At 72.1% G+C, this 54991-nt stretch carries 54 protein-coding genes and 3 tRNA genes (1 of these 57 running past the window's edge); 27 read left to right on the top strand and 30 right to left on the bottom strand.

The features are described from left to right. The 7 genes in view from ACFV9J_RS04200 to ACFV9J_RS04170 are tightly spaced (at most 51 nt apart) and all read right to left on the bottom strand, a layout consistent with a single transcriptional unit that may run on beyond the window. Positions 1–612: the 5' portion of an SDR family oxidoreductase gene (locus tag ACFV9J_RS04200; RefSeq protein WP_385349546.1), read on the bottom strand. It extends 180 nt beyond the left edge of the window; 612 of the gene's 792 nt are visible here — the first part of the coding sequence; the start codon lies at positions 610–612; its stop codon lies beyond the left edge, outside the window. A 51-nt stretch (positions 613–663) separates the two neighbouring features. Then, positions 664–1431 (bottom strand): SDR family oxidoreductase, encoded by a 768-nt coding sequence (locus ACFV9J_RS04195; RefSeq protein ID WP_385349543.1) that lies wholly within the window; start codon positions 1429–1431, stop codon positions 664–666. Then, entirely contained in the window at positions 1424–1945 is a 522-nt protein-coding gene (locus ACFV9J_RS04190; protein ID WP_360999998.1) for a cupin domain-containing protein, read from the bottom strand. The genes ACFV9J_RS04195 and ACFV9J_RS04190 overlap by 8 nt, the downstream gene beginning before the upstream one ends. A gap of 5 nt (positions 1946–1950) precedes the next feature. Then, positions 1951–2757 carry an alpha/beta fold hydrolase gene (locus ACFV9J_RS04185; RefSeq protein ID WP_385349539.1) on the bottom strand — a complete coding sequence of 269 codons (807 nt, stop codon included), beginning with the start codon at positions 2755–2757 and terminating at the stop codon, positions 1951–1953. Next, positions 2754–3554, bottom strand: a complete 801-nt coding sequence (locus tag ACFV9J_RS04180; protein WP_385349537.1) for an aspartate dehydrogenase domain-containing protein — start codon at positions 3552–3554, stop codon at positions 2754–2756. Before ACFV9J_RS04180 ends, ACFV9J_RS04185 begins: the two co-directional genes overlap by 4 nt. Then, positions 3551–4513: a VOC family protein gene (locus tag ACFV9J_RS04175; RefSeq protein WP_385349534.1), complete on the bottom strand. Its 963-nt coding sequence runs from the start codon at positions 4511–4513 to the stop codon at positions 3551–3553. Before ACFV9J_RS04175 ends, ACFV9J_RS04180 begins: the two co-directional genes overlap by 4 nt. Positions 4514–4536: 23 nt before the next feature. Continuing rightward, entirely contained in the window at positions 4537–6024 is a 1488-nt protein-coding gene (locus ACFV9J_RS04170; protein WP_385349531.1) for an aldehyde dehydrogenase, read from the bottom strand. Positions 6025–6331: 307 nt separating this feature from the next. Here ACFV9J_RS04170 and ACFV9J_RS04165 point away from each other — a divergent pair, with 307 nt between their 5' ends. After that, the gene (locus ACFV9J_RS04165) at positions 6332–7759 is read left to right on the top strand and encodes an MFS transporter (RefSeq protein ID WP_385349528.1); all 1428 of its coding nucleotides are present in this window, start codon (positions 6332–6334) and stop codon (positions 7757–7759) included. A 57-nt stretch (positions 7760–7816) separates the two neighbouring features. Here ACFV9J_RS04165 and ACFV9J_RS04160 read toward each other — a convergent pair whose 3' ends face one another. Continuing rightward, on the bottom strand, positions 7817–8782 hold the full coding sequence (locus tag ACFV9J_RS04160; protein ID WP_385349525.1) for a helix-turn-helix transcriptional regulator: 966 nt from the start codon (positions 8780–8782) through the stop codon (positions 7817–7819). 103 nt (positions 8783–8885) lie between these two features. Between ACFV9J_RS04160 and ACFV9J_RS04155 the strand changes: the two genes are divergently transcribed. Both ACFV9J_RS04155 and ACFV9J_RS04150 read left to right on the top strand, forming a co-directional pair. After that, the gene (locus ACFV9J_RS04155) at positions 8886–9251 is read left to right on the top strand and encodes a VOC family protein (protein ID WP_385349522.1); all 366 of its coding nucleotides are present in this window, start codon (positions 8886–8888) and stop codon (positions 9249–9251) included. Positions 9252–9315: 64 nt separating this feature from the next. Further along, on the top strand, positions 9316–10344 hold the full coding sequence (locus ACFV9J_RS04150; protein ID WP_385349519.1) for a S66 peptidase family protein: 1029 nt from the start codon (positions 9316–9318) through the stop codon (positions 10342–10344). Here the strand turns inward: ACFV9J_RS04150 and ACFV9J_RS04145 are convergent. After that, positions 10325–10912, bottom strand: coding sequence for a TetR/AcrR family transcriptional regulator (locus ACFV9J_RS04145; protein ID WP_385349516.1), 588 nt, complete (start codon positions 10910–10912; stop codon positions 10325–10327). The genes ACFV9J_RS04150 and ACFV9J_RS04145 overlap by 20 nt on opposite strands. A gap of 122 nt (positions 10913–11034) precedes the next feature. Between ACFV9J_RS04145 and ACFV9J_RS04140 the strand changes: the two genes are divergently transcribed. Both ACFV9J_RS04140 and ACFV9J_RS04135 read left to right on the top strand, forming a co-directional pair. After that, on the top strand, positions 11035–11889 hold the full coding sequence (locus ACFV9J_RS04140) for an NAD(P)H-binding protein (RefSeq protein WP_385349513.1): 855 nt from the start codon (positions 11035–11037) through the stop codon (positions 11887–11889). A 126-nt stretch (positions 11890–12015) separates the two neighbouring features. Beyond that, positions 12016–12582: a dihydrofolate reductase family protein gene (locus ACFV9J_RS04135; RefSeq protein WP_385349509.1), complete on the top strand. Its 567-nt coding sequence runs from the start codon at positions 12016–12018 to the stop codon at positions 12580–12582. Positions 12583–12591: 9 nt separating this feature from the next. Here ACFV9J_RS04135 and ACFV9J_RS04130 read toward each other — a convergent pair whose 3' ends face one another. After that, a complete protein-coding gene (locus ACFV9J_RS04130; protein WP_385349506.1) occupies positions 12592–13011 on the bottom strand; it encodes an ATP-binding protein in 420 nt (139 codons plus the stop codon). 220 nt (positions 13012–13231) lie between these two features. On the opposite strand from ACFV9J_RS04130, the gene ACFV9J_RS04125 reads away from it, so the two are divergent. The 4 genes from ACFV9J_RS04125 to ACFV9J_RS04110 all read left to right on the top strand — a co-directional run bounded on the left by ACFV9J_RS04125 (position 13232) and on the right by ACFV9J_RS04110 (position 16120). Beyond that, complete coding sequence (locus ACFV9J_RS04125; RefSeq protein WP_385349503.1) at positions 13232–14083, top strand: helix-turn-helix transcriptional regulator; 852 nt, start codon at positions 13232–13234, stop codon at positions 14081–14083. Beyond that, entirely contained in the window at positions 14080–14337 is a 258-nt protein-coding gene (locus ACFV9J_RS04120) for a DUF397 domain-containing protein (RefSeq protein WP_385349500.1), read from the top strand. Before ACFV9J_RS04125 ends, ACFV9J_RS04120 begins: the two co-directional genes overlap by 4 nt. A gap of 92 nt (positions 14338–14429) precedes the next feature. Next, positions 14430–14891 carry a pyridoxamine 5'-phosphate oxidase family protein gene (locus ACFV9J_RS04115; protein ID WP_385349498.1) on the top strand — a complete coding sequence of 154 codons (462 nt, stop codon included), beginning with the start codon at positions 14430–14432 and terminating at the stop codon, positions 14889–14891. 128 nt (positions 14892–15019) lie between these two features. Then, positions 15020–16120 (top strand): LLM class flavin-dependent oxidoreductase, encoded by a 1101-nt coding sequence (locus ACFV9J_RS04110; protein WP_385349495.1) that lies wholly within the window; start codon positions 15020–15022, stop codon positions 16118–16120. On the opposite strand, the gene ACFV9J_RS04105 is transcribed toward ACFV9J_RS04110, so the two are convergent. Beyond that, positions 16096–18003: a putative bifunctional diguanylate cyclase/phosphodiesterase gene (locus ACFV9J_RS04105; RefSeq protein WP_385349492.1), complete on the bottom strand. Its 1908-nt coding sequence runs from the start codon at positions 18001–18003 to the stop codon at positions 16096–16098. The genes ACFV9J_RS04110 and ACFV9J_RS04105 overlap by 25 nt on opposite strands. Before the next feature lie 284 nt (positions 18004–18287). Here ACFV9J_RS04105 and ACFV9J_RS04100 point away from each other — a divergent pair, with 284 nt between their 5' ends. Then, positions 18288–19598 carry a M6 family metalloprotease domain-containing protein gene (locus ACFV9J_RS04100; protein WP_385349489.1) on the top strand — a complete coding sequence of 437 codons (1311 nt, stop codon included), beginning with the start codon at positions 18288–18290 and terminating at the stop codon, positions 19596–19598. Positions 19599–19772: 174 nt separating this feature from the next. Here the strand turns inward: ACFV9J_RS04100 and ACFV9J_RS04095 are convergent. From ACFV9J_RS04095 to ACFV9J_RS04070, 6 genes are all read right to left on the bottom strand, one after another. Continuing rightward, a tRNA-Lys gene (locus tag ACFV9J_RS04095) sits at positions 19773–19846 on the bottom strand. Continuing rightward, entirely contained in the window at positions 19837–20451 is a 615-nt protein-coding gene (locus tag ACFV9J_RS04090) for a bifunctional DNA primase/polymerase (protein ID WP_385349486.1), read from the bottom strand. The genes ACFV9J_RS04095 and ACFV9J_RS04090 overlap by 10 nt, the downstream gene beginning before the upstream one ends. Positions 20452–20584: 133 nt before the next feature. Further along, positions 20585–20932 (bottom strand): hypothetical protein, encoded by a 348-nt coding sequence (locus tag ACFV9J_RS04085; protein WP_360999940.1) that lies wholly within the window; start codon positions 20930–20932, stop codon positions 20585–20587. A gap of 150 nt (positions 20933–21082) precedes the next feature. Next, on the bottom strand, positions 21083–22651 hold the full coding sequence (locus ACFV9J_RS04080) for a polysaccharide lyase family 1 protein (protein ID WP_385349483.1): 1569 nt from the start codon (positions 22649–22651) through the stop codon (positions 21083–21085). 416 nt (positions 22652–23067) lie between these two features. Further along, complete coding sequence (locus ACFV9J_RS04075; protein WP_385349480.1) at positions 23068–23799, bottom strand: aspartate/glutamate racemase family protein; 732 nt, start codon at positions 23797–23799, stop codon at positions 23068–23070. Next, positions 23796–24698 (bottom strand): decarboxylase, encoded by a 903-nt coding sequence (locus tag ACFV9J_RS04070; protein WP_385349477.1) that lies wholly within the window; start codon positions 24696–24698, stop codon positions 23796–23798. The genes ACFV9J_RS04075 and ACFV9J_RS04070 overlap by 4 nt, the downstream gene beginning before the upstream one ends. Positions 24699–24886: 188 nt before the next feature. Here ACFV9J_RS04070 and ACFV9J_RS04065 point away from each other — a divergent pair, with 188 nt between their 5' ends. Together ACFV9J_RS04065 and ACFV9J_RS04060 are read left to right on the top strand one after the other, a co-directional pair. After that, positions 24887–25882, top strand: coding sequence for a D-2-hydroxyacid dehydrogenase (locus ACFV9J_RS04065; protein ID WP_385349475.1), 996 nt, complete (start codon positions 24887–24889; stop codon positions 25880–25882). A gap of 35 nt (positions 25883–25917) precedes the next feature. After that, positions 25918–27312, top strand: coding sequence for an amidase (locus tag ACFV9J_RS04060; RefSeq protein ID WP_385349472.1), 1395 nt, complete (start codon positions 25918–25920; stop codon positions 27310–27312). Positions 27313–27644: 332 nt separating this feature from the next. On the opposite strand, the gene ACFV9J_RS04055 is transcribed toward ACFV9J_RS04060, so the two are convergent. Next, a complete protein-coding gene (locus tag ACFV9J_RS04055; protein ID WP_365610256.1) occupies positions 27645–28139 on the bottom strand; it encodes a DUF3830 family protein in 495 nt (164 codons plus the stop codon). 107 nt (positions 28140–28246) lie between these two features. On the opposite strand from ACFV9J_RS04055, the gene ehuB reads away from it, so the two are divergent. From ehuB to ACFV9J_RS04025, 6 genes are all read left to right on the top strand, one after another. Further along, on the top strand, positions 28247–29176 hold the full coding sequence (gene ehuB, locus ACFV9J_RS04050; protein WP_385349468.1) for an ectoine/hydroxyectoine ABC transporter substrate-binding protein EhuB: 930 nt from the start codon (positions 28247–28249) through the stop codon (positions 29174–29176). Then, positions 29173–29874 (top strand): ectoine/hydroxyectoine ABC transporter permease subunit EhuC, encoded by a 702-nt coding sequence (ehuC, locus tag ACFV9J_RS04045; RefSeq protein ID WP_385349465.1) that lies wholly within the window; start codon positions 29173–29175, stop codon positions 29872–29874. Before ehuB ends, ehuC begins: the two co-directional genes overlap by 4 nt. After that, on the top strand, positions 29871–30521 hold the full coding sequence (gene ehuD / locus ACFV9J_RS04040) for an ectoine/hydroxyectoine ABC transporter permease subunit EhuD (RefSeq protein WP_385349462.1): 651 nt from the start codon (positions 29871–29873) through the stop codon (positions 30519–30521). Before ehuC ends, ehuD begins: the two co-directional genes overlap by 4 nt. Next, positions 30511–31299 carry an amino acid ABC transporter ATP-binding protein gene (locus ACFV9J_RS04035; RefSeq protein ID WP_385349459.1) on the top strand — a complete coding sequence of 263 codons (789 nt, stop codon included), beginning with the start codon at positions 30511–30513 and terminating at the stop codon, positions 31297–31299. Before ehuD ends, ACFV9J_RS04035 begins: the two co-directional genes overlap by 11 nt. A 193-nt stretch (positions 31300–31492) precedes the next feature. Next, on the top strand, positions 31493–32251 hold the full coding sequence (locus ACFV9J_RS04030) for an IclR family transcriptional regulator (protein ID WP_385349453.1): 759 nt from the start codon (positions 31493–31495) through the stop codon (positions 32249–32251). Positions 32252–32366: 115 nt separating this feature from the next. Then, positions 32367–32440, top strand: a tRNA-Lys gene (locus ACFV9J_RS04025). Between the two features lie 45 nt (positions 32441–32485). On the opposite strand, the gene ACFV9J_RS04020 is transcribed toward ACFV9J_RS04025, so the two are convergent. The 3 genes from ACFV9J_RS04020 to ACFV9J_RS04010 form a co-directional block, all read right to left on the bottom strand. Beyond that, positions 32486–33091, bottom strand: a complete 606-nt coding sequence (locus ACFV9J_RS04020) for a lytic polysaccharide monooxygenase (RefSeq protein ID WP_385349450.1) — start codon at positions 33089–33091, stop codon at positions 32486–32488. A gap of 133 nt (positions 33092–33224) precedes the next feature. Then, a complete protein-coding gene (locus ACFV9J_RS04015; RefSeq protein WP_385349447.1) occupies positions 33225–34376 on the bottom strand; it encodes an SPFH domain-containing protein in 1152 nt (383 codons plus the stop codon). A gap of 56 nt (positions 34377–34432) precedes the next feature. Continuing rightward, complete coding sequence (locus tag ACFV9J_RS04010; protein ID WP_385349445.1) at positions 34433–35494, bottom strand: peptidoglycan-binding protein; 1062 nt, start codon at positions 35492–35494, stop codon at positions 34433–34435. A gap of 197 nt (positions 35495–35691) precedes the next feature. Here ACFV9J_RS04010 and ACFV9J_RS04005 point away from each other — a divergent pair. The 3 genes from ACFV9J_RS04005 to ACFV9J_RS03995 all read left to right on the top strand — a co-directional run bounded on the left by ACFV9J_RS04005 (position 35692) and on the right by ACFV9J_RS03995 (position 39955). Continuing rightward, positions 35692–35765, top strand: a tRNA-Lys gene (locus ACFV9J_RS04005). 294 nt (positions 35766–36059) lie between these two features. Continuing rightward, on the top strand, positions 36060–38021 hold the full coding sequence (locus ACFV9J_RS04000; protein WP_385349443.1) for a glycosyltransferase family 2 protein: 1962 nt from the start codon (positions 36060–36062) through the stop codon (positions 38019–38021). Further along, positions 38018–39955, top strand: coding sequence for a galactose oxidase-like domain-containing protein (locus ACFV9J_RS03995; RefSeq protein WP_385349440.1), 1938 nt, complete (start codon positions 38018–38020; stop codon positions 39953–39955). Before ACFV9J_RS04000 ends, ACFV9J_RS03995 begins: the two co-directional genes overlap by 4 nt. 99 nt (positions 39956–40054) lie before the next feature. On the opposite strand, the gene ACFV9J_RS03990 is transcribed toward ACFV9J_RS03995, so the two are convergent. Together ACFV9J_RS03990 and ACFV9J_RS03985 are read right to left on the bottom strand one after the other, a co-directional pair. Further along, entirely contained in the window at positions 40055–41080 is a 1026-nt protein-coding gene (locus ACFV9J_RS03990; RefSeq protein ID WP_385350097.1) for a glycoside hydrolase family 6 protein, read from the bottom strand. 82 nt (positions 41081–41162) lie between these two features. Further along, complete coding sequence (locus ACFV9J_RS03985; protein ID WP_385349437.1) at positions 41163–41750, bottom strand: hypothetical protein; 588 nt, start codon at positions 41748–41750, stop codon at positions 41163–41165. Between the two features lie 116 nt (positions 41751–41866). Here ACFV9J_RS03985 and ACFV9J_RS03980 point away from each other — a divergent pair, with 116 nt between their 5' ends. Further along, positions 41867–42760: a LysR family transcriptional regulator gene (locus ACFV9J_RS03980; RefSeq protein ID WP_385349434.1), complete on the top strand. Its 894-nt coding sequence runs from the start codon at positions 41867–41869 to the stop codon at positions 42758–42760. Here the strand turns inward: ACFV9J_RS03980 and ACFV9J_RS03975 are convergent. From ACFV9J_RS03975 to ACFV9J_RS03965, 3 genes are all read right to left on the bottom strand, one after another. Next, entirely contained in the window at positions 42750–43445 is a 696-nt protein-coding gene (locus tag ACFV9J_RS03975) for a class F sortase (RefSeq protein WP_385349432.1), read from the bottom strand. The two genes, ACFV9J_RS03980 and ACFV9J_RS03975, sit on opposite strands and share 11 nt — an antisense overlap. A gap of 2 nt (positions 43446–43447) precedes the next feature. Beyond that, positions 43448–44002 (bottom strand): hypothetical protein, encoded by a 555-nt coding sequence (locus ACFV9J_RS03970; RefSeq protein ID WP_385349430.1) that lies wholly within the window; start codon positions 44000–44002, stop codon positions 43448–43450. A gap of 103 nt (positions 44003–44105) precedes the next feature. Further along, positions 44106–44885 (bottom strand): HAD-IIA family hydrolase, encoded by a 780-nt coding sequence (locus ACFV9J_RS03965; RefSeq protein WP_385349427.1) that lies wholly within the window; start codon positions 44883–44885, stop codon positions 44106–44108. Between the two features lie 426 nt (positions 44886–45311). On the opposite strand from ACFV9J_RS03965, the gene ACFV9J_RS03960 reads away from it, so the two are divergent. Next, positions 45312–46472 carry an RNA-guided endonuclease InsQ/TnpB family protein gene (locus ACFV9J_RS03960; protein WP_385349424.1) on the top strand — a complete coding sequence of 387 codons (1161 nt, stop codon included), beginning with the start codon at positions 45312–45314 and terminating at the stop codon, positions 46470–46472. Between the two features lie 33 nt (positions 46473–46505). Here the strand turns inward: ACFV9J_RS03960 and ACFV9J_RS03955 are convergent, their stop codons facing one another. Further along, complete coding sequence (locus tag ACFV9J_RS03955; RefSeq protein ID WP_385349421.1) at positions 46506–47405, bottom strand: helix-turn-helix transcriptional regulator; 900 nt, start codon at positions 47403–47405, stop codon at positions 46506–46508. A 141-nt stretch (positions 47406–47546) separates the two neighbouring features. On the opposite strand from ACFV9J_RS03955, the gene ACFV9J_RS03950 reads away from it, so the two are divergent. Further along, positions 47547–48251, top strand: coding sequence for an SDR family oxidoreductase (locus tag ACFV9J_RS03950; protein ID WP_385349418.1), 705 nt, complete (start codon positions 47547–47549; stop codon positions 48249–48251). A 12-nt stretch (positions 48252–48263) separates the two neighbouring features. Here ACFV9J_RS03950 and ACFV9J_RS03945 read toward each other — a convergent pair whose 3' ends face one another. Both ACFV9J_RS03945 and ACFV9J_RS03940 read right to left on the bottom strand, forming a co-directional pair. Beyond that, positions 48264–49019: a GntR family transcriptional regulator gene (locus ACFV9J_RS03945; protein WP_385349415.1), complete on the bottom strand. Its 756-nt coding sequence runs from the start codon at positions 49017–49019 to the stop codon at positions 48264–48266. Between the two features lie 716 nt (positions 49020–49735). Next, the gene (locus ACFV9J_RS03940; RefSeq protein WP_385350094.1) at positions 49736–50896 is read right to left on the bottom strand and encodes an ROK family protein; all 1161 of its coding nucleotides are present in this window, start codon (positions 50894–50896) and stop codon (positions 49736–49738) included. A 104-nt stretch (positions 50897–51000) separates the two neighbouring features. Between ACFV9J_RS03940 and ACFV9J_RS03935 the strand changes: the two genes are divergently transcribed. The 3 genes from ACFV9J_RS03935 to ACFV9J_RS03925 all read left to right on the top strand — a co-directional run bounded on the left by ACFV9J_RS03935 (position 51001) and on the right by ACFV9J_RS03925 (position 53535). Beyond that, positions 51001–52083 (top strand): Gfo/Idh/MocA family oxidoreductase, encoded by a 1083-nt coding sequence (locus ACFV9J_RS03935; RefSeq protein WP_385349412.1) that lies wholly within the window; start codon positions 51001–51003, stop codon positions 52081–52083. Next, positions 52080–52556, top strand: a complete 477-nt coding sequence (locus tag ACFV9J_RS03930) for a heme-degrading domain-containing protein (RefSeq protein WP_385349409.1) — start codon at positions 52080–52082, stop codon at positions 52554–52556. Before ACFV9J_RS03935 ends, ACFV9J_RS03930 begins: the two co-directional genes overlap by 4 nt. A gap of 106 nt (positions 52557–52662) precedes the next feature. Then, positions 52663–53535: an LLM class F420-dependent oxidoreductase gene (locus tag ACFV9J_RS03925; RefSeq protein ID WP_385349406.1), complete on the top strand. Its 873-nt coding sequence runs from the start codon at positions 52663–52665 to the stop codon at positions 53533–53535. A gap of 109 nt (positions 53536–53644) precedes the next feature. Here ACFV9J_RS03925 and ACFV9J_RS03920 read toward each other — a convergent pair. Continuing rightward, on the bottom strand, positions 53645–54991 hold a 1347-nt coding region (locus ACFV9J_RS03920), incomplete at its 5' end, for a collagen binding domain-containing protein (protein ID WP_385349403.1).

Raw genomic sequence — 54991 nt, 5'->3', positions numbered from 1 at the left:
GCTGTCGGCCGTCGCGTGCCGGCGGGTCCACTGGCCGGTGTCGACCAGGCCGAGGCAGACGGAGTTGACGCGGATGCCCTCGGGGGCGAGTTCGCGGGCCAGCGAGGTGGAGAGGTTGAGGATGCCGGCGCGGGCGGCGCTGGTGGTGATCAGCCGGGTCTCCGGCTGCTTGGCGAGGACGGCGTTGACGTTGACGACCGCGGCGGCGTCGGAGGCGCGCAGGTGGCCGCGGGCGGCGGCGAGGGGGTGGAGGACGCCCGCGAACTTCAGCTCCAGCTCGTCGCGCCAGTCGTCGGCGGTGGTCTCGTCGAGGGTCTTCGTCCTGGACTGGCCCGCGTTGTTGACGAGCCCGTCGAGCCGTCCGCCGAGGTGCGCGGCGGCGCGCTCGGTGAAGTCCCGTACGGCGTCGGCGTCCCGGACGTCGCAGACGCCGGTGTACAGGCGGTCCCGGCCGGCGCCGAGACCGGCGGCGGCCTTGGCGAGCCGGTCGGAGTCCCGGCCGCAGGTGGCGACGCGGGCGCCTTCGTCGAGCAGGGCGCGGACGGTGGCCAGGCCGACGCCGGAGCTGCCGCCGGTGACCAGGACGGTGCGGTCGGCGAGGCCGAGGTCCATGGGTTCTCCTTGCGAACGGGGATGCGGGGGGGGGCGGGGCGGGGGCGGGGTTCAGTGCATGGTGAAGCCGCCGTTGACGGCGACGACCTGACCGGTGAGGTAACGGGACTCCTCGCCGAGCAGGAAGGAGACGAGCCCCACCACGTCGTCGGGGCGCTGCGGCCGGGGAATCGCGCGGTTGGCCGCGTAGAGCGCGTGCCGCGCGGCCGGTACCGTCTCGGTCGCCTCGACCTCCGTCAGGCCGGGTGCCACCGCGTTGACGGTGATGCCCCGCTCGCCCAGTTCGCGGGCCATCGCGCGGGTGAGGGCGACGACCGCGCCCTTGGAGGCGATGTAGTGGGCGAGCCGCGGGGAGCCGTAGAGGGCGGCGTCGGAGGCGATGTTGACGATGCGTCCGGGGTCGGACATCAGGGGCAGCAGGTGCTTGGCGACGAGCCAGGGGCCGCGGGCGTTGACGGTCATCAGCCGGTCCCAGGTCTCGACGTCGATGTCCTGGAACTCCCGGCCGCCGACGCCGTTGGCCAGCGCCGCGTTGTTGACCAGGGCGTACACGGGACCGCCGGACGCGGGCCCGCCGGGCGCGACGCGGGCGGCCAGCGCCTCGACCGAGGCGTGGTCGGCGACGTCCAGCGGGACGAACTCGGCCGCACCGCCCGCCTCCCGGATCGCCGCCGCCGTACGGGCGCCCCACTCCTCGTTCAGTTCGGCGACGACGACGCGGTACCCGTCGGCCGCCGCCCGGCGGGCCATGGCCTCCCCCAGACCACGGCCCGCGCCGGTCACGACGACCGTACGGCGCCCGGTGGCCGGGTCAGTCACGGGTGACGCCGTACAGCGGGGAGTACTCGGGGTACGTCGGCACCTGCGGCTTCTGCGTGCCGATGACGACGCAGAACAGGGCGTCGGTGTCGCCCTCGTTCTTCAGCGAGCGGGTCACCCCGGCCGGGACCACGATCATGTCGCGGTAGCCGAGGGTGCGGTACTCGGTCTCGTCGGGGCCGCGGTGGATGCCGACGCGGACCTCGCCCTCCAGGACGAAGAAGGCCTCCTCGACGTCGTGGTGGGTGTGGGCGGGGCCCTCGGCGCCGGGCGGCAGCAGCATGTTGGAGAAGGTGAAGCCGCCGGAGGGCAGGATCCGGCCGTCCTCCTCGTGGTTGCCGGTGGCGCCGGAACCGACGTAGCGGATCTGCGCCCGCTTGTACTGCGGGCCCGCCTTCTCCTGGAAGGACAGGGTGCCCCAGTCCGGCTCGCGGGAGGCCTTGGTGGCGATCAGGGAGTCGGTGTACTTGGCGAGGTCCGAGCCGTTGTCGTAGTCGTCGGTGGTCAGCGGCATGGTGATCAGTCCTTCATGGTGCGGGTGTCGGTGACGATGTGGAGGTGGGAGAGCAGCCAGGCGTTGAAGTGCTCGGGCTGTTCCTGGTTGGCCAGGTGACCGGCGTCCTTGACGATCACGTAGGCGGTCCGGTGCAGACCGCCGGCCAGGACCTGTGAGGCGTCGGGGCCGGTGATCCGGTCCTTCTCCCCGCACAGGACGAGCGTGGGCGCGGTGACGTCGGCGAGTTCGCCGCGCAGGTCGGTGGCGGCCATCGACTCGGCCGCCTGCCGGTAGCCCGGCGGCCGGATCGCGTCGGCCATGGTGTCGACGACCCGCCGCACCAGCTCGGGCGGCGCGTCCTTCGACAGCAGCCGGGGGCCGCGTTCCTCCGCGAAGGCGCGCGGGCCGGCGCGCTCCAGCTCCGGGACGCGGGCGCGCATGGCGGCGGCCTTCTCGGGGCCGGTGCCGGAGCCGGGGGTGGAGTCGGCGACGGTGAGGGAGGCGACGAGTTCCGGGTGCCGGGTGGCGAGCCGCAGCGCGATGACGCCGCCCCAGGAGACGCCGACGACGTGTGCCTCGCGGGCGCGGGCGCGGATGACGGCGGCGGCGGTGTCGGCGTAGTCGTCGAGGGTGAGGTCGCCGTCCGGGTCGGCGGACCTGCCGTATCCGGGGGCGTCCCAGGCCACGACCCGGTGACCGGCGGCGGCGAGTGCCTCGGTCTGGGGTGCGAAGGCGGCGGACGAGGAGCCGATGCCGTGCAGGCACAGCACCAGCGGCCCGTCGTCGCCCCTCTCCTCCAGGTGCAGCCCGGCGAGGTCGTGGGCGGTCACAGGATCTGCCCCCGGCGTCCGGCCAGGGCGGCGAGCGAGCGCAGTACGGCGTACGGGACGACCTGGCTGGTGGCCGGGTTGGCCGCGTCGGGCAGGTGGCGCACCTCGAAGCGGTACGAGCCGTGCGGCCCGCTCGCCTCGATGACGTGGGAGGTGTGCGCGGCCGCCGGGTCGGCGACGACCCTGACCCGTACCGCGTCGAGGTCCCCGACCGCGAGGGCGACGGAGGCGGCGACGTTGGTGGACTTGGGGAACTTCGCCGGCACGTCGCGCGCGGTGCCGGACATGACCTCCACGGGTCCGGTCGCCGACCGCAGCCGGGCGAGCGCCTCCTCGTCCATCCAGGGCTGTTCGAGGGTGGACGGCAGCTTGGTGGTGGTCAGCGTGACCTCTCCGAGCGGGCCCATCGCCCGTACGGCCTGGAGGAGGTCGAGCCCGCCGACCGCGCCGCCGGTGAAGTAGACCCGGCCGGGTCCGGCCGCGAGGAGTTTCTTGGCGAGGTCGTCGTCGGTGAGCGCTCCGGTGGACGCCACGAGCAGGTCGGTGCCGGAGGCGAGGATCGTCTCGCCCCATTCCCGTACGACGCCCTGTCCTGCGGCCTCGACGATCAGGTCGCAGGCGGCGAGGGCTTGTTCCACGGTGAGCTGGGGTGCGGGGACCGCGTCGCCGAGGGGGCGGTTGTCGACAATGCCGACGAGTTCGGCGCCGGGCACCTCACCGGCGGCGAGGGCGCCGCCGACGGTGCGGCCGATGGCGCCCCAGCCGATGAGGCCGACCTTGCGTGTGCCGCCGTTCATGCCGCTGCTCCTTGGGGCTCGGTGCTGGTTTCGGCGGCGGCGTCCACGGGCGGGGCGACCGGGCTGCCGTCGGGCGTGCCCGCCATGTGGGCGCGGATCCGCGGCGAGGGCGGGCCCGCGGTCCCCCACAGGTCGGACAGCTCGGGGGTGCGCCGCCACACCTTGCAGATCCAGGTGTCCTCGACGATCTGGGCGACCTCGGTGGTGTACTCGCACACCAGGCCGGTGGGGTCGGTGAAGTACGAGAAGGTGTTGTTGCCGGGGCCGTGCCGGCCGGGGCCCCACTCGGGGGTGATGCCGTGGTGGCGGAGCCGGCCGAGGCCGCGCATGAAGTGGTCGAGTGAGGTCATCTCGTAGGCGACGTGGTTGAGGGAGACCCACGGTGCCTGGTTGAAGGCCACGCAGTGGTGGTCGGAGCCGCAGCGCAGGAACGCCATCTGGTGCTCGGACCAGTCGGAGACGCGCATGCCGAGCACGTCGCGGTAGAAGGCGACGGAGGCGTCGATGTCGGGGGTGTTGAGGACGGCGTGGGTGACCCCGACCGGCAGGGACACGTCCCGGCCGCGTGCGGTGACCGCCCAGGTGTCGGCGGACAGTTCGATCAGCCGTCCGTCGAGGTCGTGGAAGCGCAGCCCGTAGCCGCCGCCGACCTGGTCGAGGGGGCCGGGTTCGGTGACGAGCGCGATACCGCGGGCCCGCAGCCGGTACGCGGCCTCGTCCACCTCGGCCGGTGTCGCGAGCGCGAAGACGAGGCGGCCCAGGCCGATCGTGTCGGAGCGGGTCAGCCTGAGGGCGTGGTGCTCCTCGCCGGTGCCGCGCAGCCAGCTCGCGCTGTGTTCGGCCTCGACGACCTCCAGGCCCCAGACCTCCTCGTAGAAGTCGACGGCGTCGGCGAAGTTCGGGGTGAGCAGCTCGACCGAGCGCAGGGCGCGCAGGCGGCCGATCGGGGGCTGGTTCATGGCGGGGTCTCCCTAGGAGTGGGTCAGTTGGCCCAGGGCAGGGGCGTGGCGTCGGTGCCCCAGTACAGGGACTTCTGCCGCTGGTAGGCGCGGATCAGGTCGCGGCCCTTCTCGGTGCCGAGCCCGGAGTCCTTCATCCCGCCGAAGGGGGTGGAGATGGAGAACTGCTTGTACGTGTTGATCCAGACCGTTCCGGCCTCGATGCGCCGTCCGAGCCGCCAGGCGGCGCGCGCGTCGCGGGTCCAGATGCCGCAGGCGAGTCCGTAGACGGAGTCGTTGGCCAGTGCGACCAGTTCGTCCTCGTCGTCGTAGGGCAGGGCGACCAGGACCGGGCCGAAGATCTCCTCCTGGCAGACGCGGGCGGAGTTCGGCAGGGAGTCGATGACGGTCGGCAGGTAGTAGGCGCCCCGTGCGTACCGCTCGCCCTCGGGCGGGGCGCCGCCGCACAGCACCCGGCCGCCCTCCTCGCGGGCGCGGTCGACGGCCGCGGCGACGGCGTCGCGGTGTGCGTGGTGCACGAGCGGCGCGACCTGGGTGTCGGGGGACGTGCCCGGCCCGACGCGCAGTTTCCGCACCCTCCCGACCAGTTCTCCGACGAAGGTGTCGTACAGCGAGGCGTGGACGAACAGGCGCGATCCGGCGATGCAGGACTGGCCGCTGGAGGAGAAGATCCCGTACATGACGCCCGCGAGGGCCTGTTCGACGTCGGCGTCCTCGCGCACGATCGTGGGCGACTTGCCGCCCAGTTCGAGCGAGGCGGGGACGAGCTTGTCGGCGGCGGCGCGGGCGATGGCGCGCCCGGTGGCGGTGCCCCCGGTGAAGCCGATCCGGCCGACCAGCGGATGGCGGACGACGGCGTCGCCCACGACGCGGCCCTTGCCCGGCAGTACGGCGAGCAGCGCGGTCGGCAACCGCTCCTCGGCGAGCACCCGGTGGACTAGGCGCCCGAAGGCGAGGGAGACCAGGGGGGTCCACTCGGCGGGCTTGAGCAGCACGGCGTTGCCGCCGCCGAGGGCGGGGGCGACCTTCTGCGCGTCGGAGGCGACGGGCGAGTTCCAGGGGTTGATCGCGCCGACGACGCCGATCGCCTCGTGGGTGCTCATCGTGAGGTACGGGCCGCGCGAGGGTGTGAGCGCGTCCTCGGCAGTCTCCAGTGCCGCGGCCGTGTACCGGAAGGTGCCGGCGGCGCTCAGTGCGAGCGCGCGGGTCTCGGCGAGCGTCTTGCCGGTGTCGGCGGTCTGGAGCGCGGCCAGGTCGTCGGCGTGCTCCTCGATCAGGTCGCCGATTCGGTACAGGACGCGGGCCCGGCGGTGGGGCGGCAGGTCCCGCCACTCGGGGGCGGCGGCGGCCGCGGCGGCGGCGTGCGCGGCCTCGTCCACGTCGTCGGGCGAGGCGGCGTGGACGGTGGCGAGGACGGTGCCGTCGGCCGGGTCGACGGTGTGGATCGGCGGGCCGCCGCCGAGTCGCCACTGCCCCGCGATGAGGATCTCGTCGGCTGGGATGCGCGGCATGGGGACCTCCGGGTGAGGAGCGTTTCTAAGCGCTAGAAATCTAAGGGCTTAAATAATTTCCCCGCAAGAGCCCGCGGTCGAGAATTTTTCACGACGTCAGGAGTAAGGCTTGCCTAACATCGGCGGGCTACCGGTAGAACTTAAGCACTGAGACATTCAGCGCCTACATAAATAGGGCGTCGCCGCACCTCTCCAACCCTCATCGCCGCCGGCACGCGGCTGCCCCGTCGTGCCGTGCGGCCCGAACCCTCCCGTGCGGGCTCGCGCACTCCCCGACGCACGGGACACGGACACCGGAGACCCATCCATGACGATCGACGCAGCCCGTGACACCCCGGGCCGACAGGACGACGGCGGAAAGGACGACGACTCGACGGCGCTCGCGGCCGCCATCGGCGCCCGCTTCGAACGCCTGCCGCTGTGCCGCTGGCAGGTGATGGTCCGGCTGGTCGTCGGCGCCGTCACGTTCTTCGAGGCGTTCGACCAGCTCCTGATCGCCTACGCGCTGCCCGAACTGCGCGACGAGTGGCATCTCGGCACGGCACAGGTCACCGCCCTGATGACCGTCGGCTCCATCGGCATGCTGATCGGCGCCCTGGTCTCGGGCCGGCTCGCGGACCGGATCGGCCGCGTCAAGGTCATCGCCGCCTGCATCGCGCTGTCCGGCGTCTGCAACCTGGCCCTGACCCTGTGCACCTCCCCCGAGCCCTTCATGGCGCTCCGCTTCGTCCAGGGCATGGCCATCGGCGGCGAGGTGCCGATCGCGGCCACCTTCATCGCGGAGATCACCCGCGCCCACCAGCGGGGCCGTTTCGTCCTCCTGTACGAGCTGGTCTTCCCGGCCGGTCTGACCGCGGGCGCGCTGCTGGCCGCCTGGCTGGTGCCGCTGCTGGGCTGGCGCTGGATGTTCGGTCTGGCGGCCGTACCCGGCCTGCTGTGCTTCGCCCTCGCTCGCTGGGTCCCCGAGTCACCGCGGTGGCTCGCCGATCACGGCAGGCACGACGAGGCGCTGGCGACGATGGCGTCGATCGAGCAGAAGGTCGAGAAGGCCACGGGAGCCCCGCTGCCGGAGCCCGCACCGGCCCGCCCCGCCTCTCCTCCCCGGGGCAGCAGTGGGACCGGAGGCCTGCGCGAACTCCTGACCGGCCGCTACGGCAGGCGCACCCTCGTCGTCGGGTCCCTGTGGTTCACGGGCTACTTCGCGAACTACGGCATCACGTCCTGGCTGCCGACCATCTACAAGGACCACTTCGACCTCGACCTGTCCACGGCACTGCTCTACTCGACGGTGACGAGCTGCGCGGGCCTGGCCGGATGTCTGCTCGTGGCCCTCACCGTCGACCGGGTCGGCCGCCGCAACACGGTGATCCGGTGCATGGCGGCGGCGGCACTATGCCTTCTCCTGCTGGGCCTGACCGCCGGTGGAACGGCTTCGAGCGTCCTGGTCTGGACGTCCCTGGCCGCGGTCTTCCTCTTCGGCTCCAACATCTGCCTCTACCTGTACACGCCGGAGCTGTTCCCCACCCGGATCAGGGCACTGGGCTCCAGCGTGGGCGGCGCGATGAACCGCCTGGGCGTGATCCTCGGCCCGATCGTGGTGGGCGCCCTCTACGCGGGAGGCGCGATCGGCACGGTGTTCGTGACCCTGGCGGTCGTCGCCGTCGCGGGCTCCCTGTCGGCGGCGGCCTGGGCGGAGGAGACCAGCGGCCGCGCCCTGGAGGACGTGGCGCCGTAACGGTGCGGCACCGGCTCCGGACCCGGGCCCGCCACGGGTCCGGGTCCGGGTCCGGAGCTAGGGAGTGTGCGTGCGGGCGAGCCCGGTCGCGAGCCGTCCGACCAGTCGCCGTGCGGCCTCCGGCGCGACGACCTCGATGTGCTCGCCGAACTGCAGTAGCTGCCGTACGCCGTCGACCCGGTCGTACGCCACGGTGATCTCGACCCGCCCGTCGTCCCCCTGGTCGCTCACCGCCCTGAGCCTGGCACCCAGGATCCGGCGGGCGATGTCGAGGCTGGCCGCGTCGACACGCGCCGTGACCACCACGCGCTCCCCGCGCTCCAACGCCTCGCCCAACTCCCGTGCCGTACCGGCGAGGTCGGCACCGGCCCGCAGCCGACGCGTACCGTCGAGCACGGCCCACCGCTGGAGCCGGGTGAGCGCGAACATCCGGGGCCGCCCGTCCCGGTCCGCCACGAGGTACCAGCGCCCGCCCCGCTGCACGAGCCCGTAGGGGTCGACGGCGAACTCCCGCGCGGCAGCGTCCCCGCTCCTGCGATAGACGATCCGCAGCCGCCTCCCCGTACGCACGTCCCGCACCAGCCCCGCGACATCGGGCAGGGGTACGGCGTCCTCGAACCAGGGCCGGTTGTCGATCGCGATCACGTCCGTCAGCGCGAGCGGCGGCTCGTCCCGGGCGGGCGGCGGCTGCCTGCGCGACGTGAGCTTGCGCAGCGCCGACCGGGCGGCCGCCTCACCGCCGAGCTGACGGGCCCGTTCGAGGTCGAGCCCGACCGCCCGCAGCAGGTCCGCCTCGCCGGTCGTCAGCTTCGACAGGTCGGCCTGGTCACCGGGCAGCAGGCTGATGCCGCCGTACTTCCCCCGCTCGGTGAGGACGGGGATCCCCGCGTCGACGAGCGCCCGCACATCGCGCAGGACGGTCCGCGTCGACACCCCCAGCTCCTCGGCCAGCACCTCGGCGGTGGTCCGCGGACGCGCCTGCAACGCCGCCAGAAGCTCGATCAAGCGCTGCGGCCGACTCATGCGACAGCTCCTTCGCCGAACACGACAACTCCTGTCATGTTCTCAGGCGATGCTGACACGCAGGGCCGGACCCCACCGACCCGCCCGGAAGGAGCCGATACCCATGCCCGCACCCAACCTCTTCCTCGTCTACGTCACCGACGTGGAGCGCGCGACCGCCTTCTACTCCGGCCTGTTCGACATCAAGCCGGTCATGACGACACCGCGCTACGTCCCCTTCGAAGTCGCCCCCGGAGTCCTCTTCGCCCTGTGGAGCGGCCGCGCGGACCGGCTCGGCCCGCACACCCCGCGCACCTCGGAGGTCGGCCTCATGCTCCCGGGCTCCTCGGCGGCCATCGACGCGCTCCACGCCGAGTGGGCCGCCAAGGGCGTCACGGTGGTGGAGGAACCCCACGACGAGGTCTTCGGCCGCACCTTCGTGGTCACGGACCCGGACGGCAACCTGATCCGCGTCTCGCCCGTCGACTAGGGCCTGTCCGGCGGGCAGGGAAATCGCTGCCCGCCGGCGCGGCGGCCGTGCCAGAATCCGCCGCATGTCCGTTCGATACCCGCGCCCCTTGCGCCCAGGAGACCGTGTCGCCGTCACCTCGCCGTCCAGCGGAGTCCCCGAGAAGCTCCGCGAACGCCTGAACGTGGCGATCCGCGACGTGGAGGCACGCGGATACGAGGTGGTGGTCGGAGCGTGCATGGACGGCTCGGGGCACGTCAGCGCCCCCGCCCCCGAGCGCGCCGCCGAACTGACGCGGATGCTGACCGACCCCGGCATCAGAGCGGTGGTGCCGCCGTGGGGCGGAGACCTGGCCATCGACCTCATACCCCTGCTGGACTGGGACCGGCTGCGCGAGGCCGAACCGACCTGGGTCGTGGGCTACTCGGACCTGTCGACCCTCATCACCCCGCTGACGCTCCTCACCGGCACGGCGACCGTCCACGGCAACAACCTCATGGACACCCCGTACCGGACCCCCGACGGGCTGGTCTCCTGGCTCGACATCGTCAGCGCCCCTCGCGGGCACCGTTTCACCCAGACCCCACCGGGCCGCCACCGGACCACCGGCTGGGACGACTACGCGCTCCACCCGGAGGTGCGGGAGTACACGCTGGACACCCTCGGCGGCTGGACCCGGCTGGACGGCGGCGAAGACGTCGAGGTCGAGGGCCGTCTGATCGGCGGCTGCGTCGAGACGCTCTGCAACCTCACGGGCTCCGGGTGCCTGGACACATCGGCCTTCGCCCGGACCGCGGCGCCGGAGGGACTGCTGGTGTACGTGGAGGCCTGCGGCGACGACGCCCTGACCATCTGCCGCAACCTGCACGGCATGCGGCTGGCCGGCTTCTTCGACACCGCGAACGCGGTACTGGTCGGCCGGACCTCGGCCCCCGGTGTCCCCTCGCTCTCCCAGCACCAGGCCGTCCTGGACGCGCTCGGCCCGCTGAACGTACCGATCGTCGCCGACGTGGAGTGCGGCCACGTCCCGCCCTACCTGCCGATCGTCAACGGCGCGCACGGCCGCCTGACCCACACGTCGACGCGGAGCGAACTCACCCAGACCCTGGCCTGATTCCGTCCAGGAAGTACCCGGTACGGCGGTCGTAGTCGTCCCGGGGCGGCCGCTCGCCGTGTTTGAGGGCGAGGGCGTTGTCGCGGACGAGTGCGTGCAGGTCGCCCGCCGTGAACTCCGGCCGCAGCGCACCGCGGGCCCGCGCCGCCGCGACGATCTCCTCGTTGGCCCCGCTTCCGACCCGGCAGATCTCCATCAGCTGCTCCGAGTGCGGATACGTCTGCAACAGGACGTCGTTGAAGGCGGGCTGGCGGTACTGGAGGTCGCGGATCGCGGTGAGGTAGTACGCGATCCGCTCACCGCCGTCGTCGATGGTCCGCGTGCGGTCGACGACGGCGAACAGCTCCCTGGCGACGACCTCCTCGATGACGGCGTCGATGAGCCCGACCCGGCCGCCGAACCGGTTGAAGATGGTGGCCTTGCTCACCCCTGCCGCCTTGGCGACCTCCTCCAGCGGCACGGTCAGGCCCTGCCCCTGGAAGGCGCCGATCGCGGCGGAGCGGATCTGCTCGGAATTGCGCCGGGCGTCGGCACGCAGCCGCGGTTCCGAGGGCACCGCACCGGCCATGACCCTCACCGTCTCTTCCCGTCACTCACCATCACAACTTGACTCGCCGAGTCAGCTTACCTACGGTCGCGGCAGAAGAGAAAGTGACCTATGTGGTCAACTTACGCGGGAAGGCCAAGACCATGATCGTTGTCACCGGCGCCACCGGCGGGCTGGGCGGCACCACCGTCGAGCACCTCCTCAAGCGCGTACCCGCCGACGAGATCGGCGTCAGCGTCCGCGACACCGCCAAGGCCCGGCACCTCGCCGACCGCGGTGTGCGCGTGCGGCAGGGCTCCTACGAGGACCCGGCCGCGCTGCGCGACTCCTTCGCCGGTGCCGAGCAGGTCCTCCTGGTGTCCGGCAACGACCCGGCCGCCGACATCGTCGGCCTGCACCGCAACGCCGTCGAAGCCGCGGTGGCGGCCGGCGTCCGGCGGATCGTCTACACGAGCCAGCAGGGCGCCGTCCCCGGCAACCCGTACCCGCCGTCGCACTTCCACCTCGCCACCGAGGCGCTCCTCGCCGACTCCGGAGTCGCCTGGACCGCCCTGCGCAACGGCGCCTACGGCCCGCTCGACCAGGTCCTCGGCCCGTGGCGGCGGACCGGCGTGATCGCCCAGCCGGAGGACGGCCCCGTCCCGTACACCGACCGTGCCGACATCGCCGAGGCCACCGCGGCCGTCCTCGCCGGTGACCGCTCCCTCGACGGCCCCGTCGACCTCACGGCGCCGACCGCCGTCACCTTCGACGATGTCGCCGAGATCGCCTCCGGCCTCACCGGTCGCCGCGTCGAGCGCATCGTCCTGGACGACGAACAGTGGGTCGCCGACCAGATCAGAGCGGGTGCGCCGGAGCAGATGGCCCGATTCATGCTCACCTGGTACCAGGCGGCCCGCACGGGCTTCTTCGCCGCAGCCGACCCACTCCTGGCCGACCTCCTCGACCGCGAACCCCTCACCGTCGCCGACCGGCTCACAGCCGACCTCGCCGCCTGATTGCCGATCCGGCCATGTTGCATGCCCCTGGCGGAAGTGCGGTGCGCGCCGCACTTCCGGCATCTGCTGCGGCACCCGCCCGGCGGCCGTACCGTCGAACCCGAACGGCTACCGAGGAGGCTTCCGATGCGCAGCGTGACCTATTCGATGAACACGTCCCTCGACGGCTACATCGTCGACGCGAGCGGCGCCTTCGACTGGAGCGACCCGAGCGAAGAGGTCTTCCAGTACTGGACGGACGAGATCCGCGAGGCCGGCGCCCACCTGCTGGGGCGGCGGCTGTACGAGACGATGCTGTACTGGGAGACCGCCGAGCAGGACGAGCAGCTCGGCGCCGCGGAGCTGGAGTGGGCCGGGCTGTGGAAGGCGCTGCCGAAGGTGGTGTTCTCCAGGACGCTGACCACAGTGCGGGGCACCAACACCCGCCTGGCCTCCGGCACCCTGGCGGAGGAGATCGAGCGCCTGCGGTCCGAGCCAGGCGACGGCGACATCACGATCGGCGGCGCGACCCTCGCCGCCGAGGCGGCCGCCGCGGACCTGATCGACGAGTACCGGACCATGCTCCACCCGGTACTGGTCGGCGGCGGCACCCCGTTCTTCCCGCACCACGAGCGCCGGGTGAACCTCGAACTCGTCGAGTCCCGCACCTTCGGCCGGAATGTCATCCTCCTCCGCCACCGCGTGGTCCGCTGACCCGACCCGTCAAGCCACGCCCAGTTCGCACCACACGTACTTGCCCCGGTTCCCCTCCCGTGCGAGCGGCTGCCACCCCCACACGTCCGCACACGCCCGGACCAACGCCAGCCCCCGCCCATCCTCCCGGTCGGCTGCCCGGTCGAACGGCTGCGGCGGCTCCGGCGGCGAGGGATCCGCGTCCCAGGCGCCGAGCCGCAGCACTCCACCGCCGGACCAGCGCACCCGCAATGCGGCGGGCCCCTTGGTGTGCCGTACGGCGTTGGACACCAGCTCCGTCGCGAGCAGTTCGGCGAGATCGACCATCCGGATCAGCCCGTGCATCGTCAGGATCAGCCGCAGGGTCCGGCGGCAGACGCGGCAGACGGTCACGGCTCTGGGGTCGTTCGGGATGTAGAGGGAGTACTCCCACGGATCGTTTTCGGGCATGCCGATTCCCTTCGGGAATGGGGTAGGTGGTCGCGGTGCCGGTGTCTATACCGCCTTGCCATGACAGGGCAAAGCGGTGCGCTTCCGACACTCGCAGTTGCAGTGCGTGTTCTCCGCGCCACCGACGGTAGACATTAGAATTAATGGCTAGCAAGCCCGTCGCGTAATCTGACACCCGAACGGGGAGCGGCATCAGGCACATTGAGCAGGGGGCGGGAACATGGGAACCAAGCGCGAAGCGACAGCACGGCAGTTGCGCTTGGCGGTTGAACTTCGCAAGCTGCGCGAAGCATCGGCGCTCAGCGCCCGCGAGGCGGCAGCCCTTCTCAGCGTCAACTCCGTCCAGATCAGCCAGATCGAGTCCGGCACCACAGGCGTGAGTGAGCAGCGGCTACGCCGGCTTGCCGTGCACTACGCCTGCACGGACGAGGACTTGGTCAGCGCGTTGGTGGCAATGGCGACAGACAGAACACGCGGCTGGTGGGAGGAGTACCGATCGCACCTTCCCACATCGTTTCTGGACCTCTCCGAGCTGGAGCACCACGCCACATTCCGCTGGGACGTGGACTTCCTGCACGTCCCGGGACTCCTGCAAATCGAGGACTACGCCCGCGCGCTCTTTTCACGACGAGTACCCGAGCTCCCCCAGGACGACCTGGACCTGCGTGTACGCCACCGAATGCAGCGACGTGTGATCCTCGAAGGCGAGCGACCCATCCCGTACGAAGCCCTCGTACATGAAGCCGCGTTGCGGATCCGAGTCGGAGGTCGCACCACCTCGCGCGCTCAGCTCGCGCACATCTTGGAGTTGTCCGAAGCAGAACACGTGACGGTACGCGTCATCCCCTTCGAGCTGGAGGAGTTCGCCGACGCCACAGCCGCGATGGTCTACGCCGGGGGCGTCGTCCCACGACTGGACACCGTGGTGCGCGACGGCCCTCACGGCACGCTGTTCATCGATTCGGAACCGCAGCTAGGCGTCTTTCGAACGCTTTTCCGTAGAGTGGAGGGGGTGTCGCTCGCCCCCGAGCGTTCCCGCGACTTCATCCACAGGCTGGCAAAGGAACTGTGAGGCTCTCGGTGACCACCCGCGACAACTGGCAGAAGTCGTCGTACTCCGGCAGCGGCGACGGCAACGCCTGCGTAGAGGTTGCCCACGACTGGCAGAAGTCGCCCTATTCCGGCGGCGGGGAAGGCAACGACTGCATCGAGGTCGCCCTCGGCCACCCCCGCATAGCCGTCCGCGACTCCAAGACCCCCACCCGAGCCGTGCTCACCTTCCCCGCCCCCGCCTTCGCCGCCTTCCTCGCCGCCCTCCGGAGCTGAGGCACGCGGGCCGGGGGGTCGGGGCTTACGCACCTCGGCCTAGGACCCGCGCCCGATGCGCGTCGCGCGCGAGATGCCTAGGGTCGGCGTCCATGCAGGCATCGGAGATCACGCGCCGCACTGCGGCGGAGCGCAGGCGCGACGTCCTGGAACGGCTGGGCAGGGAGCGCGACGTGTGGGTGTCGACGGCCCACCCCGACCACGGGCCGCACCAGGTACCCCTGTGGTTCCTGTGGGACGGGCGGGCCGTGTGGATGTGCACCAGCGCCTCCTCCGCGAGCGCGCGCAACGTGCGCGAGGAGCCGCGGGTACGCCTGTCGCTGCCGGACACCTTCGATGTGGTGTCGCTGCAGGGAGCGGCGGAGGCGTACCCCGCGAGCGAGGTGCCGGACAAAGCCGCGGACGCCTTCGCGGGCAAGTTCGGCTGGGATCCGCGTCAGGAGCGGGGTTCCTTCCTCTACCTGCGCGTCGAGCCGACGACGGTGCGCGCCTGGCGTGGAGAGCCGGAGCTTCGCGACCGGGTCGTCATGCGTGAGGGGGTGTGGCTGGCGTAGCACCGGGTCGGGCGCGATCGGCCGGGGAATAACCGGAGACCCCCTCCTGTTACGTCGCGAAGCGACCCATGTAGGACCGCGTGTACGACGACGTGTACGACCGCGCCAAGCACAGGAGGCACCCCACCATGCCCGCAGACGCCGCAGCGGAGATCCGGGGCACCGCCCACGGCACCGCTCCCGTTCCCCTCTCCGTACTGGACCTGGTGACCGTCGGGGCGGGCCGGACCGCCACCGACGCGCTGCGGACCGGTGTGGACATCGTGCGGCTCGCCGAGGCGCGCGGGTTCCAGCGCTACTGGGTCGCCGAGCACCACTCCATGCCCGGCGTCGCCTCCTCCTCCCCTGCGGTGATCCTCGCCCACCTCGCCGCCCACACCGACCGCATCCGGCTCGGGTCGGGCGGCGTCATGCTGCCCAACCACGCGCCGCTCGTCATCGCGGAGCAGTTCGGGACGCTGGAGGCGATGGCGCCGGGGCGGGTGGACCTCGGCCTCGGCCGCGCCCCGGGCACGGACGGGGCCACCGCCGCCGCCCTGCGCCGCACCGACCGGCTGAACGAGGGCGCCGACGACTTCCCGCAGCAACTGGCGGAGCTGGTCCGGTTCCTGGACGACGACTTCCCGGACGGGCACCCCTACGCCCGTATCCACGCCGTGCCCGGGCCCGTGCAGGCCACCTCGCCCGGGGGTGTGCAGTCGGCGCACCGGCCGCCGGTGTGGCTGCTCGGCTCCTCCGGGTTCAGCGCGCGGCTGGCCGGCACCCTCGGGCTGCCGTTCGCCTTCGCGCACCACTTCTCGGCGCAGAACACGGTCCCCGCCCTCGACCTGTACCGGGAGTCCTTCCGGCCGTCGGCCGTCCTGGACGCCCCCTACGCCCTCATCGGCGTCTCCGCGCTCGCCACCGACGACGAGAAGGAGGCGCGCAGGCAGGTGCTGGCGGCCGCGCTGAACATGGTCCGGCTGCGCACCGGGCGCCCGGGGCTGGTGCCGACGCCGGAGGAGGCCGAGGCGTACGACTTCAGCCCGATGGAGCGGGACTTCATCCAGTCCTGGAACGCCAACGTCGTCCACGGCACCGCCGACGAGGTGCGGGCCGGCCTCGACGACCTGCAGAAGCGCACCGGCGCCGACGAGCTGATGCTCACCGCCAACGCCCACGGCGGCGACGTGCGCCTGCGCTCCTACGAGCTGATCGCCGACGCCTACGGGTTGCCGACGCCGGCCTGAACCCCGGCCGGGCCGCCGGGTTCCGCGTGGCCCAGCAGCGCGGAGATGCGGTCCGGTGCCACCGGCCGGGAGTACAGCCAGCCCTGGCCGGTGTCGCAGCCGATGCGGCGCAGGCGGCTCGCCTGGTCCGAGGTCTCCACGCACTCGGCGGTGACGGTCAGGCCGAGGCGGTGGGCGAGCTGGACCATCGCCTCGACGATGACCTCGTCGGCCGGATTGGCGACCCCGGCCGTACCGGAGCCCGCGGCGTCGGGCACGGCCTCGTACTGGAAGCCCCGGACGAACGCGCCGTCCAGCTTCAGCACCGAGACCGGCAGCCGGCTGAGGTAGGCCAGGTTCGAGTAGCCGGTGCCGAAGTCGTCGATGGCGATGTGGACGCCCATGTCGCTGAGCGCCTTGAGGACCTGGAGCGGGCGTCCGGCCGAGCCCATCACCGCCGACTCCGTCAGCTCCAGCTGGAGGAGGTGGGGCGCCAGGCCCGTGTCCTCCAGGGTGCGGGCCACGTCCGCCACCAGGTCGGAGTCCCAGACCTGGCGGACGGCCACGTTGACGCTGACGAAGATCGGCGGCTCGTCGGGGTGGGCCAGCTGCCAGCGGCGGGCCTGGTGGCAGGCGGTGCGCAGGATCCAGCGGCCGAGGGGAACGATCGAGCCATCCTCCTCCGCCAGTGCGATGAACCGATTCGGCGCCAGTACGCCGAACTGAGGATGATTCCAGCGGATGAGCGCCTCGACGCCCCGCACCCGGCCGTCCTCCATGCCGACCAGCGGCTGGTACTCCAACGCGAACTCGCCGCGTTCGATGGCCGGGCGGAGCGTGGCGGCCAGCGCCTGGCGGGTCATGCGGTTGGCGTTGCGCTCGGGGTCGAACAGGGTCCAGCGGGACCGGCCGTCCGCCTTGGCCCAGTACAGGGTGGTGTCGGCGGCCTGCATCAGGGCGGTGGGGGTGGTGCCGGCGGTGTGGCGTTCGACGACGCCGACCGAGGCGGTGACCGAAAGGCGCCGGTCGGCGAGTTCGAAGGGCGGCTGGAGGGCCGCGAGGACCGCCCCGGCCAGGTCGGCGAGCTGGTCGGTGCCGGTGGAGTCCTCCACCAGGAGGGCGAACTCGTCGCCGCCGAGCCGGGCCACCAGCGGGGCGCCGGACCGGGCGTGGGCCGCCTCCTCCGCGCACCTGGTGAGCCGTTCGGCCACGGCGGCCAGGAGCCGGTCGCCGACGCGGTGGCCGTGGGTGTCGTTGACGGCCTTGAAGCCGTCCAGGTCCAGGTAGCACACGCCGATCCGGCCGGTGCCGCCGTGCTCGTACGACTCCGCCTCCAGCGCGGCGGTCAGTCGTTCGAAGAACAGGGCGCGGTTGGGCAGCCGGGTCACCGGGTCGTGCATCTGGAGGTGCCGCAGCCGGGCCTGGAGTTCGCGCCGGGCGCTCACGTCGGCGACGGACAGCAGCAGGCCCGGGGCGTCCCCGCCCCCGGTGTCCCCCGAGCCCCCGGCACCGGCCAGTGGCTCGACCGTCACCTGCGCCCACAGGGAGTGCCCGTCGGCCCGCTTCAGCCGTCTGGTGCAGCGCAGCCGGGGCCGGTGGCCGCGCAGCACCTCGCGGTACGTGTGCCAGGTGCCGGCGTCGGAGGCGAGGTCGACGAGGTCGGCCGCCACGGACCCGGCCAGCGCGTCCGGGTCGGTGCCGAGCAGGGTGCCCAGGGTGTCGTTGGCGCTGACGACCAGGCCCTCGGCGTCGACGACGGCCATGGCGAGCGGGGCCGTGGTGAACACCGACCGGTAGGCCGGGGACTCCGTACGCACGGCACGAGGAGCCAGGCCTTCATCACTCTCTGTAATGGCCGGGCCGAGATCCGCTGCGGGCGCCGGCCCTTCGGAGGTTCCGTTCACCGCTCGCTCCCGCAGTGCCTCGATCTCTGTTCGTGCTCTGTTCGTGCAGGAAAGTGTGCCGATCATAGAGGCTGGCACCGGGCCCTTCCAGCCGCCGTTCCGCGTTCCGGACCGAGCGACCCCTCCGGCAGATCGTTTCTGCTCACACCTGGACGGGTCCGTCACCCCTCCGACCAGTTGTGACGTTCCGTGAGTGTCTTCGAGGCGTCGCCCGGGAGAACTCCTGCGAAATCCCGGACGGCTCACCCATCCGGTGCACGCGAACAGGGCGTAATACGACAATCATGCACAAGCTGGGTGCGGTGTCCCGTCAACCGCGTCCGGAGGTCCATGTGCCGCGCCAGCTCCCCCGGACCAGGCTGCGCAGCACCGCCGCGGTGTGCACCACGATGTCGGCGCTCGCCGCGACCTCCCTGATCACCGCGCCGTCGGTCGCCGAGCCCTTCTCCCCGGAGCCCTGCGCGCTCCAGCGCACCGCCGTGCACCACTCCGAGGGCCTGGACACCTGGAACGCCGCCTATCCGCGTCCCGCCCGCGCCCTGGACGCGGTGATGGTGTTCCTGTCCTTCCCCGACTCCCAGCCGCTGACGGCACCGGCCGAACTCGCCGCCGACCACTTCCCCGCCACCGGCGACTTCTTCCGGCGCGCCTCCTACGGCGCCTTCACGCTCCGCCCGCACCCGCTGCGGGACTGGATCCGGATGCCGAGCCCGTCGACGTCGTACGCCATACGTCGGGACTGGAGCCCGGAGCACCGGGCCGCCTACCTGCGCGACGCGCTGACCGCGGCCGACCGGTACGTCGACTTCTCCCGGTACGACGTCGTCTACTTCGTCGCGGACCCGGACGCGCCCGGGGTGGACTCCGACGCCACGAAGGTCGTCAACCTGGACACCCCGCTGCGGGCGGACGGCACGGACATCCGGCGGGTCGTCACGGTCTTCGAGAACCATCCGCCGGACCGGCTGGTCCTGGCCCACGAGACGGGGCACGTCTTCGACCTGCCGGACCTGTACCACCGGCCGGCGGACGGCGAGGGCGACTGGGACACGCACGTCGGCGACTGGGACCTGATGGGCAGCCAGTTCGGACTCTCCCCGGACCTGTTCGGCTGGCACAAGTGGAAGCTGGGCTGGCTGCGGCCTAGGCAGGTGGCCTGTGTGCGGGGCAGCGAACCGACCAGGCTGACGCTGGAGCCGCTGGGCGCGGGCCCCGGGGTGGTGGTGACCGGCGCCGCGGGCGCGCCGGCCTTCGGCCTCGGCCGGGGCACGAAGCTGGCGGTGGTGCGTACTGGGGCGAGCAGCGCGCTCGCCTTCGAGGTGCGCACACCGGTCGGCAACGACGCGGCGTCCTGCCGCGCGGGGGTGCTGGTGTACCGGGTGCGCAGCGGGGCGGAGTCGGGCGGCGGGCCGATCGAGGTCGTCGACGCCCACCCGGACACCGAGGCCTGCTGGGCCGACTCGGTCTACCCCCCGCTCGCCGACGCCCCGGTGTCCCTCGGCGAAAGCTTCACCGTGCCGGGCGACGGCGTACGGGTAGAGGTCGAGGACCGCACCGAATCAGGCACCTGGACCGTACAGATCACCCCCGGGTGACCCGCCACCCCATCCCCCCGGCCCACGCAAACTCCTGGGCACGTCCCCGTCCCCGGCGCCACCGAGCGGGGGGTGTGGGTGGCGAAGCCCCCACACCGCGCGGCGAAGCCGCGCAAAAACAACGATGGCGAGGAGGTTCGCGCTTTCCGCGAACACGCCTCGCCATCGCCATCGTGCGCCGCCAGGGACTCGAACCCCGGACCCGCTGATTAAGAGTCAGCTGCTCTAACCAACTGAGCTAGCGGCGCCTGCTGACGTCGTAGACCTTAGCACCCTGGTCGGCGGGAGGAAAAATCGAAATCCGCACCGCCGCGCGGGCCGCCCGCACGGCCGCCCAGAGCATGATCTCCGGGCCGGGCAGCCACGGCTGGCGGGTGTCCGGGGCCACGAGCCAGCGGGATCCGGAGCGCGGCGGCGTGTCCGCGGGGGCGGCGGGGCCCGCCGGTGCCGGTACGGTCACCGCGTCCCCGGCGCCGTGGCACAGCAGCGGCGGCACCGCTCCCGTACGGCCGCCCTCCCGGCCGCGGGCGCTCCACTCCTCCCAGTCGAGCAGCGACGGCAGCCGCTGGGCGGTGCCCGGGGCGGCGAACAGCAGCATCCGGCCGCGGAACTCCGCCACCGGGCCCGAGCCGGGGCCGTCGTCCCACAGCCGGTCCAGCATCCGGCGGCCGAAGATCGCGGGAGCGCTCACCACGTCGAAGGCGGAGCCGCAGGGCAGGACGACCGGGGCCTCGGGCCGCTCCTCCCAGAGCGCGAGCGTGCTGCGCGGGTACGCGCCCGCCGAGGCCAGCCAGGCGGCGCCGTCCGAGGTGACGTCCGAGGCGTGGGGCGTGGCGTTGCGTGTGCTGCTCATACCGCGAATATCTACCCGTTGTGAGGGTCCCGCTCCGCTGGGTTGCGGGAAACCGGGACACGGCGCCCGGGAGGGGAGTATCTTGCCCACCCTTCTGGCATATGCGCTCAGGCCCGCCGCCCGCTCCCCCGGCTCACTCGGCCGACTCGCCGCGCATCAGGTCCCGGCCGAACTCCACCATCTTCTTGGCGTAGTCCTCGGTCCACTCCGCGCGTTCGGCGATGTCCGCGGCCGTCAGCCGGTCGAACCGCCTCGGATCGGCCAGCTGCGCCGCCGCGAGCGCCTGGAACTCCATCGCCCGGTCCGCCGCCGCGCGGAACGCGTGGGTCAGCTCGGTGGCCCGTTCGAGCAGGGCCCGGGGGTCGTCGATCGACTCGAGGTCGAAGAAGTGCTCGGGATCGGCGGCCGCCTCCGCCGGCTCGAAGAGCAGGGGCGCGGGGCGTAGCCGCGGTTCGTGCCGACGCGGCGTGGGCTCCGCCATGTCTTCTCCTCCTCGTGCGTGACGACGGCCCGTCCCCGGGTGCGGGGTCACTCCGGTGGAGTGGGCCACCGTCCATTGTCCCGCGCCCGCGCAAGAGGGCGGGGTGTGCCCGGAGCCGCGATCCGGACACACCCCGCCCGCCCGGCCGGGTCAGCCCGCGTACGTCTCGAACTCGGCGATCTTCGGGGTGCCCGAGGCGCCGGTGATCTCGAAGGTGATCTTCTCCAGCGAGACCGGGGAGAAGCCGATCACGCCCGCCCCGCTGCCGGAGGCCAGGACGGCGCCGGTGTCGTGGTCGACCACGCGGTAGGAGCCGACGGTGCCCTCGGAACCCGCCGCCTCACGGATGTTGATCTTGCCGACGGTGGTGGCGGAGGACCACTTCACGGAGATGGAGCCGGTCGTGCCGACCGGGGACCAGTACGTGCCGAGGTCGCCGTCGCGCACGTTGCCGTAGCTGGTGCCGCTCGCCTTGGACGAGCCGTCGGAGCCCGCCCCGAGGCTCAGGTTGGTCCCGCTCGGCGGGTCCGTCGGGTCCGGGTCGGTCGGGTCCGTCGGGTCCGGGTCGGTCGGGTCCGGGTCGGTCGGGTCGGTCGGGTCCGGGCTCTGCGGGGTGCAGCTGCCGTCCGAGACCTTCAGGCCCGTGTCCGCGCCCGCCGTGCCGCTCACGACGGACGGCACGCAGGAGGCGTCGTCGAGGCTGTAGGAGTACGGGATGGACACCGTGGTGTTGGACTGCGGGTCGGGGCCGGCCGGGTTGTTGTCCTCGCCGGGCTCGGACCAGGTGACGTTGTCGAAGATGTTGCCGCTGACCTGCCAGGAGCCGGCCGCGTCGGTGTAGAAGGTGCCGAGGACGTCCTTGGAGTCCTCGAAGTAGTTGTTGTCGACCTTGGCCTTGGCGCCGGCGCGGGAGTTGATCCCCGACTTGTTCAGGCTCACGTAGTGGTTGTTGTACATGTGGGCCGTGCCGCCGCGCAGCAGGGGCGCGCGGGAGTCGATGTTCTCGTACAGGTTGTGGTGGAAGGTGACGTACCCGTTCGAGGTGTCGCTCTCGCTGGACCCGATCAGCCCGCCCCGGCCGGAGTTGCGCAGGACGCTGTAGGACAGGGTGACGTACTGGGTGTTGTCCTTCATGTCGAAGAGGCCGTCGTAGCCCTCCGACTCCCCGCCGGAGGCCTCCAGGGTGGAGTGGTCGACCCAGACGTTGCGGACGTCGCTCTCCATGCCGATGGCGTCGCCGCCGTTGGAGGTGGGCGAGCCGGACTTCTTGACGTTCCGGACGGTCACGTTCTGGATGATGATGTTGCTGGACTCCCGGATGTGGATGCCCAGCTGGTCGAAGACGGCGCCGTTTCCGACCCCGACGATCGTGATGTTGCTGACCTGCTTCAGCTCGATCTTGTCGGCCGCGGTGTTGCAGCTGTCGCCCGACACCTTGCTGGTGTTGCCGTGGTTGATGGTGCCCTCGACCTCGATGGTGATCGGGGTGCTGCTGCTGGCCCGGCCGCACAGGGCCTCGTGGATCGCGGTCCCGGTGGTGGCCCGGACGGTCTGCCCGCCCGCGCCGCCGGTCGTGCCGCCGTTCTGGGTCGCGTAGCCGGTGGCGCCGCCGGCCGCTGCCGTCGCCGTCTCCGGCATCGTCAGCACCACACCGGCCGCGGCCGCGAGGGCCAGCGTGCCCAGTGCCGCTTGGAGTCGCAGCGCGACTGGTCGTCTCATCCTCGGTCTCCCCATTCGCCTTCACATGCCGGAACGAACGCCATGGCGTGATCATGTCAATCGCGCGATGGCGGAAAGCGCTTTCTCGGCGTGAGAATAGGGGGAGCTTCGAGTGCTGACAAGGGTTCAGGTACGCAACTCATGGTTCAGATGTGCGGTCAACGTCCAACTACCTGAACCAGCGCCGCTCGATGTGCACCCCGGCCGGAGCTGCGGTACGATCATCTTGCCTGATCACGGGGGCCAACTCCCCACAGCAGGCAGTGCGTTGGTGGTCCAAGGAAAGACGCCCCACTTCCCGTGGGGAAATGCAGGTGCAAGGCCTGCCCAGCGCTCGACGAGAACCCCGGTTCCGCTCACGCGGGACCGGGGTTCTTCCGTGCGGCGGGCCTGCCGTGAACCCGCCGCGGACCGCCTCAGGCCTGCACCACCGGCTCCCGGGTGAACAGCGCGCCCAGTTCCGGCGCGTTGACCCGCCGGTCGGCCAGGCGCAGGCCCTCCCAGATCGTGACCTGGTTGGCGGTGAGGACCGGCTTGCCCAGCTCCTTCTCCAGGGCCGGGATGTACGCCGCCGTGTGCAGCGCCGTGTCCGGCAGGAGCACCGCCTCGGCGTCCGGACGGTCGGCGGCGCGGGCCAGCGCCAGCACCTCCGCCTCGGTCCAGGTGCCGACCTCCGCCGCCGTGATGATGCCCGAGCCGACGACGTCGGCCACCTCGATGCCGGCGGCGCCGAGGAAGTCCGCGAAGAGCCGCGCCACGTCGTCCGGGTAGGTCGCGCCAATCGAGACCCGCCGCACCCCGAGCTCCTTCGCCGCGTGCACGAAGGCGAAGGAGGTGGAGGAGGCCGGCAGACCCGCCGCCTGGGCCAGGGCGCGCACCTGTTCGCGGGCGCCGTCCCAGCCGTGCACGAAGCTGCCGCTGGTGCAGGCCCACACCACGGCGTCGGCGCCGGCCAGCCGCAGCTCGGCCACCCCCGCCTCCAGCCGCCCGGGCGAGCCCATCTCCAGGAGCGCGTCCACCCGGTGGGCGTCCTCGCCGATGTCCGTGTGCACCAGGTCCACCCGGATGTCGCCGCCCAGGAGCTGCTCGATGCGTGGGTAGTCGTCCTCGCCGGAGTGGCCCGGGTACAGGAATCCCAGTGCTGTCATGTCCACCCTTCCTGCTGCTGTTCGGTGTCCGGGCCGTCGGCGACGCCCGGCATGTCCACGGCCGCGGGTCCGACCGGGCCCGCCACCGCGGGGTCGACGGGACCGACGGGTCCCAGCACCGCGGGACCGACCGCACCCGTCGCCGCGGGGCCGAGGCGCGCGGCCGGATCGGTCAGCGCCTGGTACGGCCCCACCGCAGGGGTACCCAGTCGGCGCAGCGCCGCCCACATCGTCACTTGGTTGGCCGAGATCACCGGGATCCGCAGCTCGGCCTCCAGCTGCGGGATGACGTCGTAGGTGGGCAGGTTGGTGCAGGAGATGAACAGGGCGTCCGCCGCTCCCGGCGCCGGTACGGCCTGGCGGGCCATGTCGGCCACGTCGCGGTACGGCACCTTCCAGATGTGCCGGGTCAGCCCCATGAAGGCGCAGCCCGTGACGGTGACGCCCGCCTCGGCGACGTACGCCTCCAGCGCCCGGGTCACGGACACGGTGTACGGCGTCACCAGCGCGACCCGGCGCACGCCCAGCTCGGCCAGCGCGTCGAGCAGGGCGCCGGAGGTGGTGACGGACGGGACCGCGCCCGCCCAGGTCATCGCCTCGCACATGGCGCGTTCCCCGGCGATGCCGCCGACGAAGCTGCCCGAGGTGCAGGCGTAGGCGACGACCTCGGGGGCGATGGCGTTGAGGGTGCGCACCGCCTCGCCGAGGGTTTCGTGCTCGCTGACCATCCGGGCGAGGTCCAGACTGACCTCGACGGGCACGAAGGGGGTCCGTGTCATGTGCAGTGACACGTCGTCGGGCACCCATCGCCACAGCTCGCGATCGAGTGCGAAGTCGAAGGGGGCGACCACGCCGACCCCGCGTTGCGGAGCTGGTCCGCCGAGAAAGGAGATGTCCATGGCACGCACCGGCCTCACACTGAGAAAGGGGAGGGCAACGCACCGTTACGCACGGCCGTGTTGACGAAGGTAGGTTCCGGTGCGAGCGTGGTCAATCCGCCCGCATCACTCCCAGGTCAACAGCCGGTTAACTTCCGCGTCAACACCTGAACCGCCCCCGCTTCCACCGACCCGGAGACAGGCCGCCGATGACCACGTCCCCGCCCCCGTCCGCGCCCGCGTCCACGCCCGCGCCGACTCCCCCGCCGACCCTCCTCGTCCTGGACGCCGAACCGCCGCCCCGGCTGGGCCGGCTGACCGGCCGGGCCCGCATCGAGCACGCCGACGCGGCGACGCTGGCCGAGCGGCTGCCGCACGCCGACGTGCTGCTGGTGTGGGACTTCGCCTCGCACGCGGTGCGCGAGGCCTGGCCCGGCGGCGGTCCGCGTCCGCGCTGGGTGCACACGGCGAGTGCCGGCGTGGACCATCTGATGTGCCCGGAGCTGGCCGGGTCGGACACGGTGGTGACCAACGCGCGCGGGGTCTTCGACCGGCCGATCGCCGAGTACGTCGCCGCGCTCGTGCTGGCGATGGCCAAGGACCTGCCCACCACGCTGCGCCTCCAGGGCGAGCGGACCTGGCGGCACCGCGAGTCGATGCGGGTGGCCGGAACTCGCGCCTGCGTGGTGGGCTCCGGCCCGATCGGCCGGGCGGTCGTGAGCACGCTGGAGGCGCTCGGCATCACCACCGCGCTGGTCGGCCGCGCCGCGCGCCCCGGTGTGCACGGCCCGGAGGATCTGGACCGGCTGCTGGCCGGGGCCGACTGGGTGGTGGCGGCGGCGCCGCTCACCGACGACACGCGCGGCATGTTCGACGCCGGGCGGTTCGCGGTGATGCGGCCCTCGACCCGGTTCGTGAACGTGGGGCGGGGCCAGCTGGTCGTCGAGGACGACCTGGTCGAGGCGCTGACCGCGCGCCGGATCGGGGGCGCGGCCCTGGACGTGCTGAGCCACGAGCCCCTGGCGCCGGACAGCCCCCTGTGGGAGGTGCCGGAGCTGATCGTCTCGCCGCACATGAGCGGGGACACAATCGGCTGGCGGGACGAACTGGGTGCGCAGTTCGTGGAGTTGTTCGAGAGCTGGGCGGCGGGCGGACCGCTGGCCAACGTGGTCGACAAGAAGCGTGGATACGTGCCCGGACACTGACGTCGCCGACGTCACCGACCCGCGGAGGGTGCCGCATGACCGACCTCACCGAGCTGACCGCCGTACAGCTCGTCGACGGCTACCGCAAGGGTGTGTTCAGCCCCGTGGAGGCGACCCGGGCCGTCCTGGAACGGGCCGAGCGGATCCAGCCGGAGGTGAACGCGTTCGTCCGGCTGACCGGCGAGGAGGCGCTGGAGCAGGCCCGGCGGGCCGAGGAGCGGTGGCATCGCGGGGAGCCGTGCGGACGGCTCGACGGGGTGCCGGTCACGGTCAAGGACATCCTGCTGACGCGCGGTCAGCCGACCCTGCGCGGGTCCCGGGCCGTCTCCCCGGACGGCCCCTGGGAGGAGGACGCGCCGTCCGTGGCGCGGCTGCGCGAGCACGGCGCGGTGTTCGTCGGCAAGACCACCACGCCCGAGTACGGCTGGAAGGGCGTGACGGACTCGCCCCTGTCCGGCGTGACGCGCAATCCGCACGACCCCTCCCGTACCGCGGGCGGTTCCAGCGGGGGCGCCGCGGCGGCCGTGGCGCTCGGGGCGGGGCCGCTGGCGCTGGGCACGGACGGCGGCGGCAGTGTGCGCATCCCGGCGTCCTTCTGCGGCATCTTCGGCCTGAAACCGACGTACGGGCGAGTGCCGCTGTACCCGGCGAGCGCGTTCGGCACCCTCGCGCACGTCGGTCCGATGACCCGGGACGCGGCGGACGCGGCGCTGATGCTGGACGTCGTCGGCACCCCGGACGCCCGGGACTGGTCGGCGCTGGGCCCGGCGCCCGGGTCGTACACCGAGGCACTGTCGGGCGGGGTGCGGGGGCTGCGGGTGGCGTACTCGCCCTTGCTCGGCGGACAGGTGGCGGTGCGTGGGGCGGTGGCCGGGGCGGTGCGGCGGGCGGTGGAGCGGCTGGCGGAGCTGGGCGCGTACGTGACGGAGGCCGACCCCGACTTCACGGATCCGGTGGACGCCTTCCACACCCTGTGGTTCAGCGGGGCGGCGCGGGTGGTGCAGCATCTGCGGGCGGGGCAGCGGGAGCTGCTGGATCCGGGGCTGCGGGAGATCGTGGGGGCGGGGGCGCGGTACTCGGCGCTGGACTATCTGGCGGCGGTGGACGTGCGGATGGAGCTGGGGCGGCGGATGGGCGTCTTCCACGAGTCCTACGACCTGCTGGTGACGCCGACGCTGCCGGTCACGGCGTTCGAGGCGGGGGTGGAGGTGCCGAAGGGGTCGGGGCATCGGAGGTGGACGGGGTGGACGCCGTTCACGTACCCGTTCAACCTGACGCAGCAGCCGGCGGGCACCGTGCCGGTGGGGGTGGACGGGGACGGGTTGCCCATCGGGGTGCAGATCGTCGCCGCCCGGCACCGGGACGACCTCGTGCTGCGGGCCGCGCATGCGCTGTACGAGGCCGGGGCGGCGGTTGCGCCGGCCCCGTAGTGACCGGCGTGGGCGTGGGCGCAGGGCGTGGGCGCTGACCGGCGCTGGCCGGGTGCCGCCTGCGCCCACCCGTGCCGCCCCAGCGGCACGACTGCCCGCAGCTGGGGTGGGCGGGACGGCACGACTGCCCGCAGCTGGGGCGGGCGGGACAGCACGACTGCCCGCAGCTGGGGTGGGCGGGACGGCACGACTGCCCGCAGCTGGGGCGGGCGGGACGGCACGACTGCCCGCAGCTGGGGCGGGCGGGACAGCACGACTGCCCGCAGCTGGGGCGGGCGGGACGGCACGACTGCCCGCAGTTGGGGTGGGCGGGGCGGCACGACTGCCCGCAGCTAAGCCCTCCGGAAGCTCAGCGTCTCTCCCGCCGCGCCCGTGCGCCACAGGTCGTTGCAGGCCTCGGCCATCTCGTCGAGGCCCTCGGTGATGCGGCCCCAGACGGTGCCCGGGACCCAGCCGACGTCGCCGTTGAGGAGGAGGTTGTTGCGCTCGTAGAAGAGCGCGAGGTCGACGAGGGTGGTGCCGGGGCGGACCTCGCGGTCGTAGCCGTACGCCTTCGTGCCCAGTTCGGCACCCGCGAAGGCGAAATAGCACAGGTCGCCCGGAATGGGCGTTACCGTCGGGTTCTCCAGCGGGGGTTCGGATGTCGCGAAGGGTGGGAAAAGGGCGTAGATCTCGTTGCGGGCGTATTTGGCGTGGTACACGTCGCCGCCGAGAGGGAGCGCGTCCCAGACGGCCGCGCAGGTGATCGGGGCCCGGTCGTCGAGCAGTTGGGCCGTGCAGGTGATTCCGCGCTTGACCAGCGAGACTTCGATGTAGCGATCAGCCATGCCCTCCATGGCAGTGCCCCGCGGCCCCGCGGTCAAGGGCGCCGGGCCGATGTATCGGACTGAAAAAGATCGGCATAACCTGCCCACCTTCGGGTAGCTGCGCGCCCATGGCTCCACCACACAGAACCCCACCAAGGGGTATATCCGACCAGAGGTCCAGGACAGCCGGGCCCACCCGCCGGTCGCTGCTCGCGGGGGTCGCGGCGCTCGGCGCACTGGGGGCGGCCGGCTGCTCGCGGGTGGCCACCGCTTCCGACGTCAAAGGGGGTGACCTGCTCGACCGGCTGAAGGCACAGGGCGTGGCCCGGCTCGGCATCGCGGGCGAGATCCCCTTCGGGTACATCGACAAGAACGGCGAACTGACCGGCGAGGCCCCGGAGCTGGCGAAGGTCATCTTCAAGCGGCTCGGAGTGGACCGGGTGCAGCCCGTGCCGACGGAGTTCGGCTCCCTCATCCCGGGCCTGGCGTCCCAGCAGTTCGACATCGTGGCGGCCGGGATGTACATCACCCCCCTCCGCTGCGAGCAGGTCATCTTCTCCGACCCCGACTACCAGATGCTCGACGCGTACATCGTGCGCAAGGGCAATCCGCTCGGGCTGCACAACTACAAGGACGTCGTCAAGAAGAAGGCCAAGTTCGCGACCGGCACCGGCTACGCCGAGATCAAGTACGCGGTGGAGCACGGGTACAACGAGGACGACATCCTGATCGTCCCCGACCAGGTGGCCGGACTCAACGCCGTCGAGTCCGGGCGCGTGGACGTCTTCGCGGGGACCGCGCTGACCGTCCGCGAGGTGGTGAAGAAGTCCAGCAAGGCCGAGGCGACCGAGGCATTCTCGCCGATCATCGACGGCAAACCGCACGTCGACGGCGGCGGTTTCGCCTTCCGCCCGGATGAGACCAACCTGCGGGACGCCTTCAACGTCGAGCTGCAGAAGCTCAAGAAGAGCGGCGAGCTGCTGCGCATCCTCAAGCCCTTCGGTTTCACCGAGAACGAGATGACCGATCTGACCGCGAAGGAGCTCTGCGGCGGATGACCTCGGGACTGTGGGAACTCGTACTCCAGGGCGTCTGGGTCACCGTCCAGCTGCTCTTCTTCAGCGCGCTGCTGGCGACGGCCGTCTCCTTCGTGGTCGGCATCGCGCGCACCCACCGGCTGTGGATCGTCCGCTTCCTCGCGGGCTTCTACACCGAGGTGTTCCGCGGGACCTCCGCGCTGGTGATGATCTTCTGGGTCTTCTTCGTGCTGCCACCGGCCTTCGGCTGGCAGCTGGTGCCGATGTGGGCGGGCACGCTGGCGCTCGGTCTGACCTACGGGGCGTACGGCTCCGAGATCGTGCGCGGCGCGCTCGCCGCGGTCGACCCGGCGCAGAAGGAGGGCGGCATCGCCCTCAGCTTCACGCCCTGGCAGCGGATGAAGCTGATCCTGCTGCCGCAGGCGGTGCCGGAGATGATCCCGCCGTTCTCCAACCTGCTGATCGAACTGCTCAAGGGCACCGCCCTGGTGTCGATCATGGGCATGGGCGACCTCGCGTTCAGCGGCAACCTGGTGCGCCTGGCGCTGCAGGAGAGCGCGGAGATCTACACGTACATCCTGCTGATCTACTTCGTGATCGCGTTCCTGCTCACGCGGGTGATGCGCGGCCTGGAGAAGAAGCTGAAGGCGGGCGTCGGAAAGGCCCCGCAGAAGAAGACGGCGGCCGTGGGCGTGCCTGAGGGAAGTGGTGTGTCGTGAAATGGGACTGGAGCGCGGTCTCCGACTTCATGCCGCACTTCTGGGACGGGCTGCTGGTCACCCTGCAGATCCTGGTCCTCGGCTCGCTGGTCTCGTTCGGCCTGGGCCTGGTGTGGGCGCTGCTGATGCGGGTGCCGAGCCGCTGGGTGACCTGGCCGGTCGGTGTGGTCACCGAGTTCGTCCGCAACACCCCGCTGCTGGTGCAGCTGTTCTTCCTGTTCTACGTGCTGCCCGAGTGGAACATCACGTTCTCGGCGCTCACCACCGGTGTGGTCGCCATCGGCCTGCACTACTCGACGTACACGATGCAGGTCTACCGGGCCGGCATCGAGGGGGTGCCGGTCGGCCAGTGGGAGGCCGCGACGGCGCTGAACCTGCCGATGCGCCGGACCTGGACGGCCGTGATCCTGCCGCAGGCGATCCGCCGTGTGACTCCCGCCCTCGGCAACTACGTGATCTCCATGCTGAAGGACACGCCGCTGCTGATGGCGATCACGGTGCTGGAGATGCTCGGCGAGGCGCGGCTGTTCTCGCAGCAGAACTTCCAGTTCACCGAGCCCCTGACGGTGATCGGTGTGGCCTTCATCATCATCTCCTACCTGGCCTCCCTTGCCCTGCGAGCCCTGGAGCGACGCCTTGTCCACTGACACTCTTCCCAACCCCGAGAAAAGCCCCAAGCAGAGCGGCGGCGGCGAGCTGATCCGCCTGGACCAGGTGACCAAGCGGTTCGGCGACAACGTCGTCCTCGACCACCTGGACTTCTCCGTGGACGCCGGCAAGCACGTCACGCTGATCGGGCCGTCCGGTTCGGGCAAGACGACGATCCTGCGGCTGCTGATGACGCTCCTCAAGCCCGACGAGGGCACGATCACCGTGGACGGGCAGAAGCTCTTCCCGGCGACCGAGAAGGAGCGGCGGGAGGTGCGCAAGCAGATCGGGATGGTGTTCCAGCAGTTCAACCTGTTCCCGAACATGACGGTGCTGCGCAACATCACCGAGGCGCCGGTCACCGTGCTCGGCATGTCCAAGGACGAGGCGGTGGAGCGGGCCAAGGGCCTGCTGGACCTGGTGGGCCTGGCCGACAAGTGCGACGCCCACCCCGCCCAGCTCTCCGGCGGCCAGCAGCAGCGGGTGGCGATCGCCCGGGCGCTGGCGATGCGGCCGAAGGTGCTGCTGCTCGACGAGGTGACCTCGGCGCTCGACCCGGAGCTGGTCGCGGGCGTCCTGGACCTGCTGCGGGACATCGCCCGCACCACGGACATCACCATGCTCTGTGTGACCCACGAGATGAACTTCGCCCGGGACATCTCGGACCAGGTCCTGATGTTCGACTCGGGCCGGGTCATCGAGGCCGGACCGCCGGAGAAGATCTTCAGCGAGCCGGAGCACGACCGGACGCGGGAGTTCCTGAGCGCGGTCCTGTAATTGCGCGGCTAATTGCGCGGCGCGCCTGCCCCGACGTCCGAGGTCGGGACGTTGGGGCAGGCCGTCGGCATATGCCAGCGGGTCTGCGTCGCAGATGAGGGCCCCGAAATCCGCTCAACACCCCCTCACGAGAAGCCTCTTGGCGGCTATCGTGAACGCAGGGATGCACCAGCGAGCGCAGGGGGAGACCACCGTGGCGCTGCAGCACAGGCCGACCGCGCCGCGCCACTCGACCGAGGACGCCCTGCGCGTCCTGGAGACGGTGGCGCGGCACACCTCCGGTGTCACCGACACCGAGATCGCCCGCGAGAGCGGCATCGGCACGGAGCGCCTGACCACGCTCCTGCGCATGCTGCGCCGCGAGGCATACGTCGAGCAGACCGCCGACGGCGCGTACGTCACCGGGGAGGCGCTGGCCCGCCTCGGCTCGGCCCAGGGCCGCAAGCAGGCGCTGCGCGAGAAGCTCCAGCGCACCCTGGAGGGGCTGCGCGACTCGATGGGCGCCGCCGTCTACATCAGCCGGTACGTCGACGGCGAGGTCAGCGTCACCCAGTACGCCGACAGCCCGGCCGCGCCCAGGGTGAACGAGTGGGTGGACTTCCGCGTCTCGGCGCACGCCACCGCCGTGGGCAAGTCCCTGCTGACCCAGCTGGACCACGCGGGCCGCCGCGACCACCTGGCCCGGCACCGGATGGCCCGCCTGACCTCGCGCACCATCACCAGCGACAAGCTGCTGCTGTCCCGGCTGGAGTCCCAGCCGGCCACCGTGCCCGTCCTCGACCTCCAGGAGTACGCGGTGGGCACGGTCTGCGCGGCCGTCCCGATCACCGCCGGTTCCTCCGTGGGCTGCCTGGCCCTGTCGCTCCCGGTCGAGCACGCGCACCGGCTGCGCCGGGCCGCGGACGAGCTGAACCGGAGCGCGGCACCGGTGCTGCTGTCGCTGGCGATCTAGGGCCGCTCCGGCGGACCCCTCCGGCGGACCGTCCCGGCACTGGTCACGAGCACTGCCCGGGACCGGGTAGTATTTTCGTCGTCGCCGACCGCGGGAAGCGGACGGCGGGAGTCATGCGCCGCTAGCTCAGTTGGTTAGAGCAGCTGACTCTTAATCAGCGGGTCCGGGGTTCGAGTCCCTGGCGGCGCACCGAAGGAAGGGCCCCCTCGCTCGGCGAGGGGGCCCTTCCGCCGTTCAGAAGGTGACGTCCGAGCAGGCGTAGAACGCGTTGCCCGTGTCGGCGACCGTCCACACCGCGAGGATCACGTGGTGTCCGCTCAGCCCGGACGGCAGGGTCCCGCTGTGGGAGAGCGTGGCCGGGGGCTGCTTGCCGCCGTAGGGCACCGTGAAGAACGGGGTGAGGTTGAGGTCGGACCGGGCGAGGTTGTGGTTCTGGTTCCAGCCCGGCTTGGTGACGTAGTACTTGAAGTCGGTCGTGGCGTGCCGGGCGGTGAACTGCCAGCGGAAGGTGTAGCTCTGCCCGCCGTTCACCCGGGTGGTCGGCCATGCCTGGCCGTTCGGCTGCTTGGGGCTGTCGAGCGCGGCGAACGACCCGTGGCCCGCGGAACAGATCCTGCCGTCGGCCGGCCCGGAGGCCGGGAAGCCCTTGGGCCCCTCCACGCTCTGCGGCTCCCACTGGATGGCGCCGCATCCGCCGACCGTGCCGTTCTGGCACACCTTCTGCCGGCTGACGGGCAGGTCGGTGTAGCCGTGGCCGCTGGCGCCGCCGGACGAGAGCACGAGGGCTCCGGTGGTCGCCATGCCCAGCGCGGCCGCGTACAACTTGGTCCTGGTGCGCATACTGCTGCTCCCTGTGACGTGTGGGGAAGTTCAGGGGAAGTTCGGTGAGCCGTGCAGATGAACCGTGCAGGTCTAGACCAAGTCCCAGATTATTGCTGACAATTGAACATGTCCATACCAAACGCGGAACGGGTCAGTGCCCGGTGTCCCCCCGCCCCGCGCAGAACGCCACCGTCAGGTCCTTCACGAGCACCTTGCGCTCGTAGTCGTCCAGCTCCACCAGCCCGCGCATGGTCAGCCGGGTCACCGTGTCCTCCACGGAGTCCACCACCGAGGTGAGCACGCTCGCCCGCTGCGCCGCGTCCAGCGCCGCGATCCGGCGCCGGTGCATCGCGGCGGCCACCTCGGGGGCGTACTCCACCCGGACCGGCCGCACCGAGAACACCTCCAGGCCGACCGGCGCCGCGTCCGCCGCCACCAGCCGGGTCAGCGTGTCGCCGGCCACGTCCGCCGAGCTGCGCACCGTGCCGAGCGGCTCCACCGGGACCCGGGCCAGCGCCGCCTCGACGCACTCGCGCAGATACGTCTCGTGGTCCTCGACCCCCAGCGTGGCCTTCGCGGTGTCCCGCACCCGCCACACCACCAGCGTCACCGCCCTGAGCGCCACCCCGTTGCCGTCGGCCGCGGGCATCGGCTCGCTGCGCCAGTGCCGCAGCCGCACGTCCACCCGGCGGCGCAGCAGCAGCGGATTCACCCACATCAGGCCGGTGCGCCGCACCGTCCCCCGGTAGCGGCCGAACAGGCCGAGCACCCAGGCCCGTCCGGTCCGGCCCCGGGCCAGTCCCCCGAACCCGAACATCCCCAGCGCCCCCGCGGCCGCGTACGCCGCCCACTGCGCGGGCCCGAGCCCGGCACCCGCGTACGCCGGCAGCCCCAGCGCCTGGGCCGCGAGCGGCGGCACCAGACCCGCCCACCAGGAGGTGGCCGCGCACCCGGCCGCCCCGCACAGACCGGCGGCCACGCCCGCGGCGCCGGGCAGCACCCGGCCCGGACGCTCCGTCAGCTCCGGGTCGACCCGGGGCGCCGGGCGCGGTCGCGCCGCGACGGGGCGCCGCGCGCCCGGCCGTACCCCGGTCCGCTCCCCCGGGCCCGGCCGGCGCGCGACGACCGCGGGCCGCAGCGGCACCGGCACCGGATCGGGGTCGTCGCGGAACAGCAGGTGGACGGGGATCTCGGTGGTGGCCTCGTTGTGGATGAGCCGGGCGGACCGTTGACCGGCCGCCGCCGCGGACTCCTCCGGTGCCGCCGGCGCGGTCTCCGGGTTCGTTGACGATGTCGTACTCATGCGTGCTCCAGCCTCCGCGCCAGACGCGTCATGAACGGATGATCACCCCGGTGCGCTCAGGAGAAGAGCCGCCGCCAGGTCTCCGGGCCCGGGTAGCCGTCCGCCGCTCCGCCGCGCCAGCCCTGGGCGCGCTGGAAGGCCCGGACGCCCCGCCGGTCCGCCTCGCCCCAGCGCGGACCCGGCCCCCTCGTGTAGTACGTGCCGAATCCCTTCCTCACCAGCTGCCCGCCGAGCCGGGTGACGTACGGGTTGTCCGCGCCCGGCCGGAACATCGCCCGGCCGGGGTATCCCGCCACCCCGTGCGAGGCGGGGCCCGCGGCCCCGGGCGGCGCCTCCTCGGTACCCGCCGCGCCCGCCTTGCCCGCGCCGCCCGCCGCGACCCCCTTGTAGCGGTACGGCAGGTACTGGGCGGAGTTGCTCCAGTAGGCGTAGGGCGTGTCGAGCTTCCGGGTGTGCGGCGGGGTCTGCTCGTACGCCGTGTAGGCGGTGCGCGTCCCGTCCGTCCAGCCGCCGAAGATCACCACGTGGGAGCCCTTCTGGGGGTCGGAGGCGTTGTGGAAGAGCAGGATGTCGCCGGGCTGCAGCTCCTCCTTGGTGATGCGGTCGGCGACGGTGCCGAGGCTTCCGGTCCACTCGTTGGCGGGCAGCTTCCAGGCCATCGACACGAAGCCCGAGCAGTCCTGCCGGTATCCGTCGGACCAGTAGGCGGTCATGCTGTACGGGACCTTCGCGGCCACCCAGCTCCTGGCCCGGTCGATGATCTCCGTACGGGTGATGCCGGCCAGTTCCGCACCGGCCGGGGGCGCCGCGGGCCGGCCGACGGAGCCGTGCAGCGGAGCCCGCGGCCCCTGCGGAGTGCCGGGCTCGTCACCCGCGGGAACGCCCGGCCGATGGGCGGCGTGGGCGGCCGCCGGAAGCGCCGCCGCCCCGCCCGCGCCGAGGGCGGACACGGCGGTGGCGGAAGCGGCGACGGTGGCCACGACCAGCGAGCGGTACGCCGCCGGATGGGCGAGCGCGCGGCCCGCCGGGGCATGCGGCAGCACCCGCCGCCAGTGGCGGCAGCCGACGCAGTCGCAGTCGCTCGCGGGCTCGATCTCCTCGAATACGGGAGTCTCCATGCGATTCCCCTCACACTCCCGGTGGGCAGGTCCGCGGCGGTACGGTTCGGTACATCTCGGTCAGTTTCGCAACTGTCCTCACCACGCGCATGTTGACGGTCCGAATGATGTACCCGGCCGAGGGGCGGCCCCGCGGGCGCCGCGGGCGGTGGTCCGGAGCACCGGTCGGCGTCGGGTAGAGTTGTGCAGGTCAGCAGGCGCCGCTAGCTCAGTTGGTTAGAGCAGCTGACTCTTAATCAGCGGGTCCGGGGTTCGAGTCCCTGGCGGCGCACCGACGGTCGAAGGCCCTCCGTATCACACGGGGGGCCTTCGGCGTATCCGGACCCGGGACGTCTTGCGATCATGACGAACGCCGTAGAACCCTGGTCCGGTTGGGGGGCCGGGTGCCGAGGGGATGCCGAGGGGGGCATCATGCAACCGGGGGTCGCCATTCCATGTCTATATAAGGTGTGCATGCCGTGGTGACCGTGACCCACCACTGATACGTCCGTGACGGTCGAGGGGGACCTGTGCGGGCGAAGGAAGCGACGAAACACGCACGACCCGCGTGTGGGGGGAATGACTCATGACGTCGACGCCGACGGGCGCCGGGCCAGACCACGACCCGTCCCAGACCACCCAGCTCAGGGTGCCCGGGCACCGGAACTGGAACACCGGTTCGTTCCGCCGGATAAAGAAGACGCTGCCGAAGTACGACTACGAGCACTACAGCCGCCTCGCGGGCCCCCTCACCCAGCCCGACCCGAACAAGCCGTACCGGGTGCAGTACCGCTCGCTGATCTCGCAGGAGCCGCACCGCGTCCGGGTCGCCCTGATGCTGGCCGCCGCCCCGCTGCTGTCGGTGGTGCTGCTGATCTGGCTGCTCCAGCCGGAGCACTGGACCGAGCGCGACTACGTGGCCTTCTCCTGGCTGCCCGCGCTCGACATCGTGATGCTCGTGGCGATCGGCCTGATCGAGCTGTTCCGCTGCCTGAACGTGCTGTCGAACGCGCACGCCACCCTGGTCGCCCGCGACCCGGTCCCGGTGGTGCCCGAGACCGGCACCAGGGTCGCCTTCCTCACCTCCTTCGTGCCCGGCAAGGAGCCGCTGGAGATGGTGACGAAGACCCTGGAGGCGGCCGTGAAGATCCGCCACCGCGGCCTGATGCACGTCTGGCTCCTCGACGAGGGCGACGACCCGGAGGTGAAGGAGGTGTGCGCGCGCCTGGGCGTGCACCACTTCTCCCGCAAGGGCGTCGCCAAGTGGAACCGGAAGAAGGGCCCGCACCGCGCCAAGACCAAGCACGGCAACTACAACGCCTGGCTGGAGGCGCACGGCGACGACTACGACTTCTTCGCCTCCGTCGACACCGACCACGTGCCGCTGCCGAACTACCTGGAGCGGATGCTCGGCTTCTTCCGCGACCCGGACGTCGGCTTCGTCATCGGCCCGCAGGTCTACGGCAACTACGACAACCCGATCACCAAGGCCGCCGAGTCGCAGCAGTTCCTCTTCCACGCGCTGATCCAGCGCGCCGGCAACCGCTACGGCGGGCCGATGTTCGTGGGCACCTCCAACGCGGTGCGCATCAGGGCGCTCAAGCAGATCGGCGGCCTGTACGACTCGATCACCGAGGACATGGCGACCGGCTTCGAGATGCACCGCCACAAGAACCCGGCCACCGGCCGCAAGTGGCGCTCGGTCTACACCCCGGACGTGCTCGCGGTCGGCGAGGGCCCCAACGCCTGGACGGACTTCTTCACCCAGCAGATGCGCTGGTCCCGGGGGACGTACGAGACGATCCTCAAGCAGTACTGGAAGGGCTGGTACTCGCTGCCGCCGAGCAAGCTCTTCAACTACACGATGATGATCATCTTCTATCCGATGTCGGCCCTGAACTGGATCCTGGCGGCGCTGAGCTGCTGCCTCTTCCTGGGCCTGGGCGCATCCGGCGTCAACATCGACCCGGCGGTCTGGCTGATGCTCTACGGCAACGCCTCCGCGCTCCAGATCGGCCTGTACGTCTGGAACCGCCGCCACAACGTCTCCCCGCACGAGCCGGAGGGCTCCGGCGGCGTGGCCGGCATGATCATGTCCGCGCTGTCGGCACCGCTGTACGCCAAGGCGCTCATCGACTCCGTGCTGCGCCGCAAGAGCAAGTTCGTGGTGACCCCGAAGGGCGACTCGGCCAGCCCGGACACCCTGTTCGGCACCTTCCGGTACCACTGGTACTTCATCGTGATCTTCGGTGGCTCGATCGCCGCCGGCTACGTCTACGGCCACTCGCACCCCGCGATGATCATCTGGGCGACGTTCGCGCTGCTGATCACCGCGTCGCCGATGTTCGCCTGGCGCCACGAGCTGAGGAAGGCGAAGAAGCAACCGCCGGTCGCGGCGGCGGAGCCCGCACCGCGGGTCCCGCCGCAGCAGGCGCCGTACGGACAGCACGCGCCGCAGCAGAGGCCCAACTGGGCCGCCCCCGCCGACGGGGGAGACGACCAGACCATGCAGATCGCCCTTGGTGGACTTGGGGGACGTAAGGAATGAAAGACCGTGCCGGCCGCCGCCGGGCCCGTCGCTTCGCGATAGGTACGGCGGTGGTAGTCGCGCTGGCCGGGATGAACGGGCCGTGGCTCTACCGCTTCAGCACCGAGAAATACCACCAGTACAAGATCAATCAGCCGGAGTACAAGGCCGCCAACGGCAAGTGGGAGATCATCGAGTTTCCCGAGAAGTACCGGCAGAACACCATCCACGCGGCACTGCTGCGCACCGGCAAGGTGCTGATGGTCGCCGGGTCCGGCAACAACCAGGACAACTCCGACGACAAGCAGTACGACACCCGGATCTGGGACCCCGTCAAGGGCACCATCAAGAAGGTGCCGACGCCCACGGACCTGTTCTGCACCGGGCACACGCAGCTCGCCAACGGCAACCTGCTGATCGCGGGCGGCACCAAGCGGTACGAGAAGCTCAAGGGCGACGTCACCAAGGCCGGCGGCCTGATGGTCGTCCACAACGAGAACCCGGACAAGCCGATCACCCTGCCGGCGGGCACCAAGTTCACCGGTAAGGAGAACGGCAAGACCTTCGTCTCCAAGGACCCGGTCCTGGTGGACCGGGCCACGAAGGTCTTCGACCCGGCGACCGGCGCGTTCGTGCGCAACGACCCGGGCCTCGGCCGGATCTACGTCGAGGCGCAGAAGAGCGGCCACAAGTACGAGACGGGCACGGAGGACAACTACCGCATCCAGGGCCTGTCGGGCGCCGACGCCCGCAACACGTACGGCATCGCGCAGAAGCTCGCCCTCGACAAGAAGGACTTCCAGGGCATTCGGGACGCCTTCGAGTTCGACCCGGTCGCCGAGAAGTACATCAAGGTCGACCCGATGCACGAGGCCCGCTGGTACCCGACGCTCACCACCCTGGGCGACGGCAAGATCCTCAGCGTCTCCGGCCTCGACGACATCGGCCAGCTGGTCCCCGGCAAGAACGAGGTCTACGACCCGAAGACCAAGGAGTGGACCTACACCGACAAGGTCCGCCAGTTCCCGACGTACCCGGCGCTGTTCCTGATGCAGAACGGCAAGATCTTCTACTCGGGCGCGAACGCGGGGTACGGACCCGACGACGTGGGCCGCACCCCGGGCATCTGGGACGTGGAGACCAACAAGTTCACCGAGGTCCCCGGCATGAGCGACGCCGACATGCTGGAGACGGCGAACACGGTGCTGCTGCCGCCCGCGCAGGACGAGAAGTACATGGTGATCGGCGGCGGCGGGGTCGGCGAGTCCAAGCTGTCCAGCGAGAAGACCCGGATCGCCGACCTCAAGGCGGACGACCCGAAGTTCGTCGACGGACCGTCACTGGAGAAGGGCACGCGCTACCCGCAGGCCTCGATCCTGCCCGACGACAGCGTGCTGGTCTCCGGCGGCTCTGAGGACTACCGGGGCCGCGGCGACTCCAACATCCTCCAGGCGCGGCTCTACCACCCGGACACGAACGAGTTCGAGCGGGTCGCCGACCCGCTGGTGGGACGCAACTACCACTCCGGGTCCATCCTGCTGCCCGACGGGCGCCTGATGTTCTTCGGCTCGGACTCGCTCTACGCCGACAAGGCCAACACCAAGCCGGGCAAGTTCGAGCAGCGGATCGAGATCTACACGCCGCCGTACCTGTACCGCGACTCGCGGCCCGACCTGTCCGGCGGCCCGCAGACCATCGCGCGCGGTGAGTCGGGGACGTTCACCTCGCGGGCGGCGTCGACGGTCAAGAAGGTGCGGCTGATCCGGCCGAGCGCGTCGACCCACGTCACGGACGTGGATCAGCGGTCCATCGCGCTGGACTTCAAGGCGGACGGGGACAAGCTGACGGTGACGGTGCCGGAGGGCAAGAACCTGGTGCAGTCGGGGTGGTACATGATGTTCGTGACGGATGGGGAGGGGACGCCGAGCAAGGCGGAGTGGGTGCGAGTTCCGTAGCGCTCCCGCAGGTTGTGTCTTCGGGTGCGGGAGCGCTGTGGCTTGTCGCGCGCACGCGGCGGTAGCCGCACATGTCACAGCCCCGCGCCCCTAGGGTGTTTATCCTTGCGCCAGTTTCAAGGCGTACTCGGGGTACCACTGCCCCGCCTTCGGGCCGCCCTTGCATTCGCCGTCGGACTCTCCGGGGCGCTTGACCCACAGGTAGGCGTCCACGAGGGGGTCCGACGTCTTGGTGGTCGGGGTCTCGCCCAGGGCACGGCCCGGGGGGTTGCACCAGCGTTCGTCCGGGGCGCCCTCGGTGTAGGGGCCGTTGCCGTTGCGGCTGGTGTCGACGACGAAGGGCTTGCCGCCCACCTTGGCGGAGAGCTGCTTGCCGTAGGCGATGGAGTCCTCGGTGGTGTAGAAGTTCGACACGTTGACCGCGAAGCCGTCGGCCTGGTCGATACCGGCCCGCTTCAGGGGGTCGAAGATCTGGTCGGGGTGGCCCCAGCCGGCGTTGCCCGCGTCCAGGTACACCTTGGTGTTCTTCAGGGCGCCGAGCTTGGCGATCGCGCCCTTGAGGAGGTCGTAGCGCTCCTCGTGGAACTCCTGGGGGGTGCAGCCGTCGACGAGGTGGAGCACCGCGTCCGGTTCCAGGACGACGGTGGCGGCACGGTCGCCGATGCCCTTGGCGACGCCGTCGACGAAGGACCGGTAGGCGTTGCCGTCGGCGGCGCCGCCCTCGGAGTACTGGCCGCAGTCGCGGTGCGGGATGTTGTAGAGGACGAGCAGCGCGGTGCGGCCGGCCTCGTCGGCGGCCTCGGTGAAGCCGCGGGCCTGCTCCTCGGGGTTCTCCGGGCTGATCCACTCGCCGGTCGGCTGCTGGGCGATCTTGCGGATCTCTTCGGCCTGGTCCTTCTTGCCCGCGTCGGCCAGGGACGCGACCTGCTGGGCCGCGTTGCCGTCCGGGTTGACCCAGAAGGGGTCGGTCTCCTTGGGCTGTTGGGTGATCCCGGCGCCCGCGCCCTTGTCGTCCCCGTCGCCGGACGAGGAGCAGCCCGCGAGCAGCAGGGCCGCCGCTCCGAGTGCCGCCGCCGACGCAGCCCGCCTCCTGGACATGTTTCCGGCCGGCTTGCTGCCGTACATCCAACCCCCCATGGGTGCACTGTTCCGAGGCTCAATCCTGACATACGCCTCGTGCGCCCACGCGGTCATCGGCCGACGGACGTCAGGAGACGAAATCGGTCAGTGTGCAACCGTCCACGAGACCCTTCTCCTTCGTGTAGCCGCTGGGGATCTGGGTCTCCGGGTCGCAGGCGAGGGTGAGGAGCCCGGACCCCCTGAGGTCGGCCGTCGTCGTGGGGCCGCCCGTGACGGCGAAGTCCTCCCCGAGGAGGTACCAGTCGGAGTTCTGCCGCCGCGCCTGGGTCTGGAAGCTCTTCATGTCGTCGACGGACATGAGCGTGACGCCCATGCGCTTCGCGTCCCAGCAGACGGCACGCTCCTTGATGCCCCACAGCTTGCCGGTCGCCTCCGCCTCCGGGTCGTCCTCGTGGTCGGAGTCCCTGTCCTCCATGTGCAGATCGGTGCACGTGGTGCGTGCGCTGACGAACGCCTCGATGTCCGCCATCGTGGGGGCGCTCGGACGGCCTTGCGGCTCGGTGTCCATGAGCCGTCCCCCGCTGCCGGCGGACTGCCCGTAGCCCCCGCCGCCGCCCCCCGTGCTCCCGCCGCCGTCCTCGTCGTCGCCGCAGCCGCCGACCGCCGTCAGCGCCAGGACCGCCGCAACGGCCGTGACCACGCCCCGCACCCGCATTTCTTCTCCCTCGCCGCCATACCTCCGACCCAGGTTGCAGGGCGGGAAGGGCGCGAACAATCCCCGGCTTCACATGGTCTGATAACCCAGGAGTTATCGCTGAGGACCGGGGGCACGTGGTGGAACTGCGGGACATCGAGATCTTCTTGACGCTGGCCGAGGAGCTGCACTTCGGCCGGACCGCGGACCGGCTGCACGTGTCGCAGGCGCGGGTGAGCCAGTCGATCGCCAAGCAGGAGCGCAGGATCGGGGCGCCCCTCTTCGCCCGGAGCAGCCGCAAGGTCGAGCTGACCGCCATCGGCGCACAACTGCGGCGCGATCTCGGCGCGGGCTACCGGCAGATACTCGACGGCACCCGCGCGGCCACCGCCGCCGCCCGTGGCTCGACGGGCACGCTGACTCTCGGCCTGCACGGTTCCCAGGCGCACGACCACATACAGCTGCTCGACCTGTTCCGCGGCCGGCACCCGGAGGTCGACCTCCGCATTCAGGAGGTCATCTTCACGGACCCCTTCGGCCCGCTCCGGAACGGCTCGGTGGACGTGGCGACCGCCTGGCTGCCCGTCCGTGAACCGGATCTCACCGTCGGCCCCGTCGTCGTGACCGAACCCGTGCTTCTCATGGTCGCCACCGACCACCCCCTCACCCGCCGTGACGCCGTGAGCATGGAGGACCTGGCCGACTGGCCTCTGCCGCACTCCGCCACCGCCATCCCCGAGTACTGGCAGCAGACGCTGGTCCCCACCCACACTCCCGGCGGCCGGCCCACCCGGCGCGGCCCGAAGGTCTCCTCGTTCCAGGAACTCGCCGCGGTGGTCGCGGCGGGCGGGGCGATCAGCCTCGTCCACGGCGATGCCGCACGCTACTACCAGTGGCGCGGCCTGCGTTATCTGCGCCCGTACGACGCTCCGACGGCGAGCTGGGCGCTGATCTGGCCGACGGCCGGGGAGACGGAACTGGTCCGTGCCCTCGCGAGGGCGGCCCGGGACACGGGACCGCTCACTGGCTGACGTGGCGGGCGGAGCCGGTTCCGGTCAGGTAGGCGGAGACGACGACGTTGGCCGTGTAGCTGTCGGTGGTGTGGTCGAAGGTGCCGCCGCAGGTGATGAGGCGGAGCTCGGAGCGGCCCGTGTCGCGGGGTCCGTAGGCCTGCTGGGCGTCGAAGCCGTCGCGGGTGAGGACCTGGACGTCGTCGACGGTGAACTCGGCGACCTCGTCGTCGTCGCGGGCCACTCGGATCGTCTGGCCGGGTTCGAGGGTGCTGAGCCGGTAGAACACGGCGGGCCGGGTCTCGGTGTCGACGTGGCCGACCATCAGGGCGGTCCCGGCGGCTCCGGGGGTGACCCCGGCCGCGTACCAGCCGACGGTGCCGGGCTGGTCGAAGGGCGGTGGTTCGATGGCGCCCTTGGCGTCGAGGCCGCGGGCCACGACGGGGGCGTCGATGTCGAGTCCGGGGACGTCGAGCCGCTGCGGCCGGGCGTCGTCGAGGGGCGCGTGGGCCGGCGGCAGGGGGACGTCGGGGGGCCGGCCGGCCGCCGCCATGTCCCCGGTGGCCGGCCGCGATATGCCCTCGCGCACGTCGGTGGCCTCGCGGCCCCAGAGCCACAGCCCGAGGAGCAGCACCACCCAGGCGGTGCCGGTGACCAGGCGCCCGCCGGGGGCAGCGGTCTTCGGTGCGGTGTCCTGTTCGGACATGGTCAGTCCGTCCCGCGGCTCCGGCTGCGGACGCTGCGCAGTGCCACGGCGACGGCGGCGATGCCCGCGAGCACCAGGCCGGTCACGGTGTGCGCCGTGCCGGGGGGATCGACGTGCGCCCCGTCCCCGGTCCCGGACGCGGCCAGCTCCGCGGTGCCGCCGCCGCCCGCGTCGACGGGGGCGACGGGCGAGGCGTGGGTGGACGGGCGCCGCTCGTCGTGGACGGTGATGGTGCCCTTGCGCGCCTGCTCGCCGCACTTGACCTGCACGGCGTACGCACCGGCCCGCACGCTGGTGCGGACCTGGCTGGAGCCGACGAGGACGCCGTCCCCCGCGGCCAGGCTGAGCCGTACGTCCGACTCGAAGGCCGCGGACACGGCGACCGCCGTCTTCTCGGTGCAGTCGGGCACGCGGAGCGTGACGTCGGTGCCGGGGGCGGGTGAGGACGGCGACACGGAGACGCCGCCGCCGTCCGCCGCGTAGGCGTAGGCCGCCGGTGCGCACAACGCGGTGGCCAGCGCGGCACCCGCACAGAGTGTGACTTTCAGTGAGCCCATCGTGTACCTCCAGTTACCTGGAGGCTCCCCCGCGAGCCCCGGCACCGCATCCTGCGCGGGGCCGAGGTTGCTCCGATCGGGTCATGCGGAGGAAGTCCGCGTTTCAGACCCGTTCCACGAGGTCCGCGATGGAGTCGACCACCTGGGACGGGCGGTACGGGAAGTGCTCGACCTGCTCGGGCCTGGTCAGACCGGTCAGCACGAGGAAGGTCTGCATCCCGGCCTCCATGCCGGCCAGCACGTCGGTGTCCATGCGGTCGCCGATCATCGCGCTGGTCTCGGAGTGGGCGCCGATCGCGTTGAGCCCGGTGCGCATCATCAGCGGGTTGGGCTTGCCCGCGAAGTACGGCTGCCTGCCGGTCGCCTTGGTGATCAGGGCGGCCACCGCGCCGGTCGCCGGGAGCGGCCCCTCGGCGGAGGGGCCGGTCTCGTCGGGGTTGGTGCAGATGAAGCGGGCGCCGGCGTTGATCAGCCGTACCGCCTTCGTCATGGCCTCGAAGGAGTAGGTGCGGGTCTCGCCGAGGACCACGTAGTCGGGGTCGTGGTCGGTGAGGATGTACCCGATGTCGTGCAGGGCCGTGGTCAGGCCCGCCTCGCCGATGACGTACGCCGAGCCGCCGGGCCGCTGGTCCTCCAGGAACTGGGCGGTGGCCAGCGCCGAGGTCCAGATGGACTCGACCGGCACTTCCAGCCCCATGCGGCGCAGCCGGGCGTGCAGGTCGCGCGGGGTGTAGATCGAGTTGTTGGTCAGGACCAGGAAGGGCTTGCCGGATTCGCGGAGCCTCTTCACGAAGGCGTCGGCGCCGGGGATCGGCACGCCTTCGTGGATGAGGACCCCGTCCATGTCGGTGAGCCACGACTCGATGGGCTTGCGGTCTGCCATGTGCGGGTCTCCTGCCTGCGCGGTCCTGCGTGCGCCCCAGCCTATGCAGTGCGGGATCTTGAGGGAACGGCCGTCTCAGCTTCCGGTGGCGGATCCGGAAGACGGCGAGCAGCACCAGCATGGTGTTCACGCCGGGGAGGAATCGCCTCCGAGTATGGCGACGTGGAGCGTCTCCGAGGCCTGGACACGGGCGTGGAGCGCCCGCTGGCGGCATGACCCAAAGCAGAGCGAACACGTGTGCCTGTGGTCACTGGTCAGGGTGGCGGTTGTGGGATCTGCGGGTGCGTGTGCGGCTGTCGTACGTACGGTCCTCCGCAGAGGTTCGGGACGGCACGGTTCCTGGCCACAGGTCGTGGAGGGGGGCGAGATGGCGCAGGCGGGGCCGATGAAAGGGCCGGGTATGCCCGGTACACGTACCGGTTGCGGATGTCGTCCACGGCTCGCGCCCTGCTGGCGGCGGAGTGGGGCCGGTGCCGCTGGGTGTGGAACGAGTGCGTCGCCAAGTCCAGGGCAGTGCATCTGCACAACAGGGCGAGTGGCGGGAAGGCCACGTGCGGCCCGGCCCGACTGGACGGGATGCTGACCGAAGCCCGTTCCCGTACCCCGTGGCTGCGGGAGGGCTCGTCGGTTCCCCAGCAGCAGGTCATCCGTGACTTCGGCCGGTCCCGCGCCAAGGCACACAAGGACATGGCCGAGCGTCTGCCCGTGGCGCGCCGGGCCGGGATGCCGACGTGGAAGACCAGGCGTGAGGCGTTGGCGACCCTGAACTACACCCGGCGCGGGTTCCGGCTGAAGGACGGCCTACTGCACCTGGCAGGCGGCATCGTGATGAACGTGGTGTGGTCGCAGGAGCTGCCCGACGAGCCGTCCTCCGTACGCGTGTACCAGGACAGCCTCGGACACTGGTACTGCTCCTTCGTCGTCCCCGCTCAGGTCCAGCCCCTGCCGAAGACCGGCCGCGTCCTCGGCGTCGACTGGGGCGTCAAGGAGACCGCGACCACGACGTCCGACGCCCACGACCTGCCGCACCCCTCGCACGGCGGGAAGGCGAAGGAAAAGCTCACCCGGTACGACCGGATGATGGCCCGCCGCAGGCCGAAGAAGGGGACGGCCGGATCGAGAGGCTACCGGACGGCGCAAAAGTTGCGGGCGAAGGCGCACAAGAAGGTCGCCCGGCAGCGTGCGGACACCGGCCGCAAGTGGGCCAAGAAGGTCGTCCGCGACCATGACGCCGTCGCGGTCGAGGACTTCCGCCCGAAGTTCCTGGCCCGGTCGACGATGGCCCGCAAGGCCGCGGACGCCGCCATCGGCGCCACCAAGGCCGCTCTGATCGAGATGGGACGCAAACACGGGCGGGACATCCGCCTGGTCCACCCCGCGTACACCACGATGGACTGCGCGCAGTGCGGAGCGAGAGCCAAGCACGCCCTGCCGCTGGGTGAACGCACCCACACCTGCACCGCCTGCGGAACCGCCTCCCCCAGGGACAAGAACTCCGCACACGTCATGCTCGTCCGGGCTGGTCTCAACCCGGCTGGCGCTGATGGTGGAAGACCTTCTGGAGCGCTGCTCCGGGAGGCAGCCTGAGCCAGGAATCCCCTCCCCCAGGGAGGGGAGGATTCAATGCGTGCCAGGCGTGCACAGTGCTGTCCAACTGGCGAGGAGTTTGAGGCGGTCCTCCCAGGGGGTGCCCGGCTCGGCCGTGTAGATGATCAGGTCGTGGACGGTCCGTTGGGGCAGGGGCAGGTTCAGCTGGCGGAAGGTCATCTCCAGGCGGCCCACTTCGGGATGGTCCAGCCGCTTGGCGCCTTCGTGGCGGATGCGGACGTCGTGACTGGCCCACATGGTGCGGAAGTCCGGGCTGAGCGTGGCCAGTTCGCCGACGAGCTCGCGCAGCGCCCGGTCGTGGGGTTCACGTCCGGCCTCGGCGCGGAGCACGGCGACGGTGGCCCTCGCGCCTTCCTCCCAGTCGACGAAGAAGTCGCGGGAGCCGGGGTCGAGGAAGAAGTAGCGGGGGAAATTGGCGCAGCCCCGGTCGCGGGTGGTGTCGCTGTCGAACATCGGCGCGTACAGGGCCCTGCACAGCGCGTTGCTCGCGACGATGTCCAGACGGCCGCTGCGCACGAAGGCGGGGGCCATGGTCATGGAGTCCACCATCCACTGGACGGAGGACGGGATCGCGGCGTCCTTGCGGCGGGCCGACGGCGACCTGCGGCGGGCGGGGCGGGCCGCTCTGGCCAGGTCGAGCAGGTAGGTGCGCTCGTCCTCGTCGAGGAGCAGGGCCCGCGCGACCGCTTCCAGCACCTCCTCGGAGACGCCGCCGATGTGGCCCTTCTCCAGCCGCGTGTACCACTCGGTGCTCACGCCGGCGCGGGCCGCGACCTCCTCGCGGCGCAGCCCCGGAACCCGGCGTCGCCGGCCGGTGGGCAGTCCGACCCGCTCCGGGGCGAGTTTGGCGCGCCGGCTGACGAGGAAGTCGCGGATGTCCGAGCGGTCGGGCTGTCCGGGCGGAGATTCCATCCACCCACGCTACCCATGGTCCGGCCGACGCAGAGGGACGGAGGGAGGTTGCGTCCGTACCCCCCATAAACGCGACCTTGCCCGCTTCCGACGGCACCGGTTTCGTGGGGTCATCCCCCTCCACTCTCAGGGAGCACGACCATGACCACGACCATGACCAGCAAAACCGTACTGATCACCGGCGCCACCAGCGGTATCGGCGCCTACACCGCGCGGCTGCTCCTCGACCGCGGCCACCGCGTGGCCGTGACCGGCCGCGACGAGGGCCGGCTGAAGGCCTTCCTCGACGAGGCCGGTCACCCCGACCGGCTGCTCGGCCTGGTCGCGGACGCGGCGGACTGGCAGGCCACCGAGTCGGCCGTGACCCGTACCGTCGCGCACTTCGGTGCCCTCGACGCGGCGGTGGCCAACGCCGGGTTCATGTCCGGCGGCTCCATCGGGGACGGCGACCCGACGCTGTGGTCGCCCATGGTCCTCACCAACGTCCTCGGCCCCGCGCTGCTGGCCCACGCCACCCTGCCCCACCTCGAGGCCACCGGCGGACGGCTGGTGCTCATCGGCAGCGTCGCCGGGCTGAAGAACTCCCCCGCCAACCTCTACTCGGCCACCAAGTGGGCCACCACCGGACTCGCCGAGAACCTGCGCCTGCACGCCACGACCCGCGGCATCGGTGTCACGCTCGTCAACCCCGGCATGATCGACACCCCGTTCTGGCAGGGCGTCGACGTTCCCTCCTTCGCCCTGCCTCCCCAGCCCGTGGCCGAGGCCGTCTGCTTCGCCCTCGACCAGCCGGCGGGCGTCGACCTCAACACCCTGACCGTCCGGCCCCTGGGCCAGCCCGCCTGACAAGAGTGCTCCTCAGCCGCGCAGGTGGGTGGTGAAGGAGAAGCGGTCGCCCCGGTAGAGCGTGCGCACCCGCTCCAGCGGGCGGCCCTCCGTGTCCCGGGAGACGCGGTGGATGAGCAGCATCGGGAGGGCCGGCGGGGTGCCGATGAGCAGGGCCTCGCGCGGGGTGGCGAGCACGGTCTCGATGCGTTCGTCGGCGTCCCCGAAGGCGATGCCCTGCGCGTCGAGGTGGGCGTAGAAGGACGAGTCGGGGTCGAAGTCGGTGTCGAGGTCGGGGATGCGGGCCACGGCGACGTACGTGCTCTCCAGCCCGACCCGTTCGTCGTCGGCGAGCAGCACGCGCTCCAGGTGCCAGACGGGCTCCCCGCGCGTGAGGCCGGTCTCGGCGGCGAGCGCGTCGGGGCAGGGGAAGCGGTCGAGGGTGACGAGCGCACGGCCGGGGGTACGCCCCTGGCGCCGGACGCCCTCGGTGTAGCTGGCCAGGGACAACGGCTGCGCCAGCTTGGGTCCGGCCACGACGGTGCCGCGTCCCCGGCGGCGCAGCTTGCCCTCGAGGAGGAGTTCCCGCAGGGCCTGCCGCACGGTCTCGCGGGCGACCCCGTAGCGCTCGGACAGGTCCCGCTCGGTGGGGATGGCGCTGCCCTCCCCCAGCTCACCGACGAGACGGTCGATCCGCGCCTTGACGGCGTAGTACTTCGGCACGCGCCCGTGCTCGGGGATCCCGGAGCGGACGGGGGCCCCCGGGGCCTGGTCGTTCGGATAGTCCACGCAGGGATGTTCGCAGACCCGGGTGACGCCGCCCCCCGGGGACCGGCGCGGCCGCGACGAGGCCGGGCCGACGTCGAAACCGGCAGTCGACCCGCGACGACGACGGCAGCCACATCGACGGCAGCGACCACATCAGCGCCGACGGCCGTGACCGCTCGACTCAAGGCTCCGGCCCGGGGCGACGGCTCGCCCGCCGACCGGCAGAGGCGTCCACAACGGCGCGACCCCAGGGGGCCGGAGCCACGACCACCCGGGGCGACGGCGAGGATACCGGGCGGACGGTCCGCCCGGTGGCGGCGCGGCATGCCGGGACGAGCGCCCCGGGGGCTCAGCGACGGGCATTCGGCGCGAGGGGGCGGGCACGCCGACGGTCCACCCGGTGGCGGCGCGACATGCCGGAGCGAGCGCCCGGGGGCTCAGCGACGGGCATTCGGCGCGAGGGGGCGGGCACGCCGACGGTCCACCCGGTGGCGGCGCGACATGCCGGGACGAGCGCCCGGCGACTCAGCAACGGGCCTTCGACGCGAAGGGACGGGCACGCCGACGGTCCACCCAGTGGCAGCGCGACATGCCGGAGCGAGCGCCCGGGGGCTCAGCGACGGGCATTCGGCGCGAAGGGGCGGGCACGCCGACGGTCCGTCCAGTGGCGGTGCGGCATGCCGGGACGGGCGCCGGGGGCTCAGCGGCGGGGATCCAGTGCGGCGCGGGCGCGGTGGTCAGCCGTCGTTGCCGTGGCCGAAGAGGGGGGCGAGCAGCAGTTGGGCCGCGCCCTCCGCGACGCCGCGCGGTCCGCCCGGCGCGAGCCGCACCGGTACGGCGCCGTCGTGACCGCCCTCGCGCCGGGCGCGGGCGTCGAGGACCGCGCCGACGCCGTGCACGAAGGCCTCGGGCGCCGCGGCGACGGTACGGCCGCCCAGCAGCACCTGGTCGATGTCCAGCAGCCCGGCGAGGTTCGCGGCACCCGTGCCGAGCACCCTCGCCGCCTCCGCGAGGTCCCCGCGGGCGACGGCGGCGAGGCACAGGGCCTCTATGCAGCCCCGGGCGCCGCAGGTGCAGGGCGGCCCGTCGAGCTGGACGACCTGGTGCCCGAACTCCCCGGCGCCGGTCCGGGCGCCCCGGTGCACGCCGCCGCCGAAGACGAGCCCGGCGCCGAGTCCCGTACCGAGGTGCAGATACGCGAAGGAACCGGCCCCGGCGCCCCCGCCGACCGCGAGGCCGAGCGCCGCCGCGTTGGTGTCCTTGTCGACGACGACCGGCACGCCCAGCCGCCGCTCCAGCGCGTCCCGCAGCGGGTAGCCGTCCCACTCCGGGAAGCCGGTGACGCGGTGCAGCACACCTCGGACATGGTCGAGCGGCCCCGGAAGGGCGGCCCCGAGCCCGAGGAGGGTGGGAGCGGCGGCCAGAGCACCGCCCGCCGGCCGAGCGCCCGCGCCCCGCGGGTCGGCGGGCGCCAGCCCCTCCGCCGCGAGTTCCTCCGCCGCCCGCGCCACCCCCTCCAGCACGGTCTCCGCGCCCGCGCCCAGGTCCAGCGGGGCGCGCCGCTCCGCCACCACGGCGCCGTCGAGGTCGACCAGCACCGCCCGCAGCTCGTCGCGGTCCAGGTGGACGCCGAGGGCGTGGCCCGCGCCGGGCACCAGGCGCAGCACCGTGCGCGGCTTGCCGCCGGTGGACGCGCGGCGACCGGCCTCGGCGGCCAGGCCCTCGCCCCGGAGCCGGGCGGTGATCTTGCTGACCGCCTGCGGGGTGAGCCCCGTGCGCTCGGCCAGCTCCAGCCGGCTGATCCCCTCACCACCGGCGCCGCGCAGCAGGTCGAGCACCAGGGCGGTGTTGTGGCTGCGCAGGGCGAGCAGATTGGCGCCGCCCGCCGTGCCCCGCATGCCGCCGCCCGCCGAGCCCCGCGTGTCGCCGCCGATCGTCCTGTTCACACCCCCATTGTCTCCGGCGCTTGCACTTTGGCAACACCGTTGCGAAAGTGGGACGCATGACTGCTACCCCTCCCGGCACTCCCCCGCTGCGCGTCGGCCTCGTCGGCTACGGCCTCGCGGGCTCCGTCTTCCACGCCCCGCTGATCGCCGCCACCGAGGGCCTGACCCTGGACACGGTCGTCACCTCGAACCCGGAGCGGCAGCAGCAGGCCCGCGCCGAGTTCCCGGACGTACGTACCGTCACGGGCCCGGACGAGCTGTTCGACCGTGCCGCCGAGCTGGACCTGGTCGTCGTCGCGTCCCCGAACAAGACGCACGTACCGCTCGCGACCCGGGCCCTGGAGGCCGGACTGCCGGTCGTGGTGGACAAGCCGGTGGCGGGCACGGCGGCCGAGGCACGTGCGCTGGCCGCCCTGGCCGAGGAGCGCGGCCTGCTGCTCTCCGTCTTCCAGAACCGCCGCTGGGACAACGACTTCCTCACCCTGCGCGAGCTGCTCGCCGAGGACGCGCTGGGCGAGGTGTGGCGCTTCGAGTCCCGCTTCGAGCGCTGGCGGCCGAAGCCGAAGGGCGGCTGGCGCGAGTCCGGCGACCCGGCGGAGATCGGCGGTCTCCTGTACGACCTCGGCAGCCACGTCGTCGACCAGGCCCTCGTCCTCTTCGGCCCGGTCACGCGGGTGTACGCCGAGTCCGTGGTCCGGCGGGCGGGCGCGGAGGCGGACGACGACACGTTCCTCGCGCTCACACACGCGAACGGCGTCCGCTCCCACCTCTACGTCTCCTCCACCGCCGCCCAGCTCGGCCCCCGTTTCCGGGTGCTCGGCTCGAAGGCGGGCTACGTCAAGCACGGCCTCGACCCGCAGGAGGCGGCGCTGCGCGAGGGCAAGCGGCCGGGCCCCGGCTGGGGCGAGGAGGACGAGTCGCTGTGGGGCCGCGTCGGCGCCGGGGACTCCCCGCTGACCGGCGGCGGGCAGGTGGCGGCGACCGTCGCGGGCGACTACCCCGCGTACTACGCGGCGGTGGCGAGGGCCCTGCGCGAGGGCGGCCCGAACCCGGTGGACGCGCTGGCGGCGGCCGCCGCCCTGGACGTGCTGGAGGCGGCCCGCCGCTCCGCCCGCGACGGGGTGGTGGTGTCCCTGTGAGCACGGCACCGACGACACCCACCGTGGCCGAGCTGGAGGAGCAGGAACGCCGCCTGGTCTTCCGCCGGTTCACGAACGACGACGCGTGGGCGCTGGGCTCCCTGCTGGTCGAGCTGGCCCGGGAGCGCGAGGCCCCGGTCGCCATCGACATCCACCGTGCCGGACAGCAGCTCTTCCACGCCGCCCTGCCGGGTTCCACCCCGGACAACGACGCCTGGATCGCCCGCAAGCGCCGCGTCGTGGAGCGGTACGGCTCGGCCTCGTACCTGGTCGGCTCGCGCTTCCGGGCCAAGGGCACGACCTTCGAGGAGTCCTCGCGGCTCGACCCCGACGCGTACGCGGCGCACGGCGGCTCCTTCCCCCTCACCGTCGCCGGCGTCGGCGTCGTGGGCGCGGTGACGGTCTCCGGGCTGCCGCAGGTGGAGGACCACCGGCTGGTCGTCGAGGCGCTGGAGCGGTTCCTCGGCGAGTAGCCCGGCCGGCCCCGGGCGGCGTGGTCGGGGAATCAGCGGTGGGTACCCGTGGTTGGCAGGCAGACACGCAGGTTGATCACGGTGCCCACCGGAGGGATCGCAAGCGATGAACGAGGCGACGGCTTCCCTGAAGGAATCGGTCGGACGGTACGGCGTCTGGAGCGCCCAGCTGCGCGCGGAGGAGCCGGCGGGCGCGGCGGAACGCGCCGAGGCCGCCGCCGAGCTGGAGCGGCTCGGCTACGGCGCCCTGTGGCTCGGCGGCAACAGCGCAGCCCGGCACGCCGCCCCGCTGATCGGGGCGTCGGAGCGGATCGTGGTCGGCACCAGCATCCAGAGCATCTGGGAGCACAAGGCGTCCGAGGCGGCGGCGGGCTTCGCCGAGCTGGAGGTCTCCCACCCGGGCCGCTTCGTGCTCGGCCTCGGGGTCAGCCACGGCCCGCGCGTGGAGGGGTACCGCCGCCCGTACTCGACGATGGTCGGCTACCTGGACGAGCTGGACCGGGCCGGGATGCGCTCCGGGCACCGGGTGCTGGCGGCGCTCGGCCCGAAGATGCTGGACCTGTCCCGGGACCGGGCGGCGGGCGCGATCCCGTACCTGGTCACCCCGGAGCACACCGCGCAGGCCCGCGAGCGGCTCGGCGAGGGCCCGCTGCTGGCCCCGGAGTTCAAGGTCGTCCTCGACTCCGACCCGTCCCGCGCCCGTGCGACGGCCCGCGCCTACCTCGCCATGTACCTGAGGCTGCCGAACTACACGAGGAACTTCCTGAACCTCGGCTTCACGGACGACGACGTGACCGGCGGCGGCAGCGACCGCCTCATCGACGCCGTGTTCGCCTGGGGCGACGAGGCCACGATCCGCGCCCGCGTCGACGCCTTCCACGCCGCGGGCGCCGATCACGTGGCCCTCCAGCTGGTGGAGGACGACATGGCCCGCCTCCCGCGGGAGGGCTGGCGCCGGCTCGCCGCGCTCCTGGCGTGACGGCGGGCGCGGGTGAGGTGAACGCGCGCGGGTGAGGTGAACGCCCGAACGCCGGCCGCGGGGTGAGATCCCCGCGACCGGCGTGGTGTGCGTCCGGCTCGCGCCGCCGCTACTTGGTTCCGTACTCGGAGCCGGAGCCGTAGCCGCCGTGGCCGTCGTCGTCACCTTCGCGCTCGTTGTCGATCCGCACGGTGACGCCGTCCTCGGCGTTCGCCCCGGTCACCCTGATCGGGCCGGTCACCGGGTCCGCGGGCAGCTCGTACCCCTCGGGCACGGCGGTCTCCCGCAGGTAGTACGACCCGGGTTCGAGGTCCTCGAAGACACAGCCGCCGACAGCGTCGGTGGTGCAGTCCCCGGTCAGGGTGTCGGCGTTGTCACCGGAGGTCTGGAGACCGGCCAGGCCGTTGGTCTCCTCCCACAGCTCGAACTCCGCCCCGGCCAGCGGCTCGCCGTTCCCCGCGTCGGTCTTCTCGACCTCGATGGACCCCTCGTCGTCGGGTCCGGGCTGCGGGCCGGGCTCGTCCTCGGCGGTGTTCTCCGCCTCGACCTGCACACCGTCTTCGAGGTTCCCCTCGGTCAGCACCAGCGGGCCGAAGACGTTCGGGTCGGGCAGCTCGTAGCCGTCGGGGGCGGCCGTCTCACGCCAGTAGTACGTACCGGCCTCCACCGTCCGCGCGCATCGCCCCAGGATGCCGGTCACGCAGTCGCCGCCGATCCGGGTGTCTGGGTCGGCCCCGTCGGTCTGGAGACCGTCGACGCCGTTGGTCTCCTCCCACAGCTCGAAGACCGCGCCCTGGAGCACGGCCCCCGACTCGGCGTCGATCTTCCTGATCCGCACCTGTCCGGTCTCGGGGCCGGGCTCGTCACCGGCGGTGTTCCCGGCCTCGACCTGCACGCCGCCCGCGGCGTTGTCGTCCGTCAGGACCAGGGGGCCGAAGACGTTGGGGTCGGGCAGCTCGTAGCCGTCGGGAGCGGCCGTCTCACGCCAGTAGTACGTGCCGGTCTCCACCGTCCGGGTGCACTCGCCGTCGGTGTCCGTCGTGCAGACGTCACCCACCTGCGAGTCGGGGTTGGCCCCGTCGGTCTGGAGACCGTCGACGCCGTTGGTCTCCTCCCACAGCTCGAACTCGGCCCCGGCCAGCCCGTCCCCGGTCTCCGCGTCCGTCTTGAGGACCTGCACCTGCCCCGTCACCGGACCGGGCTCGTCCTCGGGGGTGTTCTCCGCCTCGACCTGGACGCCTTCAGCGGCGTTGTCCTCCGTCAGCTCCAGCGGGCCGAAGACGTTGGGGTCGGGCAGCTCGTAGCCGTCGGGAGCGGCGACCTCACGCCAGTAGTACGTGCCCGTCTCCACCGTCTGCGCGCACTCGCCGTCGGTGTCCGTCGTGCAGACGTCACCCACCTGCGAGTCGGGGTTGGCCCCGTCGGTCTGGAGACCGTCGACGCCGTTGGTCTCCTC

The organism is Streptomyces sp. NPDC059906, from assembly GCF_042730645.1.
Lineage (GTDB): Bacteria > Actinomycetota > Actinomycetes > Streptomycetales > Streptomycetaceae > Streptomyces > Streptomyces rubrogriseus.
This window is presented reverse-complemented; position numbering and strand designations above follow the sequence as displayed.

Coding starts and splice junctions, on each gene's coding strand:
- ACFV9J_RS04190 (WP_360999998.1), bottom strand. CDS start 1,945: ATGCCGCTGACCACCGACGACTACGACAACGGCTCGGACCTCGCCAAG.
- ACFV9J_RS04180 (WP_385349537.1), bottom strand. CDS start 3,554: ATGAACGGCGGCACACGCAAGGTCGGCCTCATCGGCTGGGGCGCCATC.
- ACFV9J_RS04175 (WP_385349534.1), bottom strand. CDS start 4,513: ATGAACCAGCCCCCGATCGGCCGCCTGCGCGCCCTGCGCTCGGTCGAG.
- ACFV9J_RS04170 (WP_385349531.1), bottom strand. CDS start 6,024: ATGCCGCGCATCCCAGCCGACGAGATCCTCATCGCGGGGCAGTGGCGA.
- ACFV9J_RS04165 (WP_385349528.1), top strand. CDS start 6,332: ATGACGATCGACGCAGCCCGTGACACCCCGGGCCGACAGGACGACGGC.
- ACFV9J_RS04160 (WP_385349525.1), bottom strand. CDS start 8,782: ATGAGTCGGCCGCAGCGCTTGATCGAGCTTCTGGCGGCGTTGCAGGCG.
- ACFV9J_RS04155 (WP_385349522.1), top strand. CDS start 8,886: ATGCCCGCACCCAACCTCTTCCTCGTCTACGTCACCGACGTGGAGCGC.
- ACFV9J_RS04150 (WP_385349519.1), top strand. CDS start 9,316: ATGTCCGTTCGATACCCGCGCCCCTTGCGCCCAGGAGACCGTGTCGCC.
- ACFV9J_RS04145 (WP_385349516.1), bottom strand. CDS start 10,912: ATGGCCGGTGCGGTGCCCTCGGAACCGCGGCTGCGTGCCGACGCCCGG.
- ACFV9J_RS04140 (WP_385349513.1), top strand. CDS start 11,035: ATGATCGTTGTCACCGGCGCCACCGGCGGGCTGGGCGGCACCACCGTC.
- ACFV9J_RS04135 (WP_385349509.1), top strand. CDS start 12,016: ATGCGCAGCGTGACCTATTCGATGAACACGTCCCTCGACGGCTACATC.
- ACFV9J_RS04130 (WP_385349506.1), bottom strand. CDS start 13,011: ATGCCCGAAAACGATCCGTGGGAGTACTCCCTCTACATCCCGAACGAC.
- ACFV9J_RS04125 (WP_385349503.1), top strand. CDS start 13,232: ATGGGAACCAAGCGCGAAGCGACAGCACGGCAGTTGCGCTTGGCGGTT.
- ACFV9J_RS04115 (WP_385349498.1), top strand. CDS start 14,430: ATGCAGGCATCGGAGATCACGCGCCGCACTGCGGCGGAGCGCAGGCGC.
- ACFV9J_RS04110 (WP_385349495.1), top strand. CDS start 15,020: ATGCCCGCAGACGCCGCAGCGGAGATCCGGGGCACCGCCCACGGCACC.
- ACFV9J_RS04100 (WP_385349489.1), top strand. CDS start 18,288: ATGCACAAGCTGGGTGCGGTGTCCCGTCAACCGCGTCCGGAGGTCCAT.
- ACFV9J_RS04090 (WP_385349486.1), bottom strand. CDS start 20,451: ATGAGCAGCACACGCAACGCCACGCCCCACGCCTCGGACGTCACCTCG.
- ACFV9J_RS04085 (WP_360999940.1), bottom strand. CDS start 20,932: ATGGCGGAGCCCACGCCGCGTCGGCACGAACCGCGGCTACGCCCCGCG.
- ACFV9J_RS04080 (WP_385349483.1), bottom strand. CDS start 22,651: ATGAGACGACCAGTCGCGCTGCGACTCCAAGCGGCACTGGGCACGCTG.
- ACFV9J_RS04075 (WP_385349480.1), bottom strand. CDS start 23,799: ATGACAGCACTGGGATTCCTGTACCCGGGCCACTCCGGCGAGGACGAC.
- ACFV9J_RS04070 (WP_385349477.1), bottom strand. CDS start 24,698: ATGGACATCTCCTTTCTCGGCGGACCAGCTCCGCAACGCGGGGTCGGC.
- ACFV9J_RS04065 (WP_385349475.1), top strand. CDS start 24,887: ATGACCACGTCCCCGCCCCCGTCCGCGCCCGCGTCCACGCCCGCGCCG.
- ACFV9J_RS04060 (WP_385349472.1), top strand. CDS start 25,918: ATGACCGACCTCACCGAGCTGACCGCCGTACAGCTCGTCGACGGCTAC.
- ACFV9J_RS04055 (WP_365610256.1), bottom strand. CDS start 28,139: ATGGCTGATCGCTACATCGAAGTCTCGCTGGTCAAGCGCGGAATCACC.
- ehuB (WP_385349468.1), top strand. CDS start 28,247: ATGGCTCCACCACACAGAACCCCACCAAGGGGTATATCCGACCAGAGG.
- ehuC (WP_385349465.1), top strand. CDS start 29,173: ATGACCTCGGGACTGTGGGAACTCGTACTCCAGGGCGTCTGGGTCACC.
- ACFV9J_RS04020 (WP_385349450.1), bottom strand. CDS start 33,091: ATGCGCACCAGGACCAAGTTGTACGCGGCCGCGCTGGGCATGGCGACC.
- ACFV9J_RS04015 (WP_385349447.1), bottom strand. CDS start 34,376: ATGAGTACGACATCGTCAACGAACCCGGAGACCGCGCCGGCGGCACCG.
- ACFV9J_RS04010 (WP_385349445.1), bottom strand. CDS start 35,494: ATGGAGACTCCCGTATTCGAGGAGATCGAGCCCGCGAGCGACTGCGAC.
- ACFV9J_RS04000 (WP_385349443.1), top strand. CDS start 36,060: ATGACGTCGACGCCGACGGGCGCCGGGCCAGACCACGACCCGTCCCAG.
- ACFV9J_RS03995 (WP_385349440.1), top strand. CDS start 38,018: ATGAAAGACCGTGCCGGCCGCCGCCGGGCCCGTCGCTTCGCGATAGGT.
- ACFV9J_RS03990 (WP_385350097.1), bottom strand. CDS start 41,080: ATGTACGGCAGCAAGCCGGCCGGAAACATGTCCAGGAGGCGGGCTGCG.
- ACFV9J_RS03985 (WP_385349437.1), bottom strand. CDS start 41,750: ATGCGGGTGCGGGGCGTGGTCACGGCCGTTGCGGCGGTCCTGGCGCTG.
- ACFV9J_RS03975 (WP_385349432.1), bottom strand. CDS start 43,445: ATGTCCGAACAGGACACCGCACCGAAGACCGCTGCCCCCGGCGGGCGC.
- ACFV9J_RS03970 (WP_385349430.1), bottom strand. CDS start 44,002: ATGGGCTCACTGAAAGTCACACTCTGTGCGGGTGCCGCGCTGGCCACC.
- ACFV9J_RS03965 (WP_385349427.1), bottom strand. CDS start 44,885: ATGGCAGACCGCAAGCCCATCGAGTCGTGGCTCACCGACATGGACGGG.
- ACFV9J_RS03960 (WP_385349424.1), top strand. CDS start 45,312: ATGTCGTCCACGGCTCGCGCCCTGCTGGCGGCGGAGTGGGGCCGGTGC.
- ACFV9J_RS03955 (WP_385349421.1), bottom strand. CDS start 47,405: ATGGAATCTCCGCCCGGACAGCCCGACCGCTCGGACATCCGCGACTTC.
- ACFV9J_RS03950 (WP_385349418.1), top strand. CDS start 47,547: ATGACCACGACCATGACCAGCAAAACCGTACTGATCACCGGCGCCACC.
- ACFV9J_RS03940 (WP_385350094.1), bottom strand. CDS start 50,896: ATGCGGGGCACGGCGGGCGGCGCCAATCTGCTCGCCCTGCGCAGCCAC.
- ACFV9J_RS03935 (WP_385349412.1), top strand. CDS start 51,001: ATGACTGCTACCCCTCCCGGCACTCCCCCGCTGCGCGTCGGCCTCGTC.
- ACFV9J_RS03925 (WP_385349406.1), top strand. CDS start 52,663: ATGAACGAGGCGACGGCTTCCCTGAAGGAATCGGTCGGACGGTACGGC.